Consider the following 57,671-nt stretch of genomic DNA (forward strand, 5'->3'; position numbering starts at 1 on the left):
GCAGGACCGCCGGGCCCCTGTTCGAGAGGGGCCCGGCGGCGGGTGCTGCGTGCGTGGGAGGGGAGGCGGGACTACCGGCCGCCGCGCGCGTGGGCTTCGGTGATGCAGGCCTCGGTCTTCTCCGGGACGACGAAGAAGGCCTCCTGCCGGCTCAGGCCCTGGGTGTTGCCCAGCCAGCCGTCACCGATGGTGCCGGCGCCGTCGTACACCAGGGCCGTCCAGTCGTTCTGCGACGCGGCGAAGGTGTCCAGGGCGTCGCCGTCACCGTTGAGGCTCCCGGAGACGTACGCGTTCAGGATGACGCCGTTGTTGTTGAAGTCGAGGTTGGCGCTCGCGTTGCCGCTGACGAACACGTTGTTGATGCGCACGCCGTAGTGGGCCAGGTCCGCCTCGGTGGTCGGGCTCAGGGCGGAGAAGGCGTAGACCTCGTTGTGGGAGGACTCGTACACGGCGCCGATGCGCAGGCGCGAGTAGTCGAGCACGCCGTCCGCGCCGTCCACGCGCAGGCCGCCCAGCTGGTAGTTGTAGTTCATCAAGCTCAGGTAGTTGGGCTTGTTGTTCGTGTTCTCGTTGCCGCCATGCATGAGGCCGATGTTGTGCCCCAGCTCGTGCATGAGGGTGCCGGCCTGCTGCTGCTCCGTGCCGCCGGGCGTGCTCCAGTTGCCCAGCGTCATGATGAAGTCGTGCCCGGGGATGCCGCGCGAGATGCCGCTGGAGCCGCCCGCGTTGTAGTGGTCCGCCACCAGCAGGTAGTGGAAGAACGGCGCGCGGCGCGCGTTGAAGTACTTCGCCTTGATGACGTCGAAGTCCGGCCAGACGGGGTTCAGGTCCAGGTCCACGTCGGCCGCGGCGATCTGCTGATCCGCCACCAGGTGCAGCGCGATGCCGGTGGTGCCGTTCGGGTTCGTCACCGGCGCGGCGGCGAAGGCGGCCGTCACGCGGTCCAGCGCGCCCTGGGTGGGCTTGAGGCCGGGGTAGTAGTCCATCTCCACGAAGACGTCCTTCTTCTTCGGGTCCGCGCCGTAGTAGCGCAGGTCCACGCCGCCGTAGCCGAACAGCTCCGCGTTGTCGCTGATGCGGTCGCCGTCCGTGTCGGTGTTGTAGGGATTGGTGCCGTAGCGGGCCTCCGCGTCGTTGCAGATGCCGTCACCGTCGGAGTCCAGGGCGGTCGTCGTGCACAGGTACACGGGCTGGACGTTGGACACCTGGTAGGTGTTGCCGTCCTGCGTCACCTCTTCGTACTTGGGCTTGTGGTAGACGCTGACGGAGCGGTAGCCCGCGCGGCTGTAATAGAGCCGGAGCGCTTCCTGCCCGGACGCGATGCCGAGCAGCTGGACCTGATCATCGCCGTTCTTGTCGCCGTAGGCGTCGAAGACGTAGAGGCCCGACGACTCCGTCTGCCGGTAGGTGGGGTTGCTGCCGCAGCCCGTGCCGGAGCAGACGCCGGACAGCACCGTCACGGTCGCGTCCTGCATGGCGCTGCCAGTGGCGGCGTCGTAGACGTAACCGTAGACACAACCGTTCAGACCGATGAGGGCCACGGAGGCCGTCAGCAGGTGCTTGTGAAACATGGACATGGGGATCCCCCTCGAAGGAATCAGGGGCTGGGCGCTTCTCGCCAGCCGGGACATGTACGAGGGCTGATTTGAATATTCCTCACCCACCGGGCGATTTTTCGCGGTGGTGCCCGGGCGGGCGGTGGATTCCAGCCCCGCGGGCGGGCGGCCGGCCTCCGGGCCCCCACACGGAGGTATCGCCGGAGGCCGGCAGTGCGTATCACGGGGGGTAAGTGAGAACGCCCACCGACCGATACCTGCCGCCCCGGAGTCCCTCCCCTTCCGTGCCCTCCTCGCGCGGGCGGGTGGTGGTCATCGCGCCCACGCGCGCCGCGTGCGAAACCATCGAGCTGGCGACCGGCCTGCGCCTCAAGACATACCTGGAGGAGCACCACGGGGAGCGGCTGCGGGCGCTGGCCCGGAGCGGCCAGGGGTTCGGCATCGTGGCGGGGACGGGGACGGGCAAGACGCTGGCCATCCGCACCATCGCGGAGGAGATCCTCGGCCGGGGCAACCTGACGGTGGCCGTGGTCAACCGCGAGCGCGAGGCCACGGCGGAGACGTCCCTGTGCGACGTGCTCATCGTCACCACCGGCATCGCGCGCCGGTGGTTCCAGGACGGCGCCATCCGGCGCGACGACACGCTCATCGTTGATGAAATCCACCAGACGTCCGCGGAGCTGGAGCTGTGCCTGGCCCTGGGAAAGCGCGTGGGCTGCCGCTTCGTGTGGCTGTCCGCCACGGTGGATCCGGCCTTCTACGCCAGCTACCTGGGCAGCGCGGACGTGCTGCGGGTGACGACGTTCGACCCCGCGAAGGCGGCCCGGGTCATCGTGGAGCACCGGCAGTCGCGCGCGTTCCTGGACGAGGCGTTCTTCCGGGACGTCCGCCGGGAGTCGCGCGGGGTGGGCGTCTTCCTGGCCACGCGCGCGGCGGTGGAGGAGACGGCCACCAGCGTGCGCGACCGCTACCCGGACCTGCACGCCGCCCACTACCACGGCGGTGAGCCGCTGCGCGCCATCCGCCCCTTCCTGGAGGGCACCACGCCCCGCCCGTTCCTGCTGGCGATGACGGCGGCCGGCCAGAGCGCCCTCAACGTGCCGGGGCTCGACACGGTGGTCATCGAGGACGTGCGCTTCACGACGCGCGTGGAGGGTGGGCGCAACGTGCTGGTGCGCGTGCACCTGGGCAACAACGAGCTGTTGCAGATGGCGGGGCGCGTGCACGGGCGCGTGGAGGGCGGGCGCGTCTTCATCCTGAGCGACCGGCCCGTCCACTTCGCCTCGCTGCGGCCCACCGAACCGGAGTTCCAGCTTGCGGGAGAGCCGGAGCGGGTGGCGCTCACCGCCGCCGCGCTGGGGGTGTGGGCGGACGAGCTGGAGCTGCCGGTGCCCCTGGACCGCGTGGCCTACCGCCGCGCGCTGACGCGGTTGCAGGCGCGCCACATCGTGGACGGGCAGGGGCGGCTGACGGACTACGGCCGCGCGGTGGAGGCGCTGCCCGTGGACCGTCCGTGGGCGGAGCTCATCGTCAACGCGGACGACGCGCTGATCCCCTTCCTGGCCGTGTGCAGCAGCATTGATTCGCTGCACCGCATGACGCGCGAGGAGCGCAACCTGGAGGAGGTGCTCGTCCCCGGCAGCGACCACCTCACCGCCTACAACCTCTACGCGGAGGCCTTCCGCGCGGCGGGCGCGATGGGCGAGGCGCACGGGCTGCCGCGCCACGTCTTCAATGCGGAGCGGCTCACGGCCTGGGCGGACTCGCGCGGCGTCCTGGTGAAGGCGATTGAAGACGCGGCGCTCGCGCTCTCCAGCGTGTACCGCAGCGTGGGCCTGCCGCTGCCCGGGCAGATGCCCTTCGCGAACGCGCGCATCCACCAGCGCTTCTGCGACCTGCTCGCGCGCTACATGCCCTTCGACCTGGTCATCGACGAGCGCACCGCCTGGGGCGACTCCGCGCGGGTGTCCAAGTCCAGCGTGTGCGGCAACCTGGGCGCGGTGGCGGGCGTGCTGCGCTACTTCGCGGACCGCTCCGGCAACTCCCAGGCCGGCATCGACGGCACCCAGCTCCCCCTGGCGCTCTTGCGCAAGTACGCCCAGCGCCGCGCGGCCACGCCCGTGTATGACCCGCGCGCCCGAGCGCTCGTGTTCGAGCAGCAGCTGGACTACTTCGGCTTCGAGCTGATGCACGAGGAGGAGGTGCTGCGCTCCTGGGGCCCGGAGCTGTCGGGGCTGGCCCGTCACGCGCTCGCGGAGGCCCTGGCCCGGGGGGAGGCCTCACACCCGGCGGTGGACAGCCACCGCGTCGCCATCGCCCAGGCCCGCGAGCTGTGGCGCCGCTCGGGGGGACGGACGCCGAGGCTGGGGCTGCCGGAGCTCACCGCGCACTACGAGGCCCAGCTGGACGGCGTGGACTCCATGGAGGACTTCCGCGACCGCATGCTGTTCTTCAACCTGGACCGGTTCGCCTCCCCTGAGATCCGGCAGGCGCTCCTGGCGCTGCCGGACTCGGTGTCCGTGCGCGAACAGGACGTCCCGCTGGAGTACGACGTGGAGACGGACGCGGACGGGGCACCGCGAGGCACGGTGTGGCTGCACCTGCCGGAGAAGCTCGCGCGCACGCTGGTGGAGGAGGAGCTGCCCGTGCTGGACCGTCCTGCCCGCTTCTGCGTGGCGCGAGGGCGGCGCGGGATGGTGCGCGCGGAGTCGCTCCTGGAGCTGCAGGAGATGTTGGACCGGCCGTGGATGCCGGACGAGCTGGCCGAAGAGGGCCGGGTGCGGCCCACGCCCGGACGGCGGGCCTGGCCGGAGGAGTCCGGGGCCGCGCAGGGGAAGCGGAAGGGCCCCGGCAGGCGCAGGCGCCGGTACTGAGCCCTGGCGTCGCGTCCGGGGCTGGGGACACGCTCGCCGGGCCCACCCGTGAAGGTGGACCCGGCGGCGGAGCGACGACGCTTCAGCAGGGGCCGCGGTGACTACCGGGCGTCGCGCTCGGACACGGTGAGGCAGGGCTCCATCTTCTCCGGGGCGACGAGGAACAGCTCCTCGCGGCCCAGGTCCTGGGTGAAGCCCTGGCCGGCGAAGCCAATCTGGCCACCGCCGTCGTACGCGAGCGCCAGCCAGTCGTGCTGCGACGCGGGGAAGACGTTGTTGACGGTGCCGTTGCGGTTGAAGTCCCGGGCATAGGACGCGGCCTGGATGCTCCCGTTGGCATTGAAGTCCAGGTTCACGCTCGCGTTGCCAACGACCTGGACGTTGTTGAAGCGAAGCCCGCTGATGAGGGCGAGGTCCGCTTCGGTGGTCGGGGCGACGGGCGCGAAGGCGGAGACCTCGTTGACGGTCGCCTCGTTGAAGGAGGCCACCCGCACGCGCGAATAGTCGAGCACGTTGTTCAGGCCGCCAATGCCAAAGCCATGGAACTGGTACTCGTAGTTCATGATGCTCAGGTAGTTGGGCTTGTAATTGCTGTCATCGTTGCCGCCGTGCCGCAGGCCGATGTTGTGCCCCAGCTCGTGCATGAGGGTGCCGGCCTGTTGCAGCTCCGTGCCACCGCCGATGAAGCCCAGCGTCACCACGAAGTCATGCGCGGGGATGCCGCGGGAGATGCCGCTGGAGTTGCCGCCGGCGTACCGGTTCGCGAACAGCATGTAGTGGAAGTAGGGCGCGCGGAGCGCGGCGAAGTACTTGCCCTTGATGACGTCGAAGTCCGTCCAGATGGGGCTCAGGTCCATGTCCGCGTCCGCCGCGGCGATCTGCTGGTCCACCACGATGTGCAGCGTGATGCCCGTGGAGCCATCCGGGTTCGACACCGGCGCGTTGGCGAAGGCCGTGATGACGCGGTTCAACATCGCCTGGGTCGGCTGGAGGCCCGGGTAGTAGTCCGCCTCGATGAAGATGTCCTTCCTGCGCGCGTTCGCGCCGAGCGCCGTCAGGTCCAGGCCGCCGCCGAAGCCGAACGACTCCGCGTAGTCGTTGAGCCGGTCCCCGTCCGTGTCGGGGTTGTTGGGGTTGGTGTTCAACAGCAACTCCACCAGGTCGCAGACGGCGTCACCGTCCGTGTCCAGCGCGCCCAGGCAGGCGGGGATGGGGAGTGGGATGGCCGCCGCCACCTCCATGCCCTGCTGGGTGCTGGCCAGCTCCGTCTCCGGGAGCTCCGCGCCACCACACCCGTTCAACCCAAGGAGCGCGACGGAGGCGGTCAGCAGCGTTCTGTGCAGCTTGGACATGGGGTTCCCTTTGTGTGCAAAGGATTGGCTCCGCGCCAACCTCCCCCTTCCTTGTCGGTGTCGGGATTTATTGGCTATTCTATTTTTACATATTATGCGCGAATCAGGAGGGCTTTGCTCTTGGAGGGGCTCCTGTTCAATCCCATGGCGGCCCCGGGGTGGCTGGATTGACAAGGTGGGGTTGGACGGTTACCTAAGAAGCATCATGAGGCCCGTCACCATCCATGCCCTGCCGACCCAGAGCGCCTTCGCGCCGGCGGCGGACGTGCGCCTCGCCCCCCGTCACGAGGTTCTGCTCGATATTTGAGCAGGCGGACCGGTGTATTCCGGTGCGCGGGGTGGCTGGTCCCCGTGTGCCGTGAGTCCCGTCTCCGCCCGATGACTCCCGTGGTGCCTTCGTGTGTCCTCACGCGTTCCTGAGCGGGCCTGACGTGCCCCTCCGGAGTGTCACGCGTGCGTGCGCCTGAAGGACCGCGCCGCTTCATTCCTCTCATCCCACCAGCGCCTCAATCCCATACACCCCGCGGGCCTCGCTGCCCGACGGGCTCAGGAGACCTCCATGTCCCGCACCACGCGCATCGAGCGGTATCGCAACATCGGCATCATGGCCCACATCGACGCGGGCAAGACGACGCTCACCGAGCGCGTCCTCTTCTTCACCGGGCGCATCCACGCCATGGGCGAGGTGCACTCCGGCTCCACGGAGATGGACTGGATGCCGGAGGAGAAGAAGCGCGGCATCACCATCACCTCCGCGGCCACCACGGCCTTCTGGGAGCCCCGACATGGGCGTGCCGCGGGCGCGCTCCACCGCATCAACATCATCGACACGCCGGGCCACGTGGACTTCACCATCGAGGTGGAGCGGTCGCTGCGCGTGCTCGACGGCGCGGTGGCGGTGCTCGACGCGAGCCAGGGCGTGGAGCCCCAGTCGGAGGCGGTGTGGCGGCAGGCGGACCGCTACGGCGTGCCGCGCATCGTGTTCATCAACAAGATGGACAAGGTGGGCGCGGACTTCGCCATGAGCGTGAAGTCCCTGGAGGAGAAGCTGGGCGCGAATCCGGTGGCCGTGCAGTGGCCCCTGGGCGACGGCGCGGACTTCCACGGCCTCGTGGACCTGGTGCGCATGCGGGCCATCCGCTTCGACGGCGAGGACGGTGGTTTCAGTGACGACGCTCCCGTGTCGGGGGCGCTCTTGGAAGAGGTGCTGCCCCTGCGCCTGCGGCTCATTGAAGCGTGCGCGGACGTGGACGCCACGGTGCTGGAGAAGTTCGTGGAAGGGCGGTTGGAGGACCTCACCGTGGAGGACCTGGAGCGCGCGCTGCGCTCGGGCACCCTCGCGCGGACCCTGGTGCCGGTGCTGTGCGGGTCGGCCTTCAAGAAGAAGGGAGTGCAGATGCTGCTGGACGCCGTCGTCAACTACCTGCCCGCGCCGTCGGACCTCACCTCCGTGGAGGGCTGTGTGCCGGGCACCGATGAGAAGGTGTCCCGTCCCGTGTCCGACGCGGCGCCCCCCGCCGCCCTGGCGTTCAAGCTGATGAGCGACAAGTCCGTGGGCGGCATCGTGTTCCTGCGCGTGTACTCCGGCACGCTGCGCGCCGGTACCGTGCTGCTCAACCCCGCCACCGGCCGCAAGGAGCGGGTGGGCCGCCTGATGTTCATGCACGCCAACCGCCGCGAGGAGGTGGCGGAGGTGCACGCGGGCGACCTCTGCGCGGCGCTCGGCCTCAAGGGCGTGCGCACGGGCGACACGCTGTGCGACCCGGACGCGCCCGTGGTGTTGGAGTCGCTGGGGGTGATGGAGCCCGTGGTGCAGCTCGCCGTGGAGGCGCGCTCGCCCGGGGAGCTGCCGAAGCTGGAGGAGGGACTGCAGAGGCTGGCGGCGGAGGATCCGTCGCTGCGCGTGGGCGTGGATCCGGAGAGCGGCCAGGTGCTGCTGTCCGGCATGGGTGAGCTGCACCTGGAGGTCATCGTGGAGCGGTTGAGGACGGAGTTCGGCGTGGAGGCGCGCGTGGGACAGCCCAAGGTGGCCTACCGCGACACGCTCGGGCGCACGGTGCGCCAGGAGTACCGCCACGTCCGCCAGTCCGGCGGGCCCGGACAGTACGCGCGCGTGGTGCTGGACGTGGGGCCGGCGCCGCGAGGGGCGGGGCTCGTCTTCGTGGACGCCACGAAGGGCGGCACCATCCCACGGGAGCTGATCCCCGCCATCGAGAAGGGCGTGGCCGGGGCCATGGCGCGAGGCCTGCGCGATGGGGTGCCCCTGGTGGACGTGGAGGTGCGGCTGGTGGACGGCGACACGCACGTGAAGGACTCCACGCCGCAGGCGTTCGCCGTCGCGGGCTCGATGGCGCTCCAGGAGGCCGCGCGGCGGGCGGGGCTCGTGGGGTTGGAGCCGGTGATGGAGGTGGAGGTCACCACGCCCGAGGCGTTCCTGGGCGACGTGCTGGGGGACCTGTCCGCGCGGCGGGGCAGGGTGCTGGGCATGGAGGCGAAGGGCCCGGCGCGGAGCGTCTCCGCGCGAGTGCCCATGGCGCGCCTCTTCGGCTACGTGACGTCGCTGCGGGGCCGCACGCAGGGCCGCGCCCAGGCCAGCATGCGCCTGGGGGCGTACGAGCCGGTGCCCGAAGCGCTCCAGGCGTCCGTGTCCGAAGCGCGGGCGTGAGGTGAGGTCAGCGGCCCCGGGATCCGATGTCAGGGTCCCGGGGCCGCTTGCTTTCGTCAGGCCTGGCGGAGGCCCGTCAAGCGCTGGAGCACGGGCCGCGCGTGCGCGAGGTGCCCTGGGGATGGAGGACTTCGACGCGGGGCGGACGGAGCGGTCATCGCGGGCTTGCACCGGCGGACAGAGGTGATTGAGTCCTTCGCGTGACAGCTTCCAACACACAGGCTGCGGTCCACGCGGTCTGGAGAATCGAGTCCGCCCGGCTCATCGCCGGCCTTGCACGCATGGTGCGCGACGTGGGGCAGGCGGAGGAGCTGGCGCAGGACGCGCTCGTCGCCGCGCTGGAGAAGTGGCCGGTGTCGGGCGTGCCGGACAACCCCGGCGCCTGGCTCATGGCCACCGCGAAGCGCCGCGCCATCGACGAGATGCGCCGGCACAAGCTCCTGGCGCGCAAGCACGAGGAGCTGGGACACGGCCTGGAGGAGGCGGAGGTCCCGGACCTGGACGCGGCGCTCGACGATGACGTGGGGGACGACCTCCTGCGCCTGGTCTTCACCTCCTGTCACCCGGTGCTGTCGCCGGAGGCGCGGGTGGCGCTCACGCTGCGGCTGCTGGGCGGACTGACGACGGAGGAGATCGCCCGCGCGTTCCTCGTCCCGGAGCCGACGGTGGCCCAGCGCATCGTGCGCGCGAAGCGGACCCTGGCGGAGAAGCGCGTCCCCTTCGAGGTGCCCCGGGGCGAGGAGCTGGCCGCGCGGCTGTCCTCCGTGCTGGAGGTCATCTACCTCGTCTTCAACGAGGGCTATTCGGCCACGGCCGGGGATGACTGGATGCGCCCGGAGCTGTGCGCGGACGCGCTGCGCCTGGGCCGCATCCTGGCGGAGCTGGTGCCGCGAGAGCCGGAGGTGCACGGGCTGGTGGCGCTGATGGAGATCCAGGCGTCCCGGTCCCGGGCGCGCGTGGGGCCGTCGGGCGAGCCCGTGCTGCTGCTGGAGCAGAACCGCGCGCTGTGGGATCAGCTCCTCATCCGCCGGGGCCTCACGGCGCTGGAGCGCGCGCAGAAGCTGGAGGGCATGCAGGGCCCGTACTGCGTGCAGGCGGCCATCGCCGCCTGTCATGCCCGGGCGCGCACGGCGGAGGAGACGGACTGGCGCCGCATCGCGGAGCTCTACGCCCTGCTCGCGCGGCTGGTGCCGTCGCCCGTGGTGGAGCTGAACCGCGCGGTCGCGCTGGGGATGGCGTTCGGTCCCGCCGCGGGGCTCGAACTCGTGGACCCGCTCACCGCCGAACCCTCGCTCAAGCACTACCACCTGCTGCCGAGCGTGCGCGGCGACCTGCTCCAGAAGCTGGGGCGCCTGAAGGAGGCCCGGGCGGAGTTCGAGCGCGCGGCCTCGCTCACGCGCAACGCCCGCGAACAGGCGCTGCTGCTGGCGCGCGCCGAAGCCTGCACCCGGCTCCTCCCGTCGTAGCGCCGGGGGCCGGCCCCAGCGCTACCGGTGGTGGCACATGAAGATCATGGGCTGATCGAAGCCCTTCACCTGGTAGTTGAAGTTGTGGCCGTCCTTCGGCGCCCAGGCGTGGGACACCTCGGGCTGCTGCTGGATCCACTCCACCGTGGCGGCGACGTTGGCGCAGGGGTCCGGGCGCTCCTTCTGGATCCGGGCGGTGAAGGCCCGCAGCTTCTCGTTGCCCTCCACCCAGTCCCGCTCCTCCTTCGCCTTCTGCTCCGCGGTGAGGATGTCCACGGACTCCACGGGGGTGAGTCGCGTGCTGCCGTCGGCGAACTTCAGCTCGGCGGCCAGCCGCACGGTGCGCGCGGTCTTCGTGTCGAGCGCCACCTCCGTCTTCACCTCCTTCGCTTCCTTCGCCTCCCCGGTCACCGGCGCCGTGGCGAAGCGGCGGGTCACCTTCCCCTTGTCATCCACCTCCACCACCGTGACGAAGGTGGCCTGGGGGATGAGCGAGGCCAGCCGCGCCTCCAGCGGCACCACGGCCTGCGCGCCCACCAGGAAGTCGTTCTCACCCATGTTGAGCAGCAGCCTGGACACGCGCCACCCCGCGATCGGCTGATCGCACGTCAGCGCCAGCTTCAGCGGCAGCGTCTTGCGCAGGACGGGGTCGTTCACGCAGGACACCTCCGCGATCACGGACGCCGTGAGCTCCGTGAGTCCCTTCGCGCAGCCCTGGGTGACGTCCCGGATGGACCACAGCGGCAGGTCCAGGGTGAACTGCTGGGCGGCGCGGCGTGAGCCGGGCTCGGGCCGCAGCGTCTGGGGACGGCCGGCGCCCCCGCGCACCACGAGCTTCTCCAGGCGCTCGGGACAGTTGGACTTGAGGACGAACCGGGGATGGACCCACTTCCCCGTGAAGCCGCCTTCGTCCACGACCTGGAGCTGGCCCTGCGTCACCCAGGCGGTGTTGTCCTGCTGGATGTCGACGGTGGGCGCCTGCACGGGACCGGGCTCCCCTCGCTCGACCCTCGACAGCAGCGTCGTGTAGCGCAACTGCTGATGCACCGTGAGCAGCCGCACCTGCTCCGGGGGCAGGGGGATGACGGGGAACTCCACCCGGGGCGGCTTGTCGGTGCGCTGGAGGGTGAACATGGCGTTCTTCTGGAGCGTGCCCACGACGATGATGAGCGGCTCCTCCCAGGTGGGCGTGAGCGAGGTCCGCAGGTCCGCCTCGTTCATGTTCGTGAGGGGCCCGTGGCTGCCGGGGCGCAGCGGGCTGACGAGGTTCTGGATCTGCATCCCGGGCTTCAGGCCCTCGCGAGCCGCCGGGCCTCCCGGCACGACCTGGGTGATGACCACCTCCTCGCCGTTGGAGCGGACGGAGAACCCGACGGGCTCCACGGCGACGGTGAAGGGCGCGGCGGCCAGCAGCCACGTCGTGGTGAACAGCGAGGTGGCGGCGCTCAGCAGGAGGAGGGCGGCGGGCATCCTCCCAGCATACCCGCCGCCGTGCCGTCACGCGCTCAGGGGCGCGGCGACAACTGGATGTTGTCCAGGTTGGTGTCCCAGCCGTTGGACGTGGAGATGGTGAAGACCGTGCAGGGCTGCTGCCAGTTCGTCACCACGTGGGTCACCTGTCCCGCCGTCAGGGGGAAGGTGAGGGTGGGCAGGTCCAGACAGGTGAGGGTGAGCGTCGCGCCCGTGTCCCAGGTGAAGGCGTCCATGCCGAGCACGCGCCGCTGGCCGAACACCGACAGCCGTCCCTGGGTGAGGCCGCCGCCGTTGAAGGAGACGCTCTTCGTGCCGAAGCCGCCCCACGGCGAGGCGATGTACCAGTCGTTCTGGCTGAAGTGCATGGGGCCGTGCAGGCCGGTGAGGACCTCATCCTGCCCGGGGAACGTGTCGAAGGTGATGAGGTTGGTGGACGGGCCCACGGGGATGCCCAGGCTGTGGGTGTTGTTGCCGGGGGCGGAGTCCGGCTGCGCCGCCGTGACGGTGGCCACGCTCTGGAACGTGCCGGAGGCCGTGGGGAAGGCCGTCACCGGGAACGTGGCGCTCGCGCCCGGCGCCAGGCTGGTCAGCGTGCACCGCAGGTCGCTGAAGAACGAGCAGCCGCCGTTGCCCGCTGGCGTCGCGCTGTAGAAGAAGTAGTTGAGGCCGGCGGGGATGGGGACGTCCAGCGTGAGGTCGGTGGCCGTCGTCGTGCCGTGGTTCGTCACGGTGATGTCGTAGAACAGCATGTCGCCGTTGGCGCCCGCGCCCGCCGGGAAGGACTGCTGCACGGACAGGTCCACGGACGTCTGCGGCGGGGACTGGGCGGGGATGAAGGTGACGTCCACCCAGTAGTTGGTGTCGCGCCACACCTCCGTGGGGAAGCCGCTGCCGTTGAGGTGACGCACGCCGTTGCCGCCGGACGCGAGGGTGGACGGCGCGTGCAGGGGCGGCATGTCCACGCCCGCGGTGGTGAAGTAGTAGGGCGTGATGAGGTAGTTGCCCGCGGTCGCGAAGTACGACACGACATAGGGCGTGTTCGCCGCCAGGCTCACCGGCGTGGTGAACGTCAGCTCGCGCCAGCCGAAGCCGCTCTCCGCGGGCGCCTGCTCGGTGGTGGCCAGCAGCGTGCCGGTGGCGCTCCACAGGTGGCCCACGTGCGGCCCGTTGTCGATGCTGCTCTTGTAGTAGCGCACCTTCGTCACCGTGCCCGCCACGTCCGACTGGAACTTCACACCCACCTCGGTGGGGGTGGTGTCGGCGTTGATGGCCCAGGGGGTACCCGTCGTGGCGTTCCACAGGCTGCACGGGTTGCAGGCGCTGTTCACCAGCGTGGTGGCGGTGACGGTGGCGGACGCGGGGCCCACGTTGCCGGCGGCGTCACGGCCGCGCACCGTGTACGAATACGTGGTGGCGGGCGTCAGGCCGGCGTCGCGGTAGCGCAGGGTGGTGCCGGGCAGCTCCGCGATGAGCTGGCTGCCCCGGTACACCAGGTGCGCGCGCGCGTTGCCCTGCATCTCGCCATTGCCGTCCACGGAGGCGTACCAGGTCAGGTCGATGGCGGTGGGCGAGTTGGGCGCCGCCGTGACGTTGGTGGGCGCGCGCGGGGGCGTGGTGTCGTTGGGCTGGAAGGCCACGTCCACCCAGTAGTTGCTGGCCTGGTAGCTGTCGGTCGGAAAGCCGCTGGCGCCGTAGCGATAGAGGCCGTTGCGCGCGCCCGTCACGTCCGCCGCCGCGTGCAGGGGCGGCGCGGCCAGCGCGGTCGCGAAGCCGCTGTTCGTCACCGCGTAGTGCCCCGCGGGCGCGTGGTACGAGACGACGTAGTTCGTGTCCGCCGTGATGTTGACCGGCGTGGCGAAGCGCGCCTCCTGCCAGCCGGAGGCCATCTCATCCTGGAACGTCGCGGTGGCCAGCAGCGTCCCGGACGCGGACCACAGGCTGCCGGTGTGCGTGCCCGTGTTGCCCGCGCCCTTGTAGAAGCGCACGCCCATGATGCGCCCGGCCGCGTCGCTGCGAAACCGCATGCCCAGCTCCACCGCGGCGCTGTCGTTCGCGGCGGACTCGGCCGGCAGCGCGGAGGCGCCGAACAGCGTTCGCTCTCCGGCCAGCAGCGGCTGCGCGCCCTGCGTGGCCTCCGGTGTCGCCGGCTGCGCGGGCTCCGAGGGACCACAGCCCGCGAGCGCCCAGGTGACACCCACCGCGAAGGTCGCGGCCCAGCGTGATGCACGTCGAAACATTGTTGGACTCCGTTGATGTGAAGCTCGGGATGAAGACAGACGGTGGTTCGCACACTGTCTGTTCCGGAGTCGAGCCTCGCACTCGAGGGTGACGTGTTCATGTTTCAAGCCCCCGGAGGATTGCGGTGGCGCGGCATGGGCATCCGCTGGGGGCATACTTCGTCCGCTGGGGGCGGCATCCCCGGGCGCGGGCCGGGCCCCGGGCAGGAGCTTCCACTGCCTGACACCTGCCCGTGCACCAGCGGGCTCCAGGGGTTGTGGGCCGGGGGCCCGTGCCTAGCTTGCCGGCGTCCATGACGAACGAAATGCACCCTGCGGCGGCGCGTCCCACGCGCGTGGCACACGTGATGTACGGCCTGGAGATGGGGGGCCTGGAGCAATTGGTCGTCCGCCTGTCCGAGCACGGCCGCTCCCGGGGCATCGAGTCCGTGGTGCTGGCCCTGGGGCCGGACGGTCCGGTGCGCGAGCTGCTCCAGCGCGCCAACGTCCCCACGGTGTGGCTGGGCGGCCTGGCGGGCATGACGCCCACGGCCATCCGCCGGCTGGCGCAGGAAGTGGACGCCTTTGGCGCGGACGTGGTGCACGGCCATGACGTGGGCCCCTGGCTCAACGCGGTCGCCACCCGGACGTTGCGTCCGCGCACGCCCGTGCTGGGCACCTTCCATCAGACGGTGGAGCCGCAGGGCAAGCTGCGTCCCGCGGCGATGGCCGCCGCCGTCTTCACCCAGTCGCTGGTGGCGTGCGGCAGTGAGGTGCGCGCCAGCCTGGAGCGCTGGAGCCCGAAGCTGCTCTCGCGCGTGGTCACCATCGAGAACGGCGTGCCGCTCACCGTGGCCACGGGCGGGGAGGCCCGCAGGGACGCGCGCGAGCGCCTGGGGCTTCCGCAGGACGCCACCGTGGTGGGCTACCTGGGGCGCCTCTCCGAGGAGAAGGGCCCGGACCTGCTGGTGGACGCCTTCCTGCGCCACTTCGCGAAGGAGGAGGACACGCACCTGGTGATGATTGGCCCCGGCCCGATGGAGGCCTCGCTGCGCGCCAGGGCCGCCGCGTCGCCGCTCGCCGGACGGGTGCACTTCACGGGCGCCCTGCTGGAGGCGAGCAAGCTGCTCCCCGCCTTCGACGTCTACGTGCAGCCTTCCCGCCGGGAGGGCCGCTCGCTGTCGCTGCTGGAGGCGATGGCGGTGGGGCTCCCCACGGTGTCGCACACCATTCCGGCCATCCGCGAGGTGCACCGCGATGGCCAGACGGCGCTCCTGGTTCCTTCCGGTGACGTGGACGCGCTCGCGGGCGCGGTGAAGCGGCTGGCCCACGACGCGCAACTGCGTGCGCGCCTGGGCGAGGCCGCGAAGGTGGAGGCCCAGCGCTATTCGCTCTCCACCATGGTGGATGCGTACGCGAAGCTCTACCGGGGGGCCGCCGCGCACGCCCAGGCGTGAGCGCGGTGGGGGCTCCGGTGCCGCACGCCACCATCCTCCATGTGCGCAGCACGTGCGGCCTGTATGGCGCGGAGCGCGCATTGCTGTCGCTCGCGGGGGCGACGCTGGCGCCCTGGCGGGCGCAGGTGTGCAGCCTGGTGTCACCGGGACGGGCGGATGTCCTTTCGGGCGCCGCGCGCGAGCAGGGACTGGACGCGCTGACGCTGGAGGTCCCGGGCCGCTTCAGCGCGATGGCCGTGGCCACGCTCGCCTCGGAGGTCCGCCGTCGCGGCGTGGGTGTGCTGCACGCGCATGACTACAAGTCGCTGACCCTGGCCGCCGCGGCGAGCACGCTCGCGGGCGTGCCGCTGGTGGCCACGTACCATGGGGATACGGGCGCCACGCCCGCGCTGGTCGCCTACGAGGGGCTGGCGCGCGTGCTGGGCAACTGCACCCGCGCGGTGGCGGCGGTGTCGCGGGAGTTGGCCACGCGCCTGCGCCGGTACGTGCACCGCTCGCCGGTGGTCTACATCCCCAACGCACTGCCGCTCGCGAAGGCCTGTACGCCCCAGGAGCGACTGGGCGCGCGCGAGGCGCTGGGCCTGGCGCCCGACGTCTCCGTGATTGCCCTGGTGGGGCGCCTGTCGGTGGAGAAGGGGCCCCAGGTGCTCTTCGAGGCCCTGCGGACGCTGGCGCGGACCCCGGGCGCCACGGTGCCCACGCTGCTGCTCGTGGGAGACGGCCCCCTGCGGGAGTCGCTGGAGGCCCAGGCGCGGGGGCTGCCGGTGCACTTCCTGGGGTTCCGTTCGGACGTGCGGGACGTGTACGCGGCGGCGGACGCGGTGGTGATGCCGTCGCTGCGCGAGGGCATGCCGCTGGTCGCGCTGGAGGCGATGGCGGCGGGACGGCCGCTGATCGCCTCCGGTGTCGGGGAGCTGCCCCACGTCCTGGGCACGGGGCGCGGGCTGGTGGTGCCTCCCGGTGACGCGGGCACGCTGGCGTCCGCGCTCGCGGGGCTGCTGGCGGCGCCCGGCTGGCGCGAGCGGATGGCGGAGGCCGCGCGCGAGTACGTGGTGGCCCACCATGCGCCGGAGCGGATGGCGGAGCGCTACGTCGAAGCGCTCTACCTCCCGGCGCTGGAGTCACCCGCGTCACACGCGGCGGTCGGGTAGGCCCGCTCGCGGGTCCGCCGCGGAGGCCCCTAAGCCTCCGAAGCGGTGGCTCCCGGGAGCGTGAAGGCGAAGGTGCTGCCCTTTCCCGGCTCGCTCTCCGCCCAGATCTTCCCCCCGTGGGCTTCCACGATGCCCCGGGAGATGTAGAGCCCGAGCCCCAGGCCCCGCCGGTCTTCGCTGCGGGCCTGCCAGAACCGCTCGAAGACGTGCTCCAGCTTCTGGCTCGCGATTCCGGCGCCGGTGTCCGTCACGGAGAAGCGGACGTCCTGGCCCACCGGCTCCACCCGAAGCGAGATCCTTCCCCCCGCCTCGGTGAACTTGATGGCATTGGACAACAGGTTCGCGAGCACCTGGAGGACGCGCTCATGGTCGAACTTCGCCATCACCGTGTTGCCGCGGAGCTCCGCTTCGAGCACGAGGCCCTGGGCGGAGGCCAGGGGCTGGAACGATTCGAGGGACTCGCGCACGAGCGCGGTCGCGTCCTGCAGCGCGGGCGTCAGCCGGATCCTGCCCGCCTCGATGCTGGCCACGTCCACCAGGTCTCCGATCAACCGGTTCATCCGCGCGGTGAAGCGCTGGATCTTCTCGGCGGCCTGGACCGTCCCGCGGCCCACGTCGTCGTCGGCGGCATGCCGCTTGAGCAGGGCCGACTGCAGGGCGATGCCCCCGAGGAGCGTGCGCAGGTCGTGGCTGACCATGCCCATGAACTCGTCCCGCGTCGCCAGCCCTTCATCGGAGTGCGTCCGCTCCACCAGCAGCCGCGAGTTGGTTTCCGCCCGCTCCAGGTGGAGCAGGGCGGACAGGGCGCGCATCCGATCCTCGCGTTCGTCGCGCAGCTCCGCGTCCGCGGTCGCACGCTCTCCCCGCAAGGCTGCGTCCTCGTGGGCCCGCTCCCGGCTCACGGCCCCCTGTTCCGTCGGGGTGCCACGCTTCGCCAACCGCGCATCCGCGTTGTCGCGGGCCGCGCGGAGGGCCTCATCCGCCCGGTCCCGCGCCTTGTCGATGGCGGCATCCGACCCCTCTTCAATGGCGGCCTGCCGACGGGCGTATTCGCTGTCTGACTTCTCCCGCTCCACACGGAGGCCTTCATCCGTGTGGTCCCGCTGGGGGTGTGTCTTGGGATCCTTGTTCGCCATGGAGCAGCCTCTTCCGAATCGCCTCCTCGGGGAAGGACGGTCCTCCGGAAACAGCCCGCCTGGAGGTTCCTCGACATTTCGCGGAGCCTCGCGCATGGGGCCAGGCTCATGGAGCGTCCGGTCCAACTGTTCCGCCTTGGCCGACTTGAACTGGCACAGTGCGGTTTCCACGGCATGAAGGCAGGCCAGTCAGGGGAGACGCGCATGGATGTCACGAACCCGCCCGAGGACGCGCAGACGAAGCTCTGGAATGGCACCGCGGGACGCGCATGGGTCGACGTGCAGGAGGTGCTCGATGCGATGTTCAAGCCGTTCGAGGACCTGCTCGTCGAAGCGGCCTCCGCCGGAGCGGGCGGTCGGGTGCTCGACGTCGGCTGCGGCACGGGCAGCACCCTGCTCGCCGTCGCGCGGCGGCTGGGGGCGGAGGGCCGCTGCGTCGGCATCGACATCTCCGAGCCGATGCTCGCCGCCGCCCGGGCCCAGGCCGAGCGGGAGGGCACGCCGGCAAGCTTCATCCGCGCCAACGCGCAGCTCCACGCGTTCGAGCCCGCGAGCTTCGACCTGATCATCTCGCGCTTTGGCGTGATGTTCTTCGAAGACCCCGTCCGGGCCTTCGCGAACCTGCGGCGTGCCGCGAGGCCCGACGCCAGGCTCCAGTTCATCGCCTGGCGGAGCGCCGCGGAGAATCCGTTCATGACGACCGCCGAGCGCGCCGCGGCCCCGCTCCTGCCGAACCTGCCCGTCCGCCGGCCGGATGGGCCGGGGCAGTTCGCCTTCGCGGACCTGGGCCGGGTCTGCTCCATCCTGGAGGACAGCGGCTGGACGGCGGTCGACGTCCGGCCACTCGACGTCACCTGCACCCTGCCGGAGAAGGAGCTGGTCCGTTACGTGACCCGGCTCGGTCCCGTGGGCCTGCTCCTTCAAGAGGCGGATGCGCGGACCCGCGCGCAGGTCCTCGAAGCGGTCCGCGCCGCCTTTGAACCCCATGTACACGGAGCCGAGGTCCGCTTTACCGCCGCCTGCTGGAGGGTCAGCGCCCGGGCGCCGGCGGAGTGACCGCGGGTGTGGCCCGGTCGATTGTCGTGAAGAAATAGGTCGTATGACCTATAAATGCCCGGTGGGCCACGGAAGAAGCCGTGGCCGAACGTGGGAGTCGTCATGACGTCCGAGGGGCATGTCGTGCTGGTGGGAGGCTATGGGGTGGTGGGGGCCCAACTGGCCTGGCTGCTCCGGGAGCGTCATCCGGAGCTGCCGTTGCTCATCGCCGGGCGCAGGGAGGAGCCGGCCCGGGAGCTGGCCGCGCGACTGGGGAACGCGGAGGGCGTCGCGCTGGACGTCCGCTCCCCCGGTGCGTTGGCGGCGCTGGGCGGGAAGCCCCGGGCGGTGCTGTCGCTGGTCAACGACCCGGACGACGCCCTGCTGATGGCGGCGTCGCGTGACGGGGTGCCCGTGCTGGACATCACGCGGTGGACGTCGCGGATGATGGCCACGGTGCTGCGGCTGTCGGGGGCGCCGCCGCGCGCGCCGATGCTGCTGGGCTCCGCGTGGATGGCGGGGCTGGTGCCGCGCCTCGTGGCCCTGGCCGCGCGCAGGGTGGGGCGCCTGGAGCGCGTGGAGGTGGCCATCCGCTTCGCGCTCGCGGATCAGGCCGGTCCGGACTCCCTGGAGTACATGGACCGGCTGGGTCTGTCCTTCGAGGTGACGGAGGACGGCCGCGAGCGTCAGGTGCTGCCGCTGACGGACAGCCGGCGGGTGACGTTCTCCGACGGCCGGGCCACCCGGGTCTTCCGGCTGGACACGCCCGAACAGGCGACGCTGCCCCGGGTGCTGGGGGCGCGCACGGTGGCGACGCGGCTGGGGTTCGACTCGGGCTCCGCGACCTGGACGCTCGCGGTGCTCCAGCGGCTCGGCATCCTGCGGCTGCTCCAGCACCCCCGCTGGACGGGGCTGCGCCGGACGCTGCTCACCGGGAGCAACACGGGCGGTGAGGCCGCCTGGGTGGCGGACGTGGAGGGCGAGCGGGGCCAGGTCCGCATCGAGGTGGTGGATCCCAAGGGACAGGCCCACCTCACCGCAGTGGGGGCCCTGCTGGGCGCCGAGCGGCTCCTGGGACTGGATGGCGCGCCGCCGCCGCCCGCGGGCGTGTGGTTCCCGGAGCACGAGCCCCGCCCCGAGCAGACGCTGGCCGCGCTGCGCGCCTGCGGCGTCGAGGTCCGCATCGACGAGTCCCTGGCACGCGAGGTGGCGTGATGCCCCGCCGCGCGAGCAAGAAGGTCGCCGGGAGCCTGCCTTCGGCGAATCCCCGGGAGGGGACGGCGGTGCACGCGAAGGGCACCGAGCGGGTGGGGAGCATCCTCGACGCCGCCATGGACGTCCTGGTCCAGGACGGCGCCGCGGGGCTCAGCCTGCGGGGCGTGGCCCAGCGCGCGGGCGTGAGCCTGGGCAACCTCCAGTACTACTTCCCCACGAAGCAGGACGTGGTGCGCGCGCTGCTGGCGCGCTACCTGGAGCAGGCCCTGCAGCGGGTCCACGCGAGGGTGGAGGGGGGCGGCAGCGAACCGGCGCAGCGGCTGCGGCATGCCGTGGACGCCGTCCTGGAGGATCAGGACTCCCCCCACGCCTGCCAGTTCTTCGCGGAGCTGTGGGCGCTGGCCGCGAGGGACGCGATGGTGGCGGCCGCGCTGGCGGTCTTCTACGCCGGCTACCGGGCCGCGGTCGTGGAGCTGCTGCGGGAGCTGCTCCCCGACCTCACGCCAGCGCGCAGGGAGCGGCGCGCGGCGCTGCTGGTCGCGTTCTTCGAAGGGCTGTCCCTCTTCCGAGGCGGCGGCAGTCTGCGCGCCGCCTCGGTGCCGGGACTGGAGCAGGAAGTGCGCGACCTGCTGGCGCAGGTGCTGCTTCCCGCCGTGGACGCTAGAGCCTGACGGTGTTGCAGTACGGCTGGCCGTTCGGCTGCGTGAAGCAGGTCTGGCCGGACTCACAGGTCCGAGTGGGGCTGCACTTGGGGCGACAGAGCCCTTCACTCGGATTGCTGGTGAGCCAGGCGCAGGTGTTCGTGGTGCCGCGGCAATAGCCCGTGTCGACTTCGCAGGCGAGCCCCTGCTGCGTGCTCCCGAAGGACTCATCCGCTTCGACGGCATCCGGCCCGCAAGCCGTGAGCCCAACGGTGCACAGGACCATGAAACACAGAGAACGCAACATGCGGACCTCCAGGGGGTGGTGAGGAGTCCTGGAGATTACCGATTTCAGCGCAGCGACGCGACGAGCTCGTCGAGCTGATCCATGGTCTCCCGCAGGCCGTGCTCCATGCCAGAGGCGAGGGCTCCCTCGAGTGCCTCCTTCGACGGATACACCTCATGCGACACGAGGTGCGTCTTGCCGTCGCGCTCCTCGAAGGTGATCGTCACCAGCACGGCCGCGTCGGGGAACATGTCGAAGATCTGCGTGTAGGCGAGCCGCGTGTGCGGGGTGACTTCGGAGTAGGTGCCGTAGAAGGTGGTGTCCCTGCCGTCGTGCCGCGTCTGGTAGCGGTAGGCCCCACCCACGCGGACGTCCGCCTGGATGTCCACGACCTCCACACAGGACCTGGGCGCCCACCAGCGCCTCACGAACTCCGGCCGGGTCCACGCGTCGAACACGATGCGCGGCGGTGCCCGGAACGTGCGGGAGATGAGGACCTCCCGGTCGGACTTCACCTCCAGGACGGTGGCGCTCCGGGGCGACTCACTTCTTGCTTCGGCCATGGGACTTCTCCTCTTGCTGGAGCTCCTCGATGAGCTCGTCCATTGCCTCGAAGCGCTCATCCCAGAGCTGGTGATAGCGCTCGAGCCATTCGTGAAGTTGACGCAGGGGTTGGGCGCGCAGCTCATAGAGGCGCTGCTGGGCCCGGGGCTGCACGTCGACGAGCCCCGCCTCCTTCAAGACGCGCAGGTGCTTCGACACCTGTGGCTGGTTGAGGCTCAGCCGCTCGCCAATGTCATTCACCGCGCGCGGGCCAGCCCGCAACAGCTCCACGATGCGGAAACGGTGGGGATCCGCGAGCGCGGCGAACGTCTCGATCATGTCCCATACATTCCACACGGGGTATATTCCCGTCAAGGAATATATGGGGCCGGCGCGCGGGTCCCGGGCGCTGAACGCTGTCATCCGCGCCGGGTCTGGCTTTGCGCGTCCGCGCCGGGGCCTACGCTGGCTGGAGGAAGCGGCCGTCCACCAGGTGGTCGATGACCTCGCGAGCCGAGTGCGGATCCAGCTTCGCCTTGGTGCCCAGCTGGGCCACCCCGGTGGCGACGGTCGTGGGGCGCTCGAAGGCGGCCAGGGCCGCCAGGAGGATGGCGCCGTCCTGGCCTTGCGCGAGCGTGGGATCCGAGAACTTGCGGGGGCTGACGGACGGGGCGCAGCTCAGGGTGATGCCATCCACCGAGCGCAGGACGGTGACGGGCTCCTGCGCCACCTTGGTGGGAGCCCGGTGGGCCCCCAGCCAGTCCCCGAGCGTGAACTGCTTCTTCGACGGGGCGGTGTTGACGAGCCGGGTGCGGCCCTGGATGTCGAGCCGCTTCCGGGCGTCCCGGTGTTCCCACGCCAGGGCATCCACGCGGTCGGAGGTGCGCTGCACCGCGGCTTCGAGCGCGGCGTCCTTGAAGCGGATCATCGGCACGGACACGTCGCCGGGCTCGCGTTGCTCGAAGTAGTCGACGAACTCCGTGAACGTGCGCGCTTCGCTCACCATGCCGAACCGGGCGGGGTGTTCCGTGACGAGGGCCCCGGGCTGGGCCTCCAGGCGCTGGTAGCCCACCACGCAGTCCAGGCTGATGACCTTCTGCACGAGGCGCAGCTCTTCGGCGAGGGTGGCCTCGCTCGCGAAGGGCAGGCCTCCGATGCCGGAGATTTCAACCTCCAGGTTCGGGTGGCGGCGGGAGGCCTCGATGACGTCGAGCAGCTCGCGGTCCTTCGCGCACGGCTTGAGCAGCCCGCGCCCCATCTGCTCCAGGCGCTGCTGTTCGGAGAAGCAGCCGATGTCGAGCACCATGTAGATGCGCTTGAAGGTCCGGGCCAGCGCCTCGACGAGTTCGATCCGGGGCACGCCCCACAGGAAGTACGTGCAGCAGTGGCGGGAGAGGTCCACGCCCGCCCAGGTGCTGTCCAGGAACTCCGCGGAGCTGCCGGCGAAGTCGTAGCGCATCTGCCAGGTCCGGCTGGCGATCTCCTGGTGGTCCCGGCGCACGCTCTCCTCGGAGCGCAGGAACGGCTTCGCGCGTCCGAAGGCCGCCTTCTGGTTGCCGCGGGCGCCGCCGCAGTAGAGGCAGTTCTCGCCGCACCCCTTGCCGGGCGCGACCCAGCCCGAGAAGGAGTTCAAGTCCATCTGGCTGAGGAAGAGCTCGTTGAAGTGCGAGTAGTAGACGTCCTCGGTGTTGGTGGCGCCCTGCACGTAGGCCAGCGGCAGCCTGCGGGGGCTGCCGTCGGCGTTGCGGGTGACGCAGTTGGGTGGGGTGGGGTCGCCCTGGCAGATGGCCAGCAGGGGCTTCTCGCCGTCGCCCAGCACGATGTGGTCGAAGCAGTCGAAGGCGTTCAGCTCCCGCCACCAGTAGGAGGCGGAGTTGCCCCCCACGACGATGCGGATTGCCGGGTCGATGGCGCGCAGGGTCCGCGCGATGAGCAGGGCGCGGTCCACGTGGTGGAACCACTTGAGGCTGATGCCGACCAGCTTGGGGCGCACGCGGGTGACGAGCGCTTCAAAGGAGCGGACGACCTCGGCTTCGGTCTCATCGCCGTCGTACAGCCGCACGAAGGCTTCGATGCCGCCGCGTCGCAGGTAGCTCGCCAGGTAGAGGATGCCGCACGTGGCTTCGCCCGTTCCGGCACCGACGAGGAGCACTGGCGAGAGGTCACGACCACCACGCATGAGACGAGCACCGACCTTTCCGAGTCTTGAGTCAGCGTAGACGATCCAAGGGGGCCGGCGTGGAATGGTTGGCGCCCGGCGCGCAGGCCCCCAGGCGGCCAGAAGGCCGCCCGGCACACCTTCAGACGCCTGACTGAATGCGAGAGCGCGAGGGCATCAGGGGCCCTGGACCAACCTGCGACGTGCGTTCCAGCCCGGCCTGTCTGGGGCACGAGTTCCCGGGTATTCTCGGGCCCCTTCGCCGTCCCACCTGGGAGCGCTTCGATGAACCACGGTAGCCGCGCCGTTGTCCTGTCATTGGGCCTGTTCCTCGCGCTGGCGGCCCCGGTGGCCCGGGCGGATGGCCTCTCCGTCATTCCCTACGGCGACAACTGCTGGGGCACCGGCACGGACGCGGATCGGGATGGGCTCAATGACGACTGCGAATACCAGCTCGCGAAGTGGTTCATGCCGCTGTTCTGGTTCGACAGCGGTGAGAGCGGCGCCGCGCGCCGGCCGTACTTCGCCGTCAAGAGCGAGTCCTTCGCCTCCCGCACCGTGCGCATCTTCTACATGAACACCTTCTACGAGGACACCGGCGTCACCACCGGCCACGACGGCGACCCCGAGTTCCAGATCTTCGAGGTGCACGCCTCCGGAGGACGCTGGTACCTCGACTGGGCCTACCTGTCCGCGCACCGCAAGAGCGTGTGCGACTCGTCGGCCTGGTACGCGTTCGATCAGCTCGAGTACGACCTGGGCGACGCGCGCAATGGCTACCGCGGATGGCCCGTCCTCTACATGGCCGAGGACAAGCACGCGGCCTACAACAACCTGTCCACGTGCGACAGCGGGTGCTTCTCCCAGGACTTCTGCAGCCGCACCACGTCCCAGTACCTCGACACCACGGCGAACAAGCTCGCCTCGCGCAACGTGGGCTCCACGGTGGTGCAGCTCATCAACCAGGTCGTCCTCAACGGGAAGACGGAGCGCCTGCTCGATGACGTGGACTTCAAGGGCTGGGATGACCAGTGGTACCGGCCCAACTCCCAGGGCTACCGCCGCCACCTCAACGACTTCGGCTTCTGACCCCCGTGCCGCCAGGAGCGCATGGACGCCGCGACCAGAGCCTCGGCGCACGGGTACTGCTGACTGGTGGCGCCCTGCTGGGCGTCGGCCTGGCGTGGGTGCTGCTCCAGGACGGTGAGCCGCCGCTCCCGCCCGTCCACCCCGTCGCCGTCGTGGCCGCGCCCGCGCGCATCGCGGAGGTGACTCCGCGCCCCGTCGTGCGAGCGCAGCCCCTGGCCCCCCCGCCCGTTCCGCCCGCCGCGACGGCAGCCGCCCTCTCCGCCGCGCTGAGCGAGGAGCGGGTGGTGCTGCCATCGAGCGCCATCATCGAGGGCGTGGACGCGGACCAGCCGTGGGTGTGCACGGGCGAGCTGTTGACGTTGTCCGCTCGCACGGGAGGGAAAGCCGAACCGGGCATGGTCCCGCGCTGGGTGTGGCCGGGCTCGGAGACGGGCGCGGAGCTGCACCCCGGTGCGCGGCTCCCGTGGCGCGCACCGGCCACCGCGGGCCGGTACTTCGTGCACTTCCAGCTCTGCAAGGACCTGGGGGGCCGCCGGGTCGGCGTGCTGGCCGAGCAGGTCGTCGGCATCGACGTGCGTGCGTGTGGCGCGGGAGAGGGACAGGCCGACACGCTCCGCATCGAGGTCGCGCAGCGGGGCAACGAAGACTTCTCCTTCCGCGCGGTGTCGCTAGAGCCCGCTGCCGTCTACACCTGGAGCTTCGGTGATGGGACCTCCACCGTGACGACGGAGCCCGGGGCCACGCATGTCTATGCGAAGCAGGCCCCTGGCGCGCCGGACGTCCGTGGCTTCACCGTGTCGCTGTCCGCCCGTGGCAGGGAAGGGGAGCGGACCGCGACGCGGTTCGTATGGGTCCGGGGGCAGCCTCCTTCCGACGCACCTCCCGGGGCGAACCTGAAGGTCGAGCGGGTGCCCGGCCGCGCTGGGGAGGAAGGCTGGCGGAGCCGCGTCCAGGTCGACGTCCCCGAGGGCGGCGACGTCGCGTGGGAGCGGGTGGAGCGGCTCACCGTGAGCTGGGATGATCAGGTGGACGTCCGCACGAGCGGGTGGCGCGAGCTCATCACCGTGGAGGAGGACCTGGGGCGTGGCGGCTTCCGGGGCCACGTCACCGTGCCTCCCTCCAGCGTGCGGCCGGAGGTGAAGCAGGTCATCGACATCCTCCACGGGCGCGATGCGACGGGCCGGGAGCTGTCCCTGTCCTGGGCCTCCTTCAAGGCCGCGCCCCCGCGCCCGTCCGCGCCTCCTTCGGAGCGGCCTCCGCCGAAGTAGCGCGACCGGGACGAGCCCGGCTCCCGTCCGTCGCCTCGCGCTTCAGGGCGGACGCGCTGGGCCCCGTCCGGCCCACGGGCCGCTCAGCGCGCGTACCGCTCGCGGCGCAGCGGGCGCCAGCGGTAGGCGCACTCGGTGAGGTGCAGCACCGAGTCGAGCCTCGCGCCCGGAGCGAGCGGGCCCTCCTGGAGGTACTCGCAATACAACTGCACCGGGCTGGCGAAGCGCGCGTTCCAGGGCTCGCGGTCGATGGTCAGCACGTAGACGAACCCGTCGGCGACGCCGAGCGCGTCGTAGCACTCGACCAGGGGCTCATGCAGCGCGTCCAGGTCCGACCACACGCTGCCCTCGGGCGGCTGCGTCCGGGGCTCGGTGTCGAAGACGCCCACCAGCTTCCCTCCTGGGAAGGCGGGCTCCGGGTCCACGCCCACCGTGAGCAGGTCGCCCTCGCGCGCCATCACCATCCGGGCCTCGCCGAACTCGTGGAACTTGAACTCCTTGAGCGCGTTTCCCACGCCGCGCATCACCGGATCGCTGGTCTCGCTGCGCACGAAGTAGCCGCCGCGCCGCCAGGCGCCCCGCGCGTTGCGGTAGCGCACCGCGGCCCGGTAGCTCACCTGGTAGAAGCAGACGCCCAGCAGCGAGGACAGCCCCTTCGGCCGCATGTCGCGCAGCGAGGACATCAGCACCTGCACCCAGGCGGTGCCGTGGAAGACCTCCGGTTCCAGCGGCGCGGGCAGCAGGCGCGCGAGGAGGCCCGGGTCCACCGCGTAGTTGAGCGACAGGGCCTCCACCCAGTGCGTCTGCACCTGTGTGAGCCACGGCACGGAAGGACACGCCTCCATGCCCTCGGAGCTCGGGCTGGGGTCCTGGGCCTGGGTGAGCGCGGCGTGCGCCTCCCTGAGCGCCTCGTGCCCCGACGGCGTCAGCACCCACACCCCTCGCGAGGACTGCACCAGCCCCGTCGCGACGAGCCGCCGCAGCACCACGCCGGGCTCCACGACGCCGGCTTCCTTCAGCCGCGCGGTCAGCGCCCGCTCGGTGAGTCCGAGCGGTTCCATGGCCAGCGCCACCAGGGCCGCGAGCGCCTCCGGGCTCATACCAGCCGGGGTCCCGCGTCCCCGGCGGCGAGCCGCCGGCTCCGGGCGCGGTGGAGCGCGAGGCCGGAGCCGAACTGGACGAGGAACCAGAGTCCGCCCAGCACGCCGAACGCGTGGGACTCCAGGCGGGTCATCCCCAGGGCGACCAGCGCGAAGAGCAGGGCCATCCCGTACCAGACGCGGCCCATCAGCGCGCCCATGGACGCGAAGGACATGGCGAACAGGACGCACGCCACCCCGGGCACGAAGAGCCGGTCCAGCCCCAGCAGCAGGTTGAGCACCGCCACCAGCACCAGCCCTCCCATGAAGGTGGTCCAGATGGACCAGATCTGCCGTTCGATGAACGAGCGCACCCCGGCGGACTGGCCGCGCTTCATCACGAAGATGCTGGTCAGGTTGAAGGAGAGCAGCACGGTCCACAGCAGCACGAAGGGCCCCGGGCCGCGATGGCCCGCTTCCCAGAGCCCGTCCGTGGCCAGGAAGCCCCCGCCGTTGATGAAGGCGTGGAGCATCCAGATGGCGCCCCAGTTCTGGAGCGCGGTGTCGTCACGGGCCTGCGCGACGACCCGGCGCATGAGTTCAAGGGCCTGGGTGGCTTCGGTGCGATTCATCACCCGCGACGTTACTGCTTTTGCTGGACGCGCACGCGGTCCAACCCGCGAGCGGCCACCGGGCGCCGTCGCTCCTGGCGCGCGTCAGGCGCCCGCTTCGCTCGCGACGTCGGTGAGGGCCACGACGAGGGTGTCCAGCTCCCAGTCGATGGCGAACGTGGCGGCCTGCACCCGCGCGGGGGGCTTCGAGGCGCTGGCGAGCAGCCCCCGTGCGCGGCGCAGGGCGGCCGCGAGCCCCTTCGCTTCGAGGAAGAGGAGCGTCCCCGTGAGCCCCTGGCACAGGTGCTCGTAGTCGTCGCGCGCGCCCGCCGTGAGCGACGCCATGAGCGCGGGGCGCGCCTGCTCCAGCTCCTGGAGGGCGAGCCGGGCCAGCGCCGCGCGCGCCTGGGAGTCTCCCGCCGCCCGCTGCCCGAGCTTCGCGAAGCTGAAGTCCTGCGCCAGGGCCAGCGGGTTGTCGGCGGAGGCGGTGGGTTCGGGGGCGCGGAGGACCGGCGCCGGCGTGTGTTCGGGCCGGTCCGGAAGTTCGCGCGACGTGCACCGCGCCATCTTGTGGAAGAGGACGTCCGCGTCGAAGGGCTTGCCGATGAAGTCCGTGAAGCCAGAGGCCAGGATGCGGCCCTCCTGCCAGGCCCGCGCGGAGGCGGAGATGGCGATGACGGGCAGCTTGCGCAGCCGCTCGTCCGGGAGCTGCCGGATGACCTTCAGGGCATCGAAGCCGCCCAGCTCCGGCATGTGCAGGTCCATCAGCACAAGCTCGTAGGTGCCTTCGCGCAGCCGCTCCACCGCCTGCTGCCCGTTCTTGACGGCGTCGAACACGACGCCCCACTGCTCGAACCAGCGGGCGAGCACGTAGGTGTTGACCTCGCTGTCCTCGACCACGAGCACCCGCAGGCCCTGGAGCCCCCGCGTGGGCGATGCGCGGTCGGGCGCCGTGTCGGGGATGCCCGCGCGCGCCTTCATGCGCAGGTCGAAGCAGAAGCGGGTCCCCTTTCCCAGCTCACTGCTCACGGCCATCTTGCTGCCATGCAGCTCCAGCAGCTTGCGGCTGATGGAGAGGCCCAGACCCGTGCCCCCGTACTTCATCCCGATGTCGTAGTTCGCCTGGGCGTACTCCTCGAAGATGGCGGCGATGCGGTCCGCGGAGATCCCAATCCCCGTGTCGCTCACCTGGACGGTGAGGTCGCACACGTCGCCGTCCCGGGACCGGACGACGACGGAGAGCGTGACGTGACCCTTCTCCGTGAACTTCAGGGCGTTGCTCACGAGGTTCGTGAGGATCTGCCCGAGCTTGAGCGGATCTCCCAGGAGGCAGTGGGGGAGCTGCGCGTCCAGCTCCACCCGGAGCTGGAGCTTCTTCTCCTCGGCCCGGGCGGCCTGCCCGTTCACGATGCCGCTGATGAGCTCCCGGGGATCGAACTCGCGCTGCTCCAGCGCGAGCTGGCCCGCCTCGATCTTGCTCCAATCGAGGATGTCGTTGACCATCGCGAGCAGGGTGCCGGAGGACGCGCCGAGGACGCGCAGGTACTTCGCCTGCTTGTCCGTCAGGGGCGTCATCCCCATGAGCCGGGTGGCGGCGGTGATGGCGTTGACGGGGTTGCGCACCTCATGGCTGAGGGTCGCCAGGAGGCCCGCCTTGGACTGGGCGAGCTGTTCCGCCTTCCGGCGTGCCAGCAGCAGCTCGCGCTCGTAGCGCTTGCGGTCCGTCATGTTGAAGACGGTGAGCCGGACGCAGAGGGGCCTGCCCAGCGCATCCCGCATCTGCACGGCGTTGATCAACGCCGGGAGCGGAGGGCCGCCGGGGCAGGTCAGCTCCAGGGAGAGCTCGCGGACGAAGCCCTGCATCTGGAGGAGCGGCGCGAGGTGCGTCTCGTGGAAGATGCGGCCCGGGACCGTGAGCAGTTCGGAGAACCGCTTGCGTCCGACCAGGGCTTCTCGTGAATGGCCGGTCCAGGTCAGGAAGGTCTGGTTGACCTTGACGATGAGCCCCTCGGGGGTCGTGGAGAGGTAGCCGCACGGCGCGTTCTCATAGAGATCCTCCGCCGACTCCTCGAATGGTGCCCCCCTGGAGCTTGTGTCCTCCGCGTCATCCCGCATCGTCGGCTCAGGTGCCCAGGTAGGCTTTCATGGCGGCGACGGTCTCCGCGGGAGCGCTCAGGTTCGGGCAATGCCCGGTCGCCTTCATGAGCACCAGCTCGGCGGTGGGCAGGTTCCGGAACACGTACTCGCCCACGGCCTCCGACGCGATGACGTCATGGGAGCACTGGAGGACCAGGGACGGCGTCTTGACCCTGGGCAGCTCGGCCCGGTGGTCCGACAGGAAGGTGACGCGCGCGAAGTGCTTCGCGATCTCTGGATCCGTCCGGCAGAAGCTGTTGGTGAGCTCCTCGCCGAGTTCGGCCCGGTCCGGGTTGCCCATGATGACGGGCGCCATCGTGCTGGACCAGCCCAGGTAGTTGTCGTCGAGCGACTCCAGCAATTGTTCGATGTCCTCTCGCGAGAAGCCGCCGACATACCCCTCGTCGTTGATGTAACAGGGCGATGGGCCCACGAGCACGAGCCTGTCGAAGCGCTCTGGCTCCCGGATGGCCGCCAGCACCCCGACCATCGCGCTCACCGAGTGCCCGACGAAGACCCCCCGCTGGAGGTCCAGCGCGTGGCAGACCTCCAGGACGTCGTCCGCGTAGCCGTCCAGCGTCGAGTACTTCGTGCGGTCATAGGCGGCGATCTCCGAGCCCCCAGCCCCGACGTGGTCGAAGAGCACGGTGCGGTAGTCCCGCTCGAACTCGGGCGCCACGAACCGCCACATGTTCTGGTCGCAGCCGAAGCCATGGGAGAAGAGCATGGGCCGGGCGCCCTGACCCTTCACCTTGACGTTGTTCCGAGCGAGCACCCCCATGTGCGCCTCCCGTGATGAAGGGGAAAGACCGACGTTCACTCCCAGGCCAGGCGCGCGGCATCCGACCGTCGCTCCCGTATCCGAACGTCTGGAGCATGGGCCTTACTTCATTGTTCCTTCACCGAGTTTATGGATCACGCCCGGAATCCGTGAAGTGTCCGTGTTGGCTTGGCGTGAGTCTGGAATTCGCCAGGGCTGGCGGTTCGGACATGGCTTCCAGGTGCGTTCGGGCGTCTGCCCCGTCGTCGAACGCTCACTCGCTCAGGTGGTGGCGGTCCCCAGCCGTCGGCGCAGCCAGGCCTCGCCGCTCACCAGGCCGATGCCCGCGAGCACCAGGGCCGCGCCTGCGACGAAGCTCGTCGTGAGCGGCTCCTTGAGGATGAGCACGCCCATCGACACGCCGAACAGCGGCGTCATGAAGGAGAACACGGCCAGGTTGGACGCCAGGTAGCGGCGCAGCAGCCAGAACCAGGCGAGGTAGCTGGCGAAGGAGATGCCGATGCCCTGGAACAGCACGCTGCCCACCGCGATGGGCGTCAGGGTGACGTGCTCCGTCTGCCCGGTGGCCAACGCGACGCCCATCAACAGGACGAAGCAGAGGGCCAGTTGGTAGAACAGCGTCAGGCTCGGCGGCGCCTCGGAGAGGCGCGAGCCGCGGACCACCACGGTGGTGAGGCCCCATGCGAGGCCCGCGCCCACCGCGAGCGCATCCCCCAGCAGCGTCCGCGCGTCGAGCTGCGTGTGCGACGCCCCGCCGATGAACGCCAGGGCGATGCCGCCAAAGCACACGGCGATGCCCAGCCACTGCAACGGCCGCAGCCTTTCGCCGGGGAGCAGCAGGTGCAGCCCGAGCGCGGAGAAGACGGGCGCGGTGTAGAGGAACACCGCGACGTGGCCCGCGCTCGTGTACGTGAGGGCCAGCGCGATGAGCAGGAACTCCGCGCTGAAGAGCACGCCGGCGAGCAGCCCGCCTCGCAGCGTCCCCTGCCGCAGGCCCTCCCACCCCCCGCGCCACGTCATGAGGAGCCCCACGAGCAGCGCCGCCACGCCCGAGCGCAGCGCGGCCTGGAGGATGGGCGCGACGTCGTGCGCGGCCAGCTTGATGGCCACCTGCTGCATGCCCCACAGGGCGCACAGCCCCAGCATCACCTGGAAGCTGAAGGCGTCCGTGCCGCGACGCGTGCTCACGGGCGCACCTCCACCGGGCGGAGCGACGGAGCGGGGGCGACAGGAGGGCGGAGGGACGCGGTGCGTGACATGGCGGGGTGTGTCCGGGGCGGGCCTGCCCCTGATTAACCGTTACCGCCCTGCTGGGACAGCGCCCCCGGGGGGGAAGCGCTTCTACCGCTTGTAAGGGCAGGGGAGCCTCCGACGCGAGGCGTCCTGACGTGTCAGGCCAGGGGGCGAACGGGTCCGTCGGCCTGGCTGACGTGTCATCCCCGCGCAGCGGCGTCAGGGGGCGCTGGCGCTTCGTGGAGCACTTCGCGGGACCTGGGCAGGCCCCTCGCTTGCTAAGGGGCGGGCGTGGCTCCCCACGACGGGAGCCCGCGCTTCTCCATTCTTCCGAGGACACCCATGCGAGACACCCTGACGGGCTTGATGCTCACCCTGGCGGCTGCCGGCGTCGCCACGCCCACCGCCCAGGCCGCCAGCCACGAAGCCGTCACCCAGCGCCACTTCGCGTCCCTGCTGTCCGGGGCCGAGCCGAAGCTGGCGGAGCTGACCCTGTTCATGAACCTGATGCCCAAGGGGGGCGACCTGCATCACCACTACTCGGGCGCCATCTATGCCGAGCAGTACCTGGAGTGGGTGGACAAGCAGGGCTACTGCGTGAACAAGGCCACCTCGAAGATCCAGCTCCAGCGCCCCACGACCCCGGAGTGCGTCAGCGGCAAGGACCTGGCGGCGGACGACACGGCCTACCGCGACCTGTTGCAGCGCTGGTCCAGCAAGGACTTCAGCAACCACGGCGGGGCGAAGCCTCCTCCGGACCTCCAGTTCTTCAACACCTTCCTGTACTTCGACGACGTCGCCTCCACCAACAACCGCGAAGGGCTGCGGACGCTCAAGCAGCGCGCGCTCGCGGAGAACGTCGGCTACATCGAGACCATCTTCGAGCTGACCGCGGGGATTCCGGACGCCGACTTCGACCGCGACGTCGCGGCGGCGGGCCTGGACGACGCGAAGCTCCAGGCCCGGTTGACGGCGCAGCTGGCGAAGCTGGAGGCCGACCCCACCTTCCAGCAGGGCGTCCAGAAGTACGTCGCCCGGGTGAAGGACAGCAGCCAGGGCATCGACGATGAGAACTTCACGATGCGCTACCAGGCCTACGTGCTGCGCGCGCTCTCACCGTCGTTGGTGTTCTCGCAGATCGCCGCCGCGTTCAACATCGCGAACCAGGAGAAGCAGGTGGTGGCGGTGAACCTGGTGGGCGCCGAGAACGGGAACGTCGCGATGCGCGACTACCGCCTGCACATGCGGATGTTCCGGCTGCTGAAGGCCCGGTATCCGGACGTCAAGCTGGCGCTGCACGCCGGTGAGCTGGCGCTGGGCATGGTGCCGCCGGAGGGCCTCAAGTTCCACATCGCGGAGGCCGTCGGGGTGGCGGGGGCCAACCGCATCGGCCATGGCATCGACATCGCGCAGGAGAGCGACGCGCCGCAGACCCTGAAGACCCTGCGCGAGCGCGACATCCCCATCGAGGTGAACCTGACCAGCAACGAGTTCATCCTGGGCGTCAAGGGCGATGCCCACCCCGTCGCGCTGTACCGCAAGTACGGCGTCCCGTTCGTCATCTGCACCGACGACTCCGGCGTCACCCGCCACACGCTGTCGAACGAATACGTGCTGTTCGCCAGCCGCTACAAGCCCACCTACGCGGAGGTGAAGAAGCTCTCCTACGACAGCCTGCGCTACGCCTTCCTGCCCGAGTCGGACAAGAAGCGGCTGACGAAGCAGCTGGACACGCGGTTCGCGAAGTTCGAGGCCGACGTCGCCGCCATGCAGACGCGCGCCGTCCGCAAGTAGGCCACCGCTGCCGCGTCGGGAGGCCCGGCGGTCGGGCTCCTGGCGCGGACATGGACATGGGGCCCCCGCGTGGCCCCTACCGGGCGTGCTCTCCGCCGGAGGGCTTCCGGTCCGTGACGGAGGCGCTCTGGTAGATGTCGCCCAGGCCCGCGCCAATGCCCTCCCACGCGAAGGACTCCGCCAGCCGGCGGGCGTTCATCGCGAGCTTCTTGCACAGGTCCGGATCATTGCGCAGCCGGCGCAGGGCGTCGGCGAACTCCTGGGGGGACTCGGCGAGCAGGACGTCCTGGCCCTCCACCACGGGCAGGCCCTCCACCGCCAGCCGCGTGGCCACCACGGGCACGCCGGCCGCCGCCGCCTCCAGCACCTTGAGGCGCGTGCCGCTGCCCGCGCGCAGGGGGATGGCCGTCGCCAGCGCGCGCGCCAGGTGTGGCGCCACGGAGGGCACCGAGCCCGTCACCACCAGCCGCTCGTTCTCCAGGGCCCGCACGGACGCGGACGGGCTGCGGCCCACCACCATGAGCTTGCCCGGCGCCAGCTCCGACGACACCAGCGGCCACACCTCCCTGGCCAGCCGCAGCACCGCGTCCTCGTTGGGCCACCAGTCCATGGAGCCCACGAAGACCAGGTCGTTGCCCGCCTTCTCCGCGGGCACGAAGTCCGGCAGCTTCACGCCGTTGGGCACCACGTGCACCTGCTTCGCCCCCAGGGCGCGCAGCTGCGCGGCGTCCACCTCCGAGCACGCGAGCACGGAGTCCGCCTGACTCACGCACTCGCGCTCCAGCCGCTCCACGCGGTCGAACTGCCAGCGCAGGAAGGGCCGCAGCGGCGCCGCGCTCAAGGGCGCCATGCGGGCGAGCAGCTGGCTCTCCACGTTGTGCTCGTCGATGACCAGGTGCGCGGACGGGTTCAGCTCCCGCGCCAGGGGCAGCAGCTGCGCCATGTGCAGGTGGTCGAAGTGGATGATGTCGAAGGGGCCCTGCCGGGCCAGCACGCGGCGGAAGGCCTCCTGGAGGCGCTGGCGCGTGTAGCGCACGTAGGTGAGCGGCGTGCCCCGCAGGAAGGCCCGGGCGCTGCTCAGCGCCTCGGAGGGGGCCACCCGGGGCATGTCCACCAGGTGGAGGCGCGAGGCGGGGACGCCCAGCTCGCCCAGCCAGCGCGTGAAGCCCCCCGCGTCGTTGCCCGGCCGGTGGAGCGCGAGCACGTCCAGCGAGAAGCGCGATGCCAGGGCGCGCACCAGCTCCAGCGTGCGCAGGGTGCCGCCCGTATCCGAGGGCAGCGGGACGTAGGGAAGGACGGCGAGGACGCGACGCACGGTAGGGGCCAGATCCGGTTCAAGGAGACAGGTGGACGTGGCCTCGGGCTCCTCACCGAGGCCACCGGCTTGGTAAGCACCCGTGCGCAAGGGGCCCAGGGCCAGGGAACGTTTTTCCGTCAATGGCCAACAGATGCCCCTCCCGGAACGCCCCGCGCTACCGCACCGCGTCGTCCCACCGACGCCGTCACGCCTCGCGGTCCCGACCAGGGCGCGGTGCGGAGGGCGCCCATCCGCTCCTCCACGTTCATGGAGCGCCGGAGGGAGGGTCGGGCGCCGCGGGTCGCCGGAGTCCTCGAAAAGACGCCCCGTTTCCGGCATGAGGGGGGCGCGGATGGAACGGACGGAGGAAGCCATGAGCCTTCAAGAGAGCCAGGGTGCCGCGGCGCGCGAGCGCATCGCGCGGCTGCGACAGGTGATGCGGACCCGCGACGTGGCGGCGGTGTGGGTGCCGTCCAGTGATCCGCACCTGTCCGAATACCAGCCCGGCCGCTGGAAGGGGCGCGAGTGGATGTCTGGCTTCACCGGCTCCATGGGGACGCTGGTGGTGACCGCGGACTTCGCCGGCCTCTGGGTGGACAACCGCTACTGGGAGCAGGCGGACGCGCAGCTTTCGGGCACGGGCATCGCGACGGTGCGCACGACGAACGCGCCCGGGCTGCCGTTCATCGACTGGCTCGCCGCGAACGTGGCCCCGGGGCAGGCCGTGGCGGTGGATGGCGCGGTGCTGGGCCTGGGGCAGGCGAGGGCGGCATCCAGCCTGCTCACGGCGAAGGGCGTGACGCTGCGCACGGACCTGGACGTGGTGGGGGAGGCCTGGCCAAACCGCCCGGAGATGCCCGCGGCGCCCGTGTACGCGCATGACCTGGCGCCCATGTCGCGCGCCGACAAGCTCCAGGCGCTGCGCGAGGAGCTGGGCCGGCTGGGCGTGACGCACCACTTCATCTCCACGCTGGACGACATCGCGTGGCTGACGAACCTGCGCGGCGCGGACGTGGACTACAACCCGGTGTTCCTCGCGCACCTGCTGGTCGAGCCCGGCGCCGTCCGCCTGTTCATCGCCGACGGCAAGGTGCCGGACGCCCTGCGGCGGGCCCTGGAGGAGGATGGCGTCACGCTCGCCCCCTATGCGCAGGCGGCCCCGGCGCTGGGCGCGCTGCCGCAGGGCGCGAAGCTGCTGCTCGACCCCCGGCGCGTCACGTACGGCCTGCGGCAGGCGGTGGCGTCGGGCGTGTCGGTGGTGGAGGCGCTCAACCCGTCGACGGTGGCCAAGTCCCGCAAGACGCCCGAGGAGCTCGCGCACATCCGCTCCGCCATGGAGCAGGACGGCGCGGCGCTGTGCGAGTTCTTCGCCTGGTTCGAGTCGGCGCTCGGCCGCGAGTCCATCACGGAGCTGACCATCGACGCGCGGCTGTCCGCGGCGCGGGCCCGCCGCCCGGGCTTCGTGTCGCTGAGCTTCGCCACCATCGCCGCGTTCAACGCGAACGGCGCGATGCCGCACTACCGCGCGCTGGAGGAATCGCACGCGACGGTGTGCACGCCGGGGAGCCCCGCCCAGGGGCTGCTGCTGATTGATTCCGGCGGGCAGTACACGACGGGCACCACGGACATCACCCGCGTCGTCCCGGTGGGCGAGCCCACGGCGGAGCAGCGGCGCGACTTCACGCTGGTGCTGCGCGGGATGATCAACCTGTCGCTCGCGCGCTTCCCCCGGGGTACGCGCTCCCCGGCCCTGGACGCGCTGGCGCGCGCGCCGCTGTGGGCGGAGGGGATGGACTACGGCCACGGCACGGGCCACGGCGTGGGCTACTTCCTCAACGTCCACGAGGGGCCGCACGGCATCTCCCAGACGCTGCCCAACGACGCGCAGACGGCGCTGGAGCCGGGCGTGGTCACCTCCAACGAGCCGGGCCTCTACCGCCCCGGCCGCTGGGGCATCCGCATCGAGAACCTCATCGCCACGGTCCCCGCGGAGACGACGGCCTTTGGCGAGTTCCTCCGCTTCGAGACGCTGACCCTGTGCCCCATCGACACGCGGCTCGTGGACCCGGGCCTGCTGTCCAGGGCCGAAGCCGACTGGCTCAATGCCTACCACGCCACGGTGCGGGAGCGGCTGCTGCCCCTCGTGGAGGGCGCGGCGCGCGACTGGCTGCTGAAGCGGACCGAAGCGCTCTAGAGCCGCCGCGCCTCGCGGGACAGGGAGGGCCCTGTCCCGCGGCGGCGTGGAGACGCGCCCATACGGAGCGGGGCCCGGAAGCTGGCTCGATTTCCTTTCGAAGGCGACGGATGCCCTCCACCGTGCAACCACAAGGGGTGGCGGCTGGACGGCTGTCTCCAGGCTGTTCATGCTGGGCGTCGCGGGGATGGGCCCTGCCTGTCATTGGAGTGGATGCGAATGCGCGCTGTCTGGATGTTGGTGTTGGGTCTGGCGGTCCTTCCCCTCATGGCCTGCGGCAGCAGCGGCGCCGCTGGTGAGTCCTGCAGCAAGGACGGCTGCGACGTCGGATTGGAGTGCCGCCAGGACTTCCCCGGCGGCTTCTGTGCCCAGGAGTGCACCCAGGAAGGGGCGCAGGCCGGCTGCCCCGCCGACATGCTGTGCGCGCGTCAGTCGGAGTCGCTGATGTGCTCGCCCGTCTGTTCTTCCCAGGACGACTGCCGTGACAACTACGCCTGCAACGGCGTGAGCGGCACGGAACAGAAGGCGTGTCTCATCAAGCTGTAGGCCTGACGGACCCGCCGTCAACTTCGTCCCGTTTTGCCGCTCTGGCGCTTGATGCGCGGAATCCTGTGACGGCAGGCTCACGGGCATGAACCCAGCCCCCTGGTCGTCCTGCCCGCGTCTTGCCCGACGCCTGATGATGTTCGCGCTGCTCACGGCTTCGCTCGGGGCCTGCGCTCCGGAAGAGGACGCGCAGGCTCCGGAGCCCGTGGCCCGCGTGGAGTCCGAGCTGCCGGCGGGAGGGTGGCGGGTGCTGATGCCGTCCGGCGGCGCTCCCATCCGGGGCATCACCCGCCGCGCGGACGGGCGGCTCATCGGTGGTTCCAGTTGGGGCCACGGCATCAACGTGTGGATCAGCTCCAACGGGGGCGCGAGCTGGACCCTGCACGGCTCCGTCGCGAACAACCCGAACGTGGAGTTCGGCGACGTGACGATGCTGGCCATCCCGGGCACGCGCACCGTCTTCTGCGCCTTCCGCGAGTACGCCAACGGCCAGTTCCGCGTCACCATCACCCGCAGCGACAACGACGGTGACGGCTGGGTCTACGACAGCACCGTCGCCGGCCCGACGACGCGCTTCGTGGGCGCGCCCTTCCTCTTCCGGCGGGGCAACGGCGACCTGCAGGTCTATTACGATTCGGAGCTGCTGGCCGCGCAGGGCGGCTTCCCCGGCCACCAGTGGATCGCCATGCAGGGCCGCCGGGGCCTCACCGGCGCGTGGACCGCGTACGGCACCGTCACCGTGTCGCGCGACAAGCGGGCGGGCGCGCTCAGCCGCGAGGGCATGCCCACGGTGGTGCAGCTGTCCGGGGACCGCATCATGGCCGTCGTGGAGGGCGTGGAGGGCTTTCCCACCGGAGGCGCCCGGGCCAACGTCATCAACGCCGCGCAGTCCTGGGACGGGGGCCGCACCTGGGACGACTCGCTGCGCCGCACCGTGTACAGCTCGCGCATCGACCCGGGCTCCGGCCGCCGCTACAACGCCTACGTCCCCTACGCCATCCGCGTGGGCGGCGGCCCGGTGGGCGTCGCGTTCTGCACCGACGAGGACAAGGCCGGCCCGCCCGACCTGTCCAGCGCGCCGGTGGACCAGCGCAGCTGCCACGTCGGCTTCGTCAGCACCACGGTCAACTTCGAGACCTGGTCCGCCCCCAGCCCCGTCTGGACGGGCACGTCGCGCAACTACACCCCCGGCCTCTTCGAGCGCGCCCCCAATGACGTCATCGCCGTCATCGACGGGCTGGGCACGAACCGCGTCCTCCTCCGCTAGCCAGCAGGCGGCTGAGGGGCTCCGGGTGGGGCCGCCTTGTCGCGCCGCGTCGCGAGGCGCCCTCCGCCTGGGGCTCCCATTCCGTCCGGTATGTCTTCGCGCGTCATGCGGAAAAAACCCGGAGGTTGAAACCATTCCAGCGGTGACGACGTACCGCCGCTGTCCGAGGGGGCCTTGGTGCAATGGGGGGCCTGCCAGCAACATTCGTCCCGAAATGTAGAGAACTCCGGGAGCCGTTCTCGGTTTCCCCAAAGGTAGGAGAATTCCTTATGTCCCGCCCTGTTGATGGAGGCGCCGCCGCTGCCGCCGCCGCCGCCGCCGCCGCCGCCGCTGCTGCCGCCCGCGCCGCCGCCGAAGCCGCTGCTCGTGCCGCCGCCGCGAAGGCCGCTGCTGACGCCGCCGCGAAGGCCGCCGCCGAGAACGCCGCGAAGCAGCAGCCGAAGCAGCCCCAGGTGCAGCTCTTCAAGAAGGACGACTTCTCCACGGGCAACGTCAACAGCCGTGGCGCGAACCGGCTGACGGGCGAGTCCGCGCCGCCGTTCGCTCCGCCGGGTCCGGGCGGCGCGGGCGCCACGCCGGTCGCCGCCAACGCGGCGGATCCGCGCAACGCGCAGGTCAACGCAGAGGCTCCGCAGGGGACGCCGCCCCGCGCGGACGCGCTGCCCGCCACGCCGGAGGAGTTGCCCAAGCTGTTCCCGGAGCTGAAGGAGAAGAGCAAGGAGGACCTCAAGAAGGCCTACGACGCGCTCAACACGCTGGGCGCCGGCACGTTCTCCGAGCGCGCCACGGCCCTGGGCGAGCTGGCCTCGCAGTTCCCGGAGACGGTCCCCAACGCGCTGGAGCGCCTGGGCGTCAAGGACGACAAGCTGGCGAAGCTCGCCACCAACGCGGAGGCGCTGAGCTCCCTGGGGACGCTGAGTGACCCGAAGAAGACCCCGGTGGAGAAGGCCCAGGCCGCCCTCACCCTGGCGAAGTCCGCCGGGGACATCCTCAAGCCGGAGGACCTGAAGGGCGTGCTGGACACCGCGCTCAAGGGCCTGCCCGCCGCGGAGAAGCTCGTCGGCGCCATTGGCAAGTGGACGGACCCCAACGCGTCCGCCACGGACAAGGCCCGGGCCACGCTGGAGCTGGGCAAGGCGCTCAAGGACTTCGCCGGGGAGAAGTTCCCGGACCTGGCCAATGACCTGCGCAAGCTGGACGGCTCGCTGCGCGCCGCGGGCGCCGCCATCACGCTGGCGGACCCCAACGCGTCCCTCCAGGACAAGGCGCTGGCCGCCGCCCAGCTGCTCGCGGAGGTGCCCGACCTCAAGAAGGACCTCAAGGGCTTCACCGACCTGCTGAAGAACGCGGGCGTGAAGAACGCGTCGGAGGTGGCCCAGCAGGGCACGCGGCTGGCGGAGGTGGCGGTGAAGGGGCTGGACCCCGCGCTGGCGTCCAAGCTCACGCCCCAGCAGCTGGAGAAGCTCAACGCCGCCGCCACGAAGCTGGGCGGTCCGGGGTCGCTGGAGTCCGCCCTCAAGGGCATCACCGACCCCAAGGCCCTGGACAACCTGGTGGGCCAGCTGGGCACGCTGGACGCCGCCGCGGGCAAGCGGCTGGTGAGCGCCCTGGGCGGCATGGAGCACAAGGTCCTCAACGAGGTCCTCTCCGATCCGAAGACGGCCGAGCAGTTCGCGAAGCTCGCGGGCAAGCTGGACGACGACGCGGGCAAGGTCCTGGCCAGGGCCGTGACGGAGATGGACTCCGGCGCGCTCAAGGCGCTGCTCAAGTTCACCGACGGCGTGGGCGCGGACGCGCTCAACACCACCATCAAGGGCCTGGGCCCGCTGCTGGACACGGCGGGCAGCAAGCTCGTGGGCCAGGGCCTGAAGGTGATGGAGAAGGTGCTGGGCAAGGTCGGCGTGGAGATCACCGGCGAAGTGGCCGAGAAGGTCTTCAAGAACCTGGCGAAGGTCGTCCCGGTGGCGGGCGCGCTGCCCAACGCCATCGACGCGGCGAAGTTCGAGAAGGAGTCGCTGGAGCTGCACGGCAAGAACAACGACCTGGGCTACTTCGCGCACACCATCGCGGCGTTGAACGTCGCGGACGCGGGCCTGGGCATCGCGTTGGACCTCACCGGCGTGGGCGTGGCCGCGGACGTGGGCGCCAGCGTGCTGCTGGGCGCGGCGGAGCTGGCGATGGACATCGGCTTCCACCAGGAGAAGGCGAAGTACGAGGCCGACCCGGAGGGCTACGAGGCCCCGGGCTGGATGAAGGCCGTGAACATCGCGGGCGCCGCGGCCCAGGGTCCGGCGGGCCTGGCGCACATGGCCGCGTACTACGGGCCGGAGGGCGCCGCGCAGCTCCTGCAGTGGGGCGTGGAGACGGCCGCCAAGGGCGCGGTGAAGCTCGCCGAGTTCGTGGGCGTGTCGCAGGCGGAGGCGGCGGGGGATGGCCTGAAGACGGGCGCGGCCGTCATCCACAAGCTGGCGGACGTGGTGCGTAACCCGTCCAAATACGGCGAGGCCGTGGTCAAGCAGGCCACCGAGGCCTTCAACACCGCCATCGAGAAGGGCGGCGAGCTGGCGAAGGAGGCCCAGAAGGTCCTGGGCAGCGTCGTCGACGAGGCGAAGAAGCTGGGCGAGAAGGGCCTGGAGACGCTCAAGTACATCGCGCAGAACCCCGGCGCGGCCGCGAAGAAGGCGCTCGAGGGCATCAAGAGCATCGTCGACTCGGGCGTGGACCTGGCCACCCAGGCCGGCAAGGACCTCTACAAGAAGGCCGTCTCCACGCTGAACGACCTGAAGGCCGGCTACGACAAGCTGACCGGCGCCGCGAAGGAGAAGGCGAAGGAGCTCATCGACGGGGCGACGGCGCTCGTCTCCAGCACGGTGAACAAGGCGAAGCAGCTGGGGGAGAAGGGCCTGGAGCTGCTGGCCTGGACGGCCAACAACCCCGGCGAGGCCGCCACCAAGGCCAAGGAGGCCCTCACCGACGTCCTGGCCAAGGGCGGCGAGCTGGCGAAGAAGGCCTGGAACACCGTGAAGGACCTGGGGGCCCAGGGCGCCCAGCTGGCGGAGAACCTGGTGAAGGGCCTGGCCAACGCCGGCGAGAAGGCCGTGGAGACGCTCAAGTACATCGCGGAGAACCCGGGCGCGGCCCTGACGAAGGCGGGCGAGTGGGTCGGCAGCACGCTGTCGAGCATGGCCCGCAAGGGCGGCGAGGCGGCCAAGGCCGCGGCCGGCGCCATCAAGGACTTCGTCGACAACCGCGTGGAGTGGGCCAAGGACTTCGCCAAGGACCTGCTCAAGGACGGCGTGGAGTCCTTCATGAACGTCGCCAAGGCCTGGAAGGACAACCTCACCGACGGCGGCAAGGCGCTGCTCGTCGCCGTCGCGGACCTGCAGGACGCGGGCGTGGACGCGCTCAAGGACCTGGCGGGCGCGGGCGGGCAGCTCGCGGAGGCCGCCGTGGGCCACCTGGACGACCTGGCGCGCAAGGGCATTGAAACAGCCAAGGACGCGCTGGAGGGGCTCGCGAACCTCCCCGGCGAAGTGGGCAAGCTCGCGGGCGACGCCTTCAACTCCGTGAAGGACTTCCTGGACGACCTCATCCCGGACGACATCCCCGGCGTCCCCTTCGTCTAGCCAGCCTGTAGCTTTCTGTCATGACGGGGCCTGCTTCCAGTGCGGAGGCAGGCCCCGTCTGATTTTCTGGTGTTGATGGACTTTTCCGTTAATCGCGGTGCGTCATGGGTGTGAATCCAGACGGACCCACGGTGTCCGTGTCACCCAGTCGTGACAAAGCGCTCAAGGCAGACATGTTTGAGCGGAAAATTTCACGCTGGCTAAACTGTGAGATCTTAAATTTCGGATCTCACGCAACTCACTGGGAGTGATCTGGATAATCGGGACAGGAAACACAGCCGCTACCGAGGAATTCACGCATGAGCCTGTCCGCGACCACGTCCCAGCGCACGAACTCAGTTGCTTCGACTCGTTCTCAGGGAGTGACGGCGACGTCGGCGCGCAATGACGCCGCGAACCCGAACGCCATCCTCTCGCAGTACACGCCGACGGGCGCGTCCGCGCGCACGGCACGCCAGGACGGGCACCAGGCGGGAGTGGACGCGTCGAAGAAGATGGCGCAGGCGGACCTGCCCCGCATCCTGCCGCACAAGGCGGCCATCGAGGCGGCGGCGCAGAAGCACGGCGTGCCCCCGGCGCTGCTGGCGGCCATCGCGAGCCGCGAGTCGCGCGGTGGCGCGGCCCTGGACCGGACGGGCCACGGTGACGCGGGCAACGGCTTTGGCCTGATGCAGGTGGATCACCGCTACCACTCGACGAAGGGCGGGCCCACCAGCGCCGCGCACATCGACCAGGCGGCGGGCATCCTCAAGGGCTACCTGAACGACGTGAAGAAGGCGCACCCGGACTGGCCGGAGGCGCAGCAGCTGCGCGGCGCGGTGGCGGCCTACAACTTCGGCCCCAAGAACGTGAAGACCCAGGGTGGGATGGACCAGGGCACCACGGGCAACGACTACTCCAACGACGTCTGGGCGCGCGCGCAGGCGCTGGCGCCGAGCTTCGGTGGCGCGCCCGTGGGCGGCAACACCACGACCCAGCCGTCCTCCACCGGCACGAACACCCGCCCGACGCAGACGGCGGACTCCTTCGACCAGGGTGGCCCCAAGCGCTGGACCACCGCGCCGTCGCTGGCGCAGGTGCAGGCGGGCGGCGTGAAGCTGAGCGAGGGCATGCAGGGCCCCGCGGTGAAGCAGATCCAGGAGATGCTGGGCATCCCGGCGGACGGCAAGTACGGCCCCGTCACCCGCAAGGCCGTGGCGGAGTTCCAGAAGGCCCATGACCTGCGCCCGGGCACGGCGGAGGGCCACGTGGGGCCCACCACGCTGCGGACGCTGCAGGGCAACCGCGGCACGAACACCGGCAACACCACCGGTGGCACGAACACGGGCAACACGACGAACGGGACGAACACCGGCAACAGCACCACCGCGACGAACAACAACGGCGCGGTGCTGGGCAACGGCGTGCGCATCAACACGAACGACCCCACGCTGAAGAAGCTGGCCACCTCGCACCTGAACAACGGCGCGACGGGCTACTGCGTGCGCACGACGCTGGACAACATGACCCGCCTGGGCATCCCGAACACCCCCGCGGCCACGGGCAACGACCCGAACAACCCGCGCGGCGGCATGGCGCAGATGCTGCGCAAGGGCTGGGACTCCATCCCGTTCCCCGGCTCGCGTCAGCAGACCATCAAGAGCCCGTACGGCAACGCCACCGCGAACGTGGTGACCGCGGACCAGTACAAGAAGCTCGTCGCGGAGGGCAAGGTCCCGGACGGCGCCATCATCTTCCAGTCGCGCCACGGCTGGGACTACAGCGGCGGCTCCAAGGGCAACGACATGGGCGTCGTGCGCAACGGCGGCAAGACGACGCACAACTACAAGGACATGCCGTCCATCATCTACTCGGACTGCAAGGAAGTCGTGATCCTCGTCCCGAAGGGCGCCATCCAGCGCGACTGATGAGGGCCCGGTAGGCCTGGTCCCAGGAAGCCCGGTCCGGTGACGGATCGGGCTTTCTTCATTGCGGGCAGGGGAGCCCCGGGGCTCACGCGGCCGGCTTCGCGAGCAGCTCCGCCCCCCACCTCTTCGCCGCCTCCAGCAGCTCATCCGACAGCTTCGTGCCCCGGATGGCGCGCGACAGCGACAGGGCGCCATACATGAGCGCGATGGCCACCAGGGCCTTCTCGCGGTGGCGCGCGCCCGGGCCCAGCAGCTCCGCGAAGGACTGGGTGAACCCCTGCAGCTCCGCCTCCAGCGCGCCCCGGTACGGCTCTCCGGTGCGCGACACGTCCGCGACGATGCTGGGCAGCGGGCAGGTGGGGGCGGCGGCGTCGCGGTGCTTGCGCGACAGGTAGCCCTCCAGCACCCGCGCCGCGGGGGCCTGGGGCGCGTCCTCCTTCGCCTTGCGCACCAGCTTGTTCCACACCGTGCGCGTGGTGCCCCGGAGCGTCTCCGTGAACAGGTGCTCCTTGGACTCGAAGTGCCCGTAGAAGCCGCCCACCGTGAGCCCCGCACCCTTCATCACGTCCATGATGGAACTGGCCTGGATGCCCCGCTCCAGCAGCAACGCGGCGGCGGACGCGAGGATGGCGTCATGCGACTTCTGCTTCTGCTCCGTCTTCTGGGTCATGGCGGGTGACAGTAGTGATATTTCGACCATCATCCGTCAAGCCGCCATGAGGCGGGCGGGCAGGCTCAGGGCTTCTTCTTGCGCGAGCCGTCCTCGTAGAAAGCTTCGTCCTCCACGAGTCCGCCGTCCGGGTTCCAGCGCTTGCGCGCGGTGACGCGGTCCTTCGCCCACTGCGAGTCCTCCACGAGGACGCCGTTGTCGGCCCAGACCTGGCGCTGGCCCTCGGACCTGCCCTGGACGAAGTGCTCGCGCGACTGCGCGCCCCCGTCGGGGAAGAAGGACTCCGTCACGCCGTGGGGCTCGAAGCGGTGCTTGCCTTCGTCCAGGGCCAGGGCCTGCCGCTGGCGCAGCGAGCCGTCGTCCTCGAACTGGGACTCCACCGCGCGTTCGCCGGTGACGACGAACTCGCTCTTGCGCTCGCCGTTCTGGAAGTACTCCACGCGCTTGAGCTTCTTGCGGTCCTTCCAGGTGGTGACGAGCTTCCTGGCGCCGTCCTTGAAGTACTCCGTCTCGTCGCCCTCCATCTGCCCCTTGGCGTACGTCGTCGAGCGGCGGGGGGTCTCGCCGGAGTACACGGTGCTCAGCCCGTCGCGCAGGCCGGCGGCGTAGGAGATGGCGCTGGTGCGCTGGCCCTGGGCGTCGAAGGACTCCGTCACGCCTTCGCGCAGGCCGTTCTTCAGGGGGATGACGGACTTCTTCTGGCCGTTTGCGTGGAAGAACACGAGCGGGGAGGGGCCCTTCCAGACGCAGTCCTTGATGCCCGCCTCGTGCGAGGACTGGAGGCCGCAGCCGGCCTCCTTCAGCCGCCCGGTGTCGTCGTAGTCCGCGTAGGTGCTCTTCGCGTCCTCGGGCTGCCGGTCCACGCGGTGGGACACCTTGCCATTGGGGTGGTAGCGCACGCCTTCGCCGCGCTCGTTGTCGTCGGCGTAGGTGGACGTCTCCAGCAGCCGGCCGTCTTCGTAGCGCTTGAAACCGCCGTGTCGCTTGTTGGCCTTGTACTCCTGCTCCACGGCCCGGCCGTCGGACCAGCGGCGCACCTCCCAGCCGTCCTTCTTGCCGTCGCGGTAGGCGACGGTGTGCGTCTCCTTCTTCGTGTCCCGGTCCACGCAGCGCACGGTGCCGGTGATGCCCGCGGTCGAGTTGCCGTTGTCCAGGTTGATGGGTTTGCCCTTGAACTGGCAGTCCTCCACGGCCCAGGAGGGGAGGGCGAACAGGGAGGCGGAGAGCACGACGAGGCGGATCACGGGAGGCGCGCGCATGGGTTTCCAGGAGGAGACGGATGGTGCTCGCGCCACCCTAGCCCCACGGACCGGAGCCAGGAACCGTGTGGGGCCGGGAGCCGTGGTTTATGGTCTGGGCACGCGCCGGCACCGGGAGCCTTCCATGGGCAGACAACAGTCATTCGTGGAGCGCCGGAGGCGTGAGCGCGCCCTGTCGCTCATGGCGCTGGTGCTGGGCGGCGCCATGCTCGCCCCACGGCAGGTCCAGGCCCAGGAGTCCGAGGGCGTGCGGACCCACCTGCGCTCCGCGCACCAGCTCTACGATGCCCTGGAGTACGAGCGCGCGCTGGAGCGGCTCGCGGATGCCCGGCGCTTCGCCGCCAGCGACGCGGACGACGTGCTCCTGTCGCTCTACGAGGGCGTCATCCTGGCGGACCTGGGCAAGAACGAGGCGTCCACCGCTGCGTTCAAGTCCGCCCTCCAGCTTCAGCCCCGGGCAGTGCTGCCGCTGAAGGTCTCGCCCAAGGTGGAGCGCAGGTTCGAGGACGTGCGGCGGCAGGTGCGGCGTGAGCGGGAGGCGCAGCTCGCGCTGGCCCCTTCGTCGGGGGATTCGTCCGCACCGGGCGCGCCCACGTCCCCGATGACGGCGGGGTCCCAGTCCTCCCTGGAGGAGGTCTCCGGGCGTGGCGGTGCGCGAGCGAAGGCGTGGATCCCCGCGACGGTGGGCGGGGCGCTGCTGGTGGGCGGTGGGGTCTCCTACCTCCAGGCCCGGAGCGAGCGGTCGCGGCTGCGCAACGACGACCCGAGCCTGACCTCCTCCTCGGACGTGGACCGGAGCGTGTCGCGAGGAAAGACCTTCCAGACGGTGGGCTGGGTCCTCGCGGGGGCGGGCGTGGCGGGGCTGGGGCTCTCCGCGGGCATGTACCTGCTGGGCGCGCCCCAGGGGCCGGGGACGCTGGCGCTGGGCACGGACGGGACGTCCGCCTTCGTCTCCGGGAGGTGGCCGTGAGCGCGTTCGCGAGGTGGGCGGTGCTGGTGGGGGGCCTGCTGCTGCTCACGGGGTGCATCGACTTCGACCAGGAGGGGCGTGAGTTCTGCCTGCGCAACCCGGAGCGGTGCGGCGTCCTGGGGCCTGATGCTGGGGGCGAGGAGGACGGCGGGGACACGGAGGATGGCGGGGACCCGGAGGATGGCGGGGGCGTGGACGGCGGGGGCGTGGACGGCGGGGAGGGCTTCGATGGAGGGACTCCGGACGCGGGGCCGTTCCTTCCCCCGCTCCTCATTGAGCGACCCCCGGCCTCCTTCGAGGTGAAGCCGCGCGACCGGGTGACGCTCCGGGCCGTCGCGGAGGATCCCCAGGGCAGCGCCCTGCGCTTCGCCTGGGTCGCGAACGTAGGCTCGCTGGACGCCGCGCAGGACACCGGCACCACGAGCCAGGTCGTCTGGACGGCGCCCCCGTGCCTGGACCCTGGCGTCACGGCGTCCTTCACCCTCACGGTGAGCAACGCCCTGGACCTGGCGGTCATCGCCCGGTTCTCCGCCACCGGGTTCCCCGCCTGCCCGACGTGGACGCGCATCAGCGGCATGGGCCGAGCACGTTCGGGTGCCTCGGCCACGCTGCTGACGTCCGGCAAGGTGCTGGTGGCGGGCGGCCGGGAGGGCGCGAGCGGCACCGTGTCCCTGGCCACCGCGGAGCTGTATGACCCGGCGAAGGGCACCTGGGCCCTGACGGGGGGCATGGCCGCGGGCCGCGCCCTGCACACGGCGACGCTGCTGCCCTCTGGCAAGGTGCTCGTCGTGGGCGGCGCGAACGGCGCCGCGGTCCTGGCGTCGGCGGAGCTGTACGACCCGGTGGCGGGAACCTGGGCCCCCGCCGGAAGCCTGGCCGTGGCCCGCGCCCATGCCACGGCGACGCTGCTGACGTCCGGCAAGGTGCTGGTGGCGGGCGGCAGCGACGTGGACGCCAGCGCGACCCTCGCGACCGCGCAGCTCTACGATCCGGCGACGAACACCTGGACCGCCACGGGCAGCCTGCTCAGGGGCCGCACCGTGCACGCGGCGGTGCGGCTGGCCTCGGGCCGGGTGCTGGTGGTGGGGGGCGTTGGAAACAGCGGGGTCCTGTTCCCCACGGAGCTCTACGATCCGGCGACGGGCGCCTGGACCGCCACGGGCGCCCTGGCCTCCTACCGCGTCGCCGTGGAGGCCACGCTCCTGCCCACGGGCCGGGTGCTGGTGACCAGCGACAACAGCGCCCAGGCGGAGCTGTATGACCCGGGGACGGGCACCTGGACCCGCACGAGCCGCATGGTCACGGGCAGCCAGTTCCACAGGGCCACGTTGCTGCCCTCGGGGCAGGTGCTGGTGACAGGGGGCCAGGAGGTGAACGGCGAAGCGTTCCTCGCCCGCGCGGAAATCTATGATCCGCCGACCGGCACCTGGGCCGCCACGACCCCGCTCTTCCGGGGACGCGTCTTCCACACGGCCACGTTGCTGCCGTCGGGCCAGGTGCTGGTGACGGGGGGCGATGGCGGCGGCTCACCCCTCAGCACCGCGGAGCTCTTCTCCATGCCCTGAGGCGGGCGGCCTGTCGTCGAAAGACAACGGGCCGGGCACGCTCGAAGCGCACCCGGCCCGGAACCCAGGGTGTGTCTGTCGCGGACTAGCGCGTGGCGACGGCGGGCTGCTCGGGCTTCGCGACCACGGTGTCCTTGGCGGCCTGGATGGCGGCTTCGATGTCCAGCTTGCCGCCGGTGATGACCTTGCCCTTGAGGTCCGCGTCCTGCTCCACCGTCTTGATGAGGAGGTCGCGCACCTGCACGGCCGTCAGGTCCGGGTTCTCCGCGAACATGCGCGCGGCGGTGGCGGCCACGGTCGGCGTCGCCATGGAGGTGCCGCTCATCTCCTCCCACTTGTTGCCCGGCACGGTGCTGAGCACGTCCTCGCCCACTGCGGCCAGGTCCACCACCTTGTCGCCGTGCGACGAGAAGCGCGCCAGCTTGTCGTTGTTCTTGTCCATCGACGCGATGGTGATGACGTTGGGCAGGTCGATGTTGGCGGGCATGTCCGCCACGTTGTTCATGTTGCTGCCGTTGCCGTTCGCCGTGGCCGCGACCAGCAGGATGTCCGCGTCCGCCAGCTTCTGCACCGCCGCGGTCCAGCGCTCCTGGTCCGCGGGGGAGCGGTACGTGTTGCCGAAGCTCGCGTTGGCGGCGCGGATGTTCACGCCCTGCTCCGTCTTCAGGTTGACCAGGTAGTCCACCGAGCGCTCGAAGTTGGTGAGCAGGTCCGCGCCGTCGTACAGGCCGCCCACGCTCAGGATCTTCGCCTTGCCGGCCGCGATGCCGGTGTTGCCCTCGCCGTTGTCCTCGGCCGCGATGATGCCCGCCACGTGCGTGCCGTGGTCCGTGCCGTCGCCCTTGAACGGGTCGCCTCCGCCGGTGCCCACGTTGAAGCCGTGGATGTCGTCCTTGACGCCGTTGCCGTCGTTGTCGATGCCGTCGCCCGCGACCTCACCGGGGTTCGTCCACATCGCGTCGTCCAGGTCGGTGTGCTTGAAGTCCACGCCACCGTCGATGACCGCGATGACCGGATCACCCGACGGCTTGGGCTTCGGCTGCGACGGGTCCACCTTCTTCGCGTCGACGACCTTGTTCGCGTCCGGCTTCACCGCGACGTTGGACGAACCGAAGGCGAAGGCCGACGCCGGCACGCTGCCCGCCGGGGCCGCGGGACGGCCCGTGGGGCGGTCCACGAAGTTGTTGGGACGCGCACCCCGCGTCTCGAAGCCGTCACGCACCGTGAGGGGCTTCTGCTTCGGCGCTTCCGCGCGGGAGGTCTCACCCGTACGGGTCGTGGGGGCGACGGAAGCGGGCGACTTGCGGTTGATTTCCATGGTGTTCCTCCGTGGGGGGATGCGGAGCGGCCACTGACTCCCACATTGTCGCCAGCCCCCGTTTAAAGTTTCGTTGCATTTGTTTTCGGGGTGCAAACAGGCGGAATCCCGCCCCCCGGTGCACCGGACGCGCCCCGTTCGCGCGCGTCCGGCGCGGTGGGGCGACTACCAGACCTTCACGCGCTGCTCGGGCGTGAGGTAGAGGCCCTGGCCGGGCTTCACGTCGAACGCCTGGTACCACGCGTCCAGGTTGCGCACGGTGGCGGTGCGGTACGGGCCGGGCGAGTGCCCGTCCGTCATCAGCAGGCGGCGCAGCAGCGGTTCGCGGAACTTGTTGCGCCACACCTGGGCGAAGCCGAGGAAGAAGCGCTGCTCGCCGCTGAAGCCGTCCTTCACGGCCGCGGGCTGGCCGCCCAGCGACATCATGTAGGCGTCATGGGAGATGGAGACGCCGGCCACGTCGGCGATGTTCTCCCCCAGCGTCAGCTCCCCGTTCACCGTCATGTCGGGCAGCGGGCGGTAGGTGTCGTACTGGGCGGCGAGCGCCTTGCCGGCGGCCTTGAAGCGCTCCAGGTCCTTGGCCGTCCACCAGTTGGCGAGCTTCCCCTTCGCGTCGAACTGCGCGCCCACGTCGTCGAAGCTGTGGATGATTTCATGGCCGATGACGGACCCGATGCCGCCGTAGTTCACGGCCGGGTCGGCGTTCGGATCAAAGAAGGGGGCCTGGAGGATGGCGGCGGGGAAGATGATGGAGTTCTGCTGCGGCGAGTTGAGCGCGTTGACCTCCTGCGGCGTCATGAACCACTCCTTGCGGTCCACGGGCTTGCCCAGCTTGGCCAGGTTGCGCTGGTAGTCGAAGCGCTCCGCGCGCTCGGCGTTGCCGAAGGCATCACCCCTGATGACCTCCAGCGCCGCGTAGTCGCGCCAGGTGTCCGGGTGCCCGATGCCCACCTGCACCGTGCCCAGCTTCTCCTTGGCGCGGGCCTTGGTCTCCGGCGACATCCACTCCAGCGCGTCGATGTGGCGGCCCAGCGCGGCCAGGATGTTGCGCACCATGACGTCCGCCTCGGCCTTGGCCTGGGGCGGGAAGTGCTTCTCCACGTAGCGCTTGCCGACGGCCTCGCCCATCGCGTGGTTGGTCAGGTCCACGCCGCGCTTCCAGCGCTCGCGCAGCTGCTGCGCGCCGGAGAGCGTCTTGCCGCTGAACTCGAAGCCCGCGTCGACGAACGCCTTGGGCAGGACGGGGGTGCCGCGCACGATGGCGTGGAAGGCCAGGTAGTCCTTCCACGTCTGGAGGGGCTCACTGCCCACGAGGCGGGAGATGCCCGTCAGCGCGCTCGGCTGCCAGACGATGAACTCTCCTTGCTGGGCGAGCCCCGCGGCCGCGAACCACGCGGCCCAGTCCAGCCCGGGCGCCTTCTTCGCGAAGTCCGCCTGCTTCCAGGGGTTGTTCACCTTGGCCACGTCCTGCGTGTCCTGGGCGGACCAGTGGGCCTGGGCGATCTTCTTCTCCAGCGCCAGGATGGCGCGGGCCTTCGTGTCCGCGTCGGCGATGCCCGCGTTCTTCAGCTGCACGGCGATGTGCCGCTGGTACTTCTCCCGCACCTCTTTGAAGCGCGGCGTGTCCTTCAGGTAGAAGTCGCGGTCCGGCAGCAGCAGGCCGCCCTGGAGGAGGTACGCGGCATAGCGGCTGGGGTCGTTCAGGTCCTCCGCCACCCACAGGCCGAAGAGGCGCTCGGTGGTGGTCTGCCCGGTGTTGAGCGCGTCCACGTCCGCGCGCAGGGTGGTGCCCAGCAGCGTGGACAGCTCCTTGCGGTTGGCGATGGCGGAGATGCGCTGGAGCTCCGGCTGGAGCGGGGTGATGCCCTTGGCCTCGATGCCCGCCTCGTCCATGAAGCTGGCGAAGAAGTCACCCAGCTTGCGCTCCTCGCTGCCCGGGGCCGCGTCCGACTTCGCGGCGGCCTCCAGCAGGTCGCGCGTCTGCTGCGCGGCCCCGTCCGCCAGCCGCGAGAACATGCCGTACGCGGGGCGGTCCGCGGGGATCTCCGTCGTGTCCTGCCACTTGCCGTTGACGTAGCGGTAGAAGTCGTCCCCCGGCGCCACGGCGGTGTCCATGCCCGGCGTGTCGATGCCGAAGCTGCCGTACACCGGCTTGGGGGCGGCGGCCGGCGCGGGCGGCGGTGTCGGGGCGGCGGCCTGCGCGGGCGGCGTCGCCGGGGCCTTCTCTGCGGGGGCGGTGGACGCGCACGCGGTGATGAGCGCGGACGCACAGACGCCGAGCGTCATGCGCGCGGCGCCAAAGGGCGGTCTGGAACGGGACGTCATGGAAGCTCCTGGATGGGCCCAACGGGCTGGCGCACTCTGGCGCACCGGGGCGCGCCGCCAACATTCCAAACAGGGATTTCATCCCAGACTTCATGGCGACCCGCGTTGAAGCGCAGGCGCGTCCCGGCGACCGGACCGGCCCCGGCGTCAACGGGCGACGGGGGCCCCCCGGGGCGTGACGTCATGCCGGCCCGCGCGCACCAGCGCGCCTCCGGCCGCCAGCAAGCCCAGGCCGAAGGCGAGGAAGCCCAGGTCCCACGCCAGCTCCGAGGGGCCGGAGCGGACGTGGTGCACGCCCAGGAGCTGGTGGTCGATGAGCCCCTCCACGACGTTGAACAGGCCCCAGCCGCCCAGCAGGCACCCGGCGAAGGTGCGCGTGGACCAGGGCACGTCCGCGCGCTGCCCGGCGCGCCACAGCAACACCAGCCCGGCGAAGGTCATCAGCCAGGTGAAGGCGTGGAAGAGCCCGTCCCAGAACATGTTCACCTTGGCGTTCACCAGGGTGTCCGGGGGCAGGTGGCTGGAGAGCATGTTGTGCCATTGCAGGAGCTGGTGCAGGAGGATGCCGTCGACGAAGCCCCCCAGCCCCACGCCCAGCAGCACGCCCGCGGAGAGCAGGGGCCCCCGGTGCATCCGGCTCATGGCTCGCCCTCCGCGCGCGCCGTGAAGTGCAGCCGGGTCACGACGCAGAGGATGACCGCGAAGGGCAGCACGGTGATGGCCAGCCGGCCCCAGAAGTGCTCGTTGAAGATGCCGGCCTCCACCGCGGGCCGGCAGGTCTCGCACGCGAGGGCCGCGCCGCTTGAGAGCAGCGTGCCCAGGAACGTGAGTGCCTCTGTGCTTCGCATGCGCGTCCCTCCCGGGCCTCTTTGAACGGGAGGACGCTAGCCGTGCCGCGAGGCTCGCCAAAGCCAGTCGCCAGCCGGCGTCCGCTTTCGGGCAACGGACCTGTCCGGGAGATCTACGAGGAGGAAGGCGGCGGGACGGGCGCGCCTACTTGCCGACGGTGGCGTAGTCGCCCTTGAGCGCGACGCCCGCGACCATGGTGCCCGCGTGGCACTCGATCTCCGTGGCGCTCTTGAACTCCACCTTCTTGTAATAGCTGGTGACGTTGATCACCGCGTTGGCGCCGTTCTTCTTCGCGCCGTCCTGCAGGGCGATGAGCGCGGAGAGCGCGACCCACTTGCAGGCGTACTCGTCCGACTTGCCCACGGCGTTGGTCTTCTTGTTCGTCACGTCGCTGCCCAGCGTCTTCGCCACCTTGGGCGTCTTCTGGCCGTCCAGGTAGATCTTCACCGTGCCGTCCAGCTTCTGCTTCGCCTCCGGGAGGGCCATGACGTCCGCCAGCTTGACCTTCACCACGGTGTCGCGCGCCAGCGCGGGGCTCGCGGCGGTGAGGGCCAGCAGCAACAGGGTCTTCTTCATCGCGGGTGCTCCAGGGCTCAGGGCCAGCGGCGGAAGATCAACGACGTGTTGATGCCACCGAAGGCGAAGTTGTTGCTCATCACCAGGTCCGTCCGCAAAGCACGTCCCTCCCCGGTGACATAGTCCAGCGGCGCGCACTTCGGATCCACGGTGGCGGCGTCCAGGTGCAGCGTGGGGGCGAACCAGTTGGCGCGCATCATCTGGATGCTCATCCACGCCTCCAGCGCGCCGCAGGCCCCCAGCGTGTGGCCCATGTAGCTCTTGAGCGACGACAGGGCGACCTGCTCCCCGAACACCGCCAGCGTGGCCGCGCTCTCCGCCGCGTCCCCGGTGTCCGTCGCGGTGCCGTGCGCGTTGACGTACGGGATGGCGGAGGCCGGCACGCCCGCGTCCTCCAGCGCCAGCCGCATCGCCTGCGCCATGGTGTCCGCGTTGGGCTGGGTGACGTGGCGGCCGTCGCTGTTGGTGCCGTACCCCAGCACCTCCGCGTGGATGGTCGCGCCGCGCGCGCGGGCGTGCTCCAGGTCCTCCAGCACCAGCGTGCACGCGCCCTCGCCCAGCACCAGCCCGTCGCGCTCCGCGTGGAAGGGGCGGGGGGACAGGTGGGGGGCCTCGTTGTGCTTCGTGCTGGTGGCGAAGAGGGTGTCGAAGACGGCGGCGCCCGTGGCGTCCAGCTCCTCCGCGCCGCCCGCGAGCATCGCCACCTGGCGGCCCAGCTTGATGGCCTCGTACGCGTAGCCGATGCCCTGGCTGCCGGAGGTGCACGCGCTGGACGTGGTGATGATGCGCCCGGTGATGCCGAAGAAGACGCCGATGTTGACGGCCGCCGTATGGGACATCATCCGCAGGTACGTCGTCGCGGTGATGCCCTCCGTCGTCTTGTGGGTGATCATCTTCCCGAAGTCGCCCATGTTCTCCGGCGTCCCCGCGGAGGAGCCGTAGGCGATGCCCATCCGGCCACTCTTCACCAGCGGGTCGCCCAGCAGGCCCGCGTCCTGGAGCGCCAGCTCGCTGGCGCGCGTCGCCAGCAGCGCCACGCGGCCCATGGTGCGCGTCGTCTTGCGCGAGTACGTGGCCGGCGGCAGCTCGAAGGGCGCGGTCGGGGCCCCCAGCCGCGTGTGCAGGCCTTCGTACTGCTTCCAGCCCTCCATCACCTGGACGGCGTTCTGGCGGGCGCGCAGCCGCGCCTCCACCGTCGTCCAGTCGTGGCCCAGGGGGCTCAGGGCCCCCACGCCGGTGACGACCACGCGCTTCATCCGACCATCCCCCCGTTCACGGAGATCACCTGACGCGTGATGTAGCCGGCGTCCTCGGCCATGAGGAAGCTCACCGCGGCGGCGACCTCCTCGGGTGTGCCCATCCGGCGCGCGGGGATGAGCTTCAGCGCCTCCTCCACCACCTGCGGGTCCACCATCTCCGTGTCGATGAGGCCCGGGGCCACGCAGTTGACGGTGATGTTCCGCTTGGCCAGCTCCACCGCCAGCGCCTTCGTCGCGCCGATGATGCCCGCCTTGGCGGCGCTGTAGTTCACCTGGCCCCGGTTGCCCATCAGGCCGGACACCGACGCCAGCGTGACGATGCGGCCCGGCTTGCGGCGGCGCACCAGCGGCATCGTGAGGGGGTTGAGCACGTTGTAGAAGGCGTCCAGGTTGGTGTGGATGACGCTGTCCCACTCCTCGGACGTCATGGACGGAAACGCGTTGTCGCGCGCGATGCCCGCGTTGCACACCACGCCGTAGTAGCAGCCGTGCGCCTCCACGTCCGCGAGCAGCGCGGCCTGCGTCCCGGCCCGGTCCGACACGTCGAACTGGAGCACGCGCGCCTCCCGGCCCGCGTCCCGCACTTGGGAGGCCACCGCGTCCGCTTCCTCGCGCCGGCTGCGGCAGTGCACCACGACGTCGAAGCCGTCGCGTGCGAGGCGCAGCGCGATGGCGCGGCCGATGCCCCGGCTGGAGCCCGTCACCAGCACCGTCTTGTCACCCATCTGTGTCGCCCCTCCTCACGTCGTGCCCGGCGGGCGGCTCGAACACCGTCAGCGCCGCCGTGGCCACCGTCTCCGTCCCAATGGTGATGGTGCAGTCGAACTGGCCCAGCCCGTTGTCCGCGAAGAACTGCCGGTGGACCTCGATGCGCAGGCACTCCCCCGTCCGGAAGACGGGGCGCTGGCAGTCGTAGCGGCGCGTGCCCAAGAGGAAGCCCACCTTCGGCACCTCCCCGCGCAGCCGCGCGTGCCAGCCGGCCCAGGCGGCCACGGCCTGGGCCATGAACTCGATGCCCACCCAGCCGCCCACGCCGCCGTCGGCGAAGAAGAGGCTGTCCTCGCGCACGGTGACCTCCGCGAGCAGCGTCTCCGCGTCGCCTTCCAGCACGCGGTCGAGCAGCCGCATGCGGCCGCCGTGGGGCACCAGGTCCGCGATGGGCAGGTCGATGGCGGTGCGCATCACGCCCGCTCCAGCACGAGGGCCGCGTTGCTGCCCCCGAAGGCGAACGAGTTGCTCAGCACGGCCCGGACCGGCCGCCCCAGCGACTCTCCGGGCTTCACCAGCGACAGCGCGGGGAGCGACTCATCCTCCGCCCCATCCCAGAAGTGCGCGGGCAGCCGCCCCTCCGGGTTGTCCGTCAGCGTCAGCCACGCGAAGGCCGCCTCCAGCGCGCCCGCGGCGCCCAGCGTGTGGCCGGTGAGCGGCTTGGTGCTGCTGGCCTTCACGCCGGGGCCCAGCAGCGCGTGCACCGCGCGGCTCTCCATGGCGTCGTTCTGCTGCGTCGCGGTGCCGTGCAGGTTCACGTAGTCCACGCCGTCGGGCTCAAGCCCCGCGCGCCGGAGCGCTTCGCGGATGGCGGCGATGGCGCCCCGGCCCCCGGGCTCCGGCGCGGAGATGTGGTGCGCGTCGGAGGACTCGCCCCAGCCGGACAGGCGCACCGGCCCCGGCTCGCGCGTCATCAGGAACAGCGCCGCCGCCTCGCCAATGTTGATGCCGTGGCGGTGGACGCTCATCGGGTTGCAGCGCGCCTCGCTCACCGACTCCAGCGCGCGGAAGCCCGCCACGGTGAAGCGGCACAGGGAATCCACGCCGCCCGTCAGCACCGCGTCCACGGTGCCCGCGCGCAGCAGGCGCGCCGCGCTCGCCAGGGCCTTGGCGCTGGAGGAGCACGCGGTGGAGATGACATAGGCGGGCCCCGAAAGGCCCAGCACGTGCGCGAGCGCGCTCGCGGGGGCGCCCAGCTCCTGCTGAGCCAGGTGGAAGGTCGCGGGCAGCTGGCCCGTGGCGTGCTGCCCGGCGATGGCGCCCTCGCCCTCTCCGATGCCGGAGGTGCTGGTGCCCAGCACGACGGCCACGCGCCCCGGGCCGAAGCGGGCCACGGCGGCGTCCACGGCGGGACGGACCTCCGCGAGCGCGGTCAGCAGCAGCGCGTTGTTGCGGCTGCGCCAGGCCCCGGGCAGCGCGTCCTGGGGCGCGAGCGCGGCGGTGACGACGCCCAGGTGCAGCGCGCGATCCGCGTACCCCTCATGGGGCGCCACGCCGGACGGGGTGGCGGAGAACAGCGCGCGGGCCACCTCGCGCTTCCCGGCGCCCAGGGCGCAGACGAGGCCGAGCTGGTGGAGGAAGACGGGAGGCATCATGGAAGGGTCACTCGTCCGCCGGGCGCGAATCGATGGTGAGCCGGTAGTGCTCGGAGAGGTTGAGGAGCTGCGTGCGCCCTGCCCAGCGCGGCTCGCCATCGTAGCGCACCGTCACCCATTCCCTGCCGTTCTTCGACAGGGCGCGGCGCCCCGGACCCTCCTCCAGGGTCCACCCGGGGGGCAGGGCGGCGCGCACGGCGTCGGCCGGCCAGTAGACGAGCTGCACGTCCCGCAGCACCGGCGCGGACTGGAACCGGGCGGGCAGGCGCGGGTCGCGCTCCTCGTCCAGCGTGGTGCCGTTCCAGCGCAGCGTGAGGATGCGCTGCCCCATCGCGAAGCCCGCCAACTGCATCCACTCCGCGTCCACCTCCAGCAGGGCCTCCAGCGAGCGGGGGCCGCCGGGGTCCGCTTCGTGCGCGAACTCCAGGCGCTGGGTGAGGCTCACGCTGGTGCCCAGGGCGGCGGG

45 protein-coding genes (1 of these 45 running past the window's edge) are annotated in these 57,671 nt (G+C 71.0%); 18 read left to right on the top strand and 27 right to left on the bottom strand.

All coding sequences use genetic code 11. The features are described from left to right. Positions 1-71: 71 nt before the first annotated feature. Positions 72-1,577 carry a hypothetical protein gene (locus tag OV207_RS31175; protein ID WP_267558649.1) on the bottom strand — a complete coding sequence of 502 codons (1,506 nt, stop codon included), beginning with the start codon at positions 1,575-1,577 and terminating at the stop codon, positions 72-74. Between the two features lie 263 nt (positions 1,578-1,840). Between OV207_RS31175 and OV207_RS31180 the strand changes: the two genes are divergently transcribed. Further along, a complete protein-coding gene (locus OV207_RS31180) occupies positions 1,841-4,429 on the top strand; it encodes a DEAD/DEAH box helicase (RefSeq protein ID WP_267558651.1) in 2,589 nt (862 codons plus the stop codon). Between the two features lie 101 nt (positions 4,430-4,530). Here OV207_RS31180 and OV207_RS31185 read toward each other — a convergent pair whose 3' ends face one another. Beyond that, positions 4,531-5,781: a hypothetical protein gene (locus tag OV207_RS31185; protein WP_193430426.1), complete on the bottom strand. Its 1,251-nt coding sequence runs from the start codon at positions 5,779-5,781 to the stop codon at positions 4,531-4,533. Between the two features lie 559 nt (positions 5,782-6,340). Here OV207_RS31185 and fusA point away from each other — a divergent pair. Further along, positions 6,341-8,446, top strand: coding sequence for an elongation factor G (fusA, locus tag OV207_RS31190; protein ID WP_267558652.1), 2,106 nt, complete (start codon positions 6,341-6,343; stop codon positions 8,444-8,446). 200 nt (positions 8,447-8,646) lie between these two features. Then, positions 8,647-9,912: an RNA polymerase sigma factor gene (locus tag OV207_RS31195; RefSeq protein WP_267558653.1), complete on the top strand. Its 1,266-nt coding sequence runs from the start codon at positions 8,647-8,649 to the stop codon at positions 9,910-9,912. 21 nt (positions 9,913-9,933) lie between these two features. Here OV207_RS31195 and OV207_RS31200 read toward each other — a convergent pair whose 3' ends face one another. Next, complete coding sequence (locus OV207_RS31200; protein WP_267558654.1) at positions 9,934-11,382, bottom strand: PDZ domain-containing protein; 1,449 nt, start codon at positions 11,380-11,382, stop codon at positions 9,934-9,936. A 35-nt stretch (positions 11,383-11,417) separates the two neighbouring features. Further along, positions 11,418-13,622 carry a DUF4082 domain-containing protein gene (locus OV207_RS31205; RefSeq protein WP_267558655.1) on the bottom strand — a complete coding sequence of 735 codons (2,205 nt, stop codon included), beginning with the start codon at positions 13,620-13,622 and terminating at the stop codon, positions 11,418-11,420. 293 nt (positions 13,623-13,915) lie between these two features. Between OV207_RS31205 and OV207_RS31210 the strand changes: the two genes are divergently transcribed. Next, entirely contained in the window at positions 13,916-15,058 is a 1,143-nt protein-coding gene (locus tag OV207_RS31210) for a glycosyltransferase (RefSeq protein ID WP_267558656.1), read from the top strand. Positions 15,059-15,075: 17 nt separating this feature from the next. Further along, entirely contained in the window at positions 15,076-16,209 is a 1,134-nt protein-coding gene (locus tag OV207_RS31215) for a glycosyltransferase family 4 protein (RefSeq protein ID WP_267558657.1), read from the top strand. Positions 16,210-16,238: 29 nt separating this feature from the next. Here OV207_RS31215 and OV207_RS31220 read toward each other — a convergent pair whose 3' ends face one another. Then, complete coding sequence (locus OV207_RS31220; protein ID WP_267558658.1) at positions 16,239-17,345, bottom strand: sensor histidine kinase; 1,107 nt, start codon at positions 17,343-17,345, stop codon at positions 16,239-16,241. A gap of 204 nt (positions 17,346-17,549) precedes the next feature. Between OV207_RS31220 and OV207_RS31225 the strand changes: the two genes are divergently transcribed. The 3 genes from OV207_RS31225 (at position 17,550) to OV207_RS31235 (ending at position 20,266) form a co-directional block, all read left to right on the top strand. Continuing rightward, a complete protein-coding gene (locus OV207_RS31225; protein WP_267558659.1) occupies positions 17,550-18,401 on the top strand; it encodes a class I SAM-dependent methyltransferase in 852 nt (283 codons plus the stop codon). 102 nt (positions 18,402-18,503) lie between these two features. Further along, positions 18,504-19,595: a saccharopine dehydrogenase family protein gene (locus OV207_RS31230; protein WP_267558660.1), complete on the top strand. Its 1,092-nt coding sequence runs from the start codon at positions 18,504-18,506 to the stop codon at positions 19,593-19,595. Beyond that, positions 19,595-20,266, top strand: a complete 672-nt coding sequence (locus OV207_RS31235) for a TetR/AcrR family transcriptional regulator (RefSeq protein ID WP_267558661.1) — start codon at positions 19,595-19,597, stop codon at positions 20,264-20,266. The genes OV207_RS31230 and OV207_RS31235 overlap by 1 nt, the downstream gene beginning before the upstream one ends. Here OV207_RS31235 and OV207_RS31240 read toward each other — a convergent pair. The 4 genes from OV207_RS31240 to OV207_RS31255 all read right to left on the bottom strand — a co-directional run bounded on the left by OV207_RS31240 (position 20,256) and on the right by OV207_RS31255 (position 23,244). Further along, a complete protein-coding gene (locus OV207_RS31240) occupies positions 20,256-20,543 on the bottom strand; it encodes a hypothetical protein (RefSeq protein WP_193430437.1) in 288 nt (95 codons plus the stop codon). The genes OV207_RS31235 and OV207_RS31240 overlap by 11 nt on opposite strands. Before the next feature lie 44 nt (positions 20,544-20,587). Beyond that, on the bottom strand, positions 20,588-21,085 hold the full coding sequence (locus tag OV207_RS31245) for an SRPBCC family protein (protein ID WP_267558662.1): 498 nt from the start codon (positions 21,083-21,085) through the stop codon (positions 20,588-20,590). Continuing rightward, the gene (locus OV207_RS31250) at positions 21,066-21,404 is read right to left on the bottom strand and encodes an ArsR/SmtB family transcription factor (RefSeq protein ID WP_193430439.1); all 339 of its coding nucleotides are present in this window, start codon (positions 21,402-21,404) and stop codon (positions 21,066-21,068) included. Before OV207_RS31250 ends, OV207_RS31245 begins: the two co-directional genes overlap by 20 nt. Positions 21,405-21,525: 121 nt before the next feature. After that, a complete protein-coding gene (locus tag OV207_RS31255; RefSeq protein ID WP_267558663.1) occupies positions 21,526-23,244 on the bottom strand; it encodes a B12-binding domain-containing radical SAM protein in 1,719 nt (572 codons plus the stop codon). Positions 23,245-23,508: 264 nt separating this feature from the next. On the opposite strand from OV207_RS31255, the gene OV207_RS31260 reads away from it, so the two are divergent. Together OV207_RS31260 and OV207_RS31265 are read left to right on the top strand one after the other, a co-directional pair. Continuing rightward, positions 23,509-24,312 carry a hypothetical protein gene (locus tag OV207_RS31260; protein ID WP_193430441.1) on the top strand — a complete coding sequence of 268 codons (804 nt, stop codon included), beginning with the start codon at positions 23,509-23,511 and terminating at the stop codon, positions 24,310-24,312. A gap of 5 nt (positions 24,313-24,317) precedes the next feature. Then, positions 24,318-25,580: a PKD domain-containing protein gene (locus OV207_RS31265; protein ID WP_267558664.1), complete on the top strand. Its 1,263-nt coding sequence runs from the start codon at positions 24,318-24,320 to the stop codon at positions 25,578-25,580. A gap of 83 nt (positions 25,581-25,663) precedes the next feature. Here the strand turns inward: OV207_RS31265 and OV207_RS31270 are convergent, their stop codons facing one another. The 5 genes from OV207_RS31270 to OV207_RS31290 all read right to left on the bottom strand — a co-directional run bounded on the left by OV207_RS31270 (position 25,664) and on the right by OV207_RS31290 (position 31,375). Further along, entirely contained in the window at positions 25,664-26,680 is a 1,017-nt protein-coding gene (locus tag OV207_RS31270) for a DUF2071 domain-containing protein (RefSeq protein ID WP_267558665.1), read from the bottom strand. After that, positions 26,677-27,291: a hypothetical protein gene (locus OV207_RS31275; RefSeq protein ID WP_267558666.1), complete on the bottom strand. Its 615-nt coding sequence runs from the start codon at positions 27,289-27,291 to the stop codon at positions 26,677-26,679. Before OV207_RS31275 ends, OV207_RS31270 begins: the two co-directional genes overlap by 4 nt. Before the next feature lie 84 nt (positions 27,292-27,375). After that, on the bottom strand, positions 27,376-29,385 hold the full coding sequence (locus tag OV207_RS31280) for a PAS domain-containing hybrid sensor histidine kinase/response regulator (RefSeq protein WP_267558667.1): 2,010 nt from the start codon (positions 29,383-29,385) through the stop codon (positions 27,376-27,378). 7 nt (positions 29,386-29,392) lie between these two features. Continuing rightward, positions 29,393-30,187, bottom strand: coding sequence for an alpha/beta fold hydrolase (locus tag OV207_RS31285; RefSeq protein ID WP_267558668.1), 795 nt, complete (start codon positions 30,185-30,187; stop codon positions 29,393-29,395). Positions 30,188-30,448: 261 nt separating this feature from the next. Beyond that, positions 30,449-31,375 carry a DMT family transporter gene (locus tag OV207_RS31290; protein ID WP_267558669.1) on the bottom strand — a complete coding sequence of 309 codons (927 nt, stop codon included), beginning with the start codon at positions 31,373-31,375 and terminating at the stop codon, positions 30,449-30,451. Positions 31,376-31,762: 387 nt separating this feature from the next. On the opposite strand from OV207_RS31290, the gene OV207_RS31295 reads away from it, so the two are divergent. Further along, positions 31,763-33,214, top strand: coding sequence for an adenosine deaminase family protein (locus OV207_RS31295; RefSeq protein WP_267558670.1), 1,452 nt, complete (start codon positions 31,763-31,765; stop codon positions 33,212-33,214). Between the two features lie 76 nt (positions 33,215-33,290). Here OV207_RS31295 and OV207_RS31300 read toward each other — a convergent pair whose 3' ends face one another. After that, positions 33,291-34,529 carry a glycosyltransferase family 4 protein gene (locus tag OV207_RS31300; RefSeq protein ID WP_267558671.1) on the bottom strand — a complete coding sequence of 413 codons (1,239 nt, stop codon included), beginning with the start codon at positions 34,527-34,529 and terminating at the stop codon, positions 33,291-33,293. A 355-nt stretch (positions 34,530-34,884) separates the two neighbouring features. Between OV207_RS31300 and OV207_RS31305 the strand changes: the two genes are divergently transcribed. The 5 genes from OV207_RS31305 (at position 34,885) to OV207_RS31325 (ending at position 44,051) form a co-directional block, all read left to right on the top strand. Further along, a complete protein-coding gene (locus OV207_RS31305; RefSeq protein WP_267558672.1) occupies positions 34,885-36,705 on the top strand; it encodes an aminopeptidase P family protein in 1,821 nt (606 codons plus the stop codon). 219 nt (positions 36,706-36,924) lie between these two features. Continuing rightward, a complete protein-coding gene (locus OV207_RS31310) occupies positions 36,925-37,251 on the top strand; it encodes a hypothetical protein (RefSeq protein WP_267558673.1) in 327 nt (108 codons plus the stop codon). Between the two features lie 85 nt (positions 37,252-37,336). After that, positions 37,337-38,518 (top strand): sialidase family protein, encoded by a 1,182-nt coding sequence (locus OV207_RS31315; RefSeq protein WP_267558674.1) that lies wholly within the window; start codon positions 37,337-37,339, stop codon positions 38,516-38,518. Between the two features lie 269 nt (positions 38,519-38,787). Further along, positions 38,788-42,144 (top strand): Dauer Up-regulated, encoded by a 3,357-nt coding sequence (locus OV207_RS31320; protein ID WP_267558675.1) that lies wholly within the window; start codon positions 38,788-38,790, stop codon positions 42,142-42,144. A gap of 299 nt (positions 42,145-42,443) precedes the next feature. Then, entirely contained in the window at positions 42,444-44,051 is a 1,608-nt protein-coding gene (locus tag OV207_RS31325) for a peptidoglycan-binding protein (protein WP_267558676.1), read from the top strand. Between the two features lie 85 nt (positions 44,052-44,136). Here the strand turns inward: OV207_RS31325 and OV207_RS31330 are convergent, their stop codons facing one another. Then, positions 44,137-44,721 (bottom strand): TetR/AcrR family transcriptional regulator, encoded by a 585-nt coding sequence (locus OV207_RS31330; protein ID WP_267558677.1) that lies wholly within the window; start codon positions 44,719-44,721, stop codon positions 44,137-44,139. A 65-nt stretch (positions 44,722-44,786) separates the two neighbouring features. Next, on the bottom strand, positions 44,787-45,980 hold the full coding sequence (locus OV207_RS31335; protein WP_267558678.1) for a toxin-antitoxin system YwqK family antitoxin: 1,194 nt from the start codon (positions 45,978-45,980) through the stop codon (positions 44,787-44,789). 124 nt (positions 45,981-46,104) lie between these two features. Between OV207_RS31335 and OV207_RS31340 the strand changes: the two genes are divergently transcribed. Both OV207_RS31340 and OV207_RS31345 read left to right on the top strand, forming a co-directional pair. Then, on the top strand, positions 46,105-46,950 hold the full coding sequence (locus OV207_RS31340) for a hypothetical protein (RefSeq protein WP_267558679.1): 846 nt from the start codon (positions 46,105-46,107) through the stop codon (positions 46,948-46,950). Further along, the gene (locus OV207_RS31345; protein ID WP_267558681.1) at positions 46,947-48,515 is read left to right on the top strand and encodes a Kelch repeat-containing protein; all 1,569 of its coding nucleotides are present in this window, start codon (positions 46,947-46,949) and stop codon (positions 48,513-48,515) included. Before OV207_RS31340 ends, OV207_RS31345 begins: the two co-directional genes overlap by 4 nt. Positions 48,516-48,600: 85 nt before the next feature. Here the strand turns inward: OV207_RS31345 and OV207_RS31350 are convergent, their stop codons facing one another. The 10 genes from OV207_RS31350 to OV207_RS31395 form a co-directional block, all read right to left on the bottom strand. Next, on the bottom strand, positions 48,601-49,833 hold the full coding sequence (locus OV207_RS31350; RefSeq protein WP_193430457.1) for a S8 family serine peptidase: 1,233 nt from the start codon (positions 49,831-49,833) through the stop codon (positions 48,601-48,603). 165 nt (positions 49,834-49,998) lie between these two features. Continuing rightward, positions 49,999-52,158, bottom strand: a complete 2,160-nt coding sequence (locus tag OV207_RS31355; RefSeq protein WP_267558682.1) for a M13 family metallopeptidase — start codon at positions 52,156-52,158, stop codon at positions 49,999-50,001. A 147-nt stretch (positions 52,159-52,305) separates the two neighbouring features. After that, positions 52,306-52,800 carry a DUF2243 domain-containing protein gene (locus OV207_RS31360; RefSeq protein WP_267558683.1) on the bottom strand — a complete coding sequence of 165 codons (495 nt, stop codon included), beginning with the start codon at positions 52,798-52,800 and terminating at the stop codon, positions 52,306-52,308. After that, positions 52,797-53,006 carry a hypothetical protein gene (locus OV207_RS31365; protein ID WP_267558684.1) on the bottom strand — a complete coding sequence of 70 codons (210 nt, stop codon included), beginning with the start codon at positions 53,004-53,006 and terminating at the stop codon, positions 52,797-52,799. The genes OV207_RS31360 and OV207_RS31365 overlap by 4 nt, the downstream gene beginning before the upstream one ends. A gap of 145 nt (positions 53,007-53,151) precedes the next feature. Continuing rightward, entirely contained in the window at positions 53,152-53,583 is a 432-nt protein-coding gene (locus OV207_RS31370; protein WP_193430461.1) for an excinuclease ATPase subunit, read from the bottom strand. 17 nt (positions 53,584-53,600) lie between these two features. Then, positions 53,601-54,839 (bottom strand): beta-ketoacyl-ACP synthase, encoded by a 1,239-nt coding sequence (locus OV207_RS31375; RefSeq protein WP_267558685.1) that lies wholly within the window; start codon positions 54,837-54,839, stop codon positions 53,601-53,603. Continuing rightward, positions 54,836-55,567 carry a 3-oxoacyl-ACP reductase FabG gene (gene fabG / locus OV207_RS31380; protein WP_267558686.1) on the bottom strand — a complete coding sequence of 244 codons (732 nt, stop codon included), beginning with the start codon at positions 55,565-55,567 and terminating at the stop codon, positions 54,836-54,838. Before fabG ends, OV207_RS31375 begins: the two co-directional genes overlap by 4 nt. Next, a complete protein-coding gene (locus OV207_RS31385; RefSeq protein ID WP_267558687.1) occupies positions 55,560-56,024 on the bottom strand; it encodes a hotdog family protein in 465 nt (154 codons plus the stop codon). The genes fabG and OV207_RS31385 overlap by 8 nt, the downstream gene beginning before the upstream one ends. Beyond that, on the bottom strand, positions 56,024-57,205 hold the full coding sequence (locus tag OV207_RS31390; protein WP_267558688.1) for a beta-ketoacyl-ACP synthase: 1,182 nt from the start codon (positions 57,203-57,205) through the stop codon (positions 56,024-56,026). Before OV207_RS31390 ends, OV207_RS31385 begins: the two co-directional genes overlap by 1 nt. 7 nt (positions 57,206-57,212) lie before the next feature. Further along, positions 57,213-57,671: the 3' portion of a DUF3261 domain-containing protein gene (locus OV207_RS31395; protein ID WP_267558689.1), read on the bottom strand. The gene runs 111 nt beyond the window's last position; the window shows 459 of its 570 coding nt (coding positions 112-570); the start codon falls outside the window, past its right edge; its stop codon occupies positions 57,213-57,215.

This window comes from Corallococcus sp. BB11-1 (assembly GCF_026626625.1).
Lineage (GTDB): Bacteria > Myxococcota > Myxococcia > Myxococcales > Myxococcaceae > Corallococcus > Corallococcus soli.

Excerpts from the sequence above, each read along its gene's own strand:
- OV207_RS31255 (WP_267558663.1), bottom strand. The coding sequence starts at position 23,244 with ATGCGTGGTGGTCGTGACCTCTCGCCAGTGCTCCTCGTCGGTGCCGGA.
- fabG (WP_267558686.1), bottom strand. The coding sequence starts at position 55,567 with ATGGGTGACAAGACGGTGCTGGTGACGGGCTCCAGCCGGGGCATCGGC.
- fusA (WP_267558652.1), top strand. The coding sequence starts at position 6,341 with ATGTCCCGCACCACGCGCATCGAGCGGTATCGCAACATCGGCATCATG.
- OV207_RS31335 (WP_267558678.1), bottom strand. The coding sequence starts at position 45,980 with ATGCGCGCGCCTCCCGTGATCCGCCTCGTCGTGCTCTCCGCCTCCCTG.
- OV207_RS31240 (WP_193430437.1), bottom strand. The coding sequence starts at position 20,543 with ATGTTGCGTTCTCTGTGTTTCATGGTCCTGTGCACCGTTGGGCTCACG.
- OV207_RS31270 (WP_267558665.1), bottom strand. The coding sequence starts at position 26,680 with ATGAGCCCGGAGGCGCTCGCGGCCCTGGTGGCGCTGGCCATGGAACCG.
- OV207_RS31200 (WP_267558654.1), bottom strand. The coding sequence starts at position 11,382 with ATGCCCGCCGCCCTCCTCCTGCTGAGCGCCGCCACCTCGCTGTTCACC.
- OV207_RS31360 (WP_267558683.1), bottom strand. The coding sequence starts at position 52,800 with ATGAGCCGGATGCACCGGGGGCCCCTGCTCTCCGCGGGCGTGCTGCTG.
- OV207_RS31325 (WP_267558676.1), top strand. The coding sequence starts at position 42,444 with ATGAGCCTGTCCGCGACCACGTCCCAGCGCACGAACTCAGTTGCTTCG.
- OV207_RS31305 (WP_267558672.1), top strand. The coding sequence starts at position 34,885 with ATGAGCCTTCAAGAGAGCCAGGGTGCCGCGGCGCGCGAGCGCATCGCG.
- OV207_RS31230 (WP_267558660.1), top strand. The coding sequence starts at position 18,504 with ATGACGTCCGAGGGGCATGTCGTGCTGGTGGGAGGCTATGGGGTGGTG.
- OV207_RS31320 (WP_267558675.1), top strand. The coding sequence starts at position 38,788 with ATGTCCCGCCCTGTTGATGGAGGCGCCGCCGCTGCCGCCGCCGCCGCC.
- OV207_RS31250 (WP_193430439.1), bottom strand. The coding sequence starts at position 21,404 with ATGATCGAGACGTTCGCCGCGCTCGCGGATCCCCACCGTTTCCGCATC.
- OV207_RS31235 (WP_267558661.1), top strand. The coding sequence starts at position 19,595 with ATGCCCCGCCGCGCGAGCAAGAAGGTCGCCGGGAGCCTGCCTTCGGCG.
- OV207_RS31280 (WP_267558667.1), bottom strand. The coding sequence starts at position 29,385 with ATGCGGGATGACGCGGAGGACACAAGCTCCAGGGGGGCACCATTCGAG.
- OV207_RS31375 (WP_267558685.1), bottom strand. The coding sequence starts at position 54,839 with ATGAAGCGCGTGGTCGTCACCGGCGTGGGGGCCCTGAGCCCCCTGGGC.
- OV207_RS31210 (WP_267558656.1), top strand. The coding sequence starts at position 13,916 with ATGACGAACGAAATGCACCCTGCGGCGGCGCGTCCCACGCGCGTGGCA.
- OV207_RS31365 (WP_267558684.1), bottom strand. The coding sequence starts at position 53,006 with ATGCGAAGCACAGAGGCACTCACGTTCCTGGGCACGCTGCTCTCAAGC.
- OV207_RS31225 (WP_267558659.1), top strand. The coding sequence starts at position 17,550 with ATGGATGTCACGAACCCGCCCGAGGACGCGCAGACGAAGCTCTGGAAT.
- OV207_RS31390 (WP_267558688.1), bottom strand. The coding sequence starts at position 57,205 with ATGATGCCTCCCGTCTTCCTCCACCAGCTCGGCCTCGTCTGCGCCCTG.
- OV207_RS31285 (WP_267558668.1), bottom strand. The coding sequence starts at position 30,187 with ATGGGGGTGCTCGCTCGGAACAACGTCAAGGTGAAGGGTCAGGGCGCC.
- OV207_RS31295 (WP_267558670.1), top strand. The coding sequence starts at position 31,763 with ATGCGAGACACCCTGACGGGCTTGATGCTCACCCTGGCGGCTGCCGGC.
- OV207_RS31310 (WP_267558673.1), top strand. The coding sequence starts at position 36,925 with ATGCGCGCTGTCTGGATGTTGGTGTTGGGTCTGGCGGTCCTTCCCCTC.
- OV207_RS31220 (WP_267558658.1), bottom strand. The coding sequence starts at position 17,345 with ATGGCGAACAAGGATCCCAAGACACACCCCCAGCGGGACCACACGGAT.
- OV207_RS31330 (WP_267558677.1), bottom strand. The coding sequence starts at position 44,721 with ATGACCCAGAAGACGGAGCAGAAGCAGAAGTCGCATGACGCCATCCTC.
- OV207_RS31245 (WP_267558662.1), bottom strand. The coding sequence starts at position 21,085 with ATGGCCGAAGCAAGAAGTGAGTCGCCCCGGAGCGCCACCGTCCTGGAG.
- OV207_RS31315 (WP_267558674.1), top strand. The coding sequence starts at position 37,337 with ATGAACCCAGCCCCCTGGTCGTCCTGCCCGCGTCTTGCCCGACGCCTG.
- OV207_RS31385 (WP_267558687.1), bottom strand. The coding sequence starts at position 56,024 with ATGCGCACCGCCATCGACCTGCCCATCGCGGACCTGGTGCCCCACGGC.
- OV207_RS31355 (WP_267558682.1), bottom strand. The coding sequence starts at position 52,158 with ATGACGTCCCGTTCCAGACCGCCCTTTGGCGCCGCGCGCATGACGCTC.
- OV207_RS31340 (WP_267558679.1), top strand. The coding sequence starts at position 46,105 with ATGGGCAGACAACAGTCATTCGTGGAGCGCCGGAGGCGTGAGCGCGCC.
- OV207_RS31175 (WP_267558649.1), bottom strand. The coding sequence starts at position 1,577 with ATGTCCATGTTTCACAAGCACCTGCTGACGGCCTCCGTGGCCCTCATC.
- OV207_RS31370 (WP_193430461.1), bottom strand. The coding sequence starts at position 53,583 with ATGAAGAAGACCCTGTTGCTGCTGGCCCTCACCGCCGCGAGCCCCGCG.
- OV207_RS31350 (WP_193430457.1), bottom strand. The coding sequence starts at position 49,833 with ATGGAAATCAACCGCAAGTCGCCCGCTTCCGTCGCCCCCACGACCCGT.
- OV207_RS31205 (WP_267558655.1), bottom strand. The coding sequence starts at position 13,622 with ATGTTTCGACGTGCATCACGCTGGGCCGCGACCTTCGCGGTGGGTGTC.
- OV207_RS31185 (WP_193430426.1), bottom strand. The coding sequence starts at position 5,781 with ATGTCCAAGCTGCACAGAACGCTGCTGACCGCCTCCGTCGCGCTCCTT.
- OV207_RS31260 (WP_193430441.1), top strand. The coding sequence starts at position 23,509 with ATGAACCACGGTAGCCGCGCCGTTGTCCTGTCATTGGGCCTGTTCCTC.
- OV207_RS31275 (WP_267558666.1), bottom strand. The coding sequence starts at position 27,291 with ATGAATCGCACCGAAGCCACCCAGGCCCTTGAACTCATGCGCCGGGTC.